This is a genomic window from Rubellimicrobium mesophilum DSM 19309, from assembly GCF_000600335.2.
Classification (GTDB): Bacteria; Pseudomonadota; Alphaproteobacteria; order Rhodobacterales; family Rhodobacteraceae; genus Rubellimicrobium; species Rubellimicrobium mesophilum.
Window position 1 is genome coordinate 177,615 of record NZ_KK088560.1, and the last position, 50,839, is coordinate 228,453.

Sequence of the window (50,839 nt, forward strand, 5' to 3'; positions counted from 1 at the left end):
CGGCGAGAAGGGCGAAGGGATGCGCGAGGTGGGCGCGCCCACCCTGACCGACGCGGTCTGGCTCTACGGCGGCAGCCCGGAGCGGATCAAGGAGACCGTCACCTACGCCCGCTTCGGCGTCATGCCGGCCTGGAGCGAGGAGTTCCGCCACGCCAACGGCCTGAGCCAGGCCGAGATCAACGCCGTGGCGACCTATGTCCACGGGCTGGGCGGCGGCGAGTAAGGCTTCCCGGCGAACCTCCTTCCTGGTTCGTCCAACTCGGGCGGCTCCTGCGGGAGCCGCCCTTTTTCGTCATCCCATGGCCGCGCCGGCCTCGCGCCGCCGGGCCTTGGCCCGGTCGGCGCGCGTGACCCAGAGGGCGAGGCTCGTCCAGGTCAGGATGTAGAGGCCGCCCAGGGCCAGCACGACCTCGCCCGGGATCGGCCCGACGCCGGCCCGGTCCACGAAGGTGTGGATCGAGGGCACCGGATAGGGGTGGACGGTGATCTTGCCCGCGTAGGCGACCGTCTGGATGAGGAGGATCCAGAGATAGTTGTTGCGCACCCGGCGCGCGACGGCCGTGAGGTAGCTCACGTGGTAGGCCGGCCTGTCGTAGTCGTCGGCGAGGATCACCTGCCAAGCTTCGTCGGTCCGAAGGTCGCCGTCGCGCAGCATCGGCACGAAGAGGTGCCGCTCCATCCAGCGCGCCCGCGCCCGCCAGACGCTGAAGTAGCGGTAGCGTCGCGCCTCGAGCGCGAGGAACAGCATGATGAGGATGCCCACGAGGATCAGCGGCAGCGGCGAGGCGAGCGGCGAGGAGAAGGTGATCGACAGCGCCACGCCCAGCGTCACCACCGACCAGTTGGTCGTGGTGTCGAGCCGGGTGCGCCAGATGGTCGAGCGGTAGACCTCGCCCCGGTAGAGGTGGGCCAGCGCGCCGATCTCGGCCGCGCTGAACTCCTGAAGGTCGAGGGCGTGGCGCTTGGGTGTCATGGGGGCCTCCTCCGTCGCGATCCTGCCGATCAGGACGCGCCCGAGGTTCCCTTGCGTCAAGCGGAACGTGGCGCCGGCGCCCGCCGTGAGAGGACGCCGGCCGGGACCTCAGAGGTCGAGGACGTGGATGTCGCCGAGGCCGATGTCGCGGCGCAGATGCGCCGGCAGGTCGGCGACCGAGCGGCGCGCGGTGTCGGACTGGGCGATGGCGGCCAGGCGGCGCAGGAGGGCGCGCAGGCCGTCGCGGCGCTCGAACGCCGAGGGACGGGGCGAGAGGCCGTCGACGAGGAATCGGGAGGCGGTCAGCGTGGTCATGGCATTGGTCCTTGGAAAGGGCGGGATGAAAAGGGTCGGCGTGAAAGGGAAGCCGGGCGCGGCTGGTGGCCGCGACCGTGGAAGGGATGGGAGGCGGGAGCCCCTGGGAGGTCAGAGGCTGCCGAAGGCCACCGGGCGCCAGGTCCAGCCCTGGGCGGCCGTGACCTCCTGGAGGGGGCCCTTCAGCTCCCTGGTGGCGAAGCGGTATTCGTAGACCTGCCCGAGGCGGAGGTCCTCCTCGCGGAAGGCGTAGCCGGTGCCGAAGCTCATCTCGACCTTCTGGCCGCGGAAGGACTCCGAGGAGAAGGACAGGTTCGGCAGGCCTGCGCGCCATTCGACCGTGTAGTCGCGCTGGACGTTGCGGACCTCGCCTGTCGCCTCGTCGAGCCTGAGGAGCACCTGCGCGCCCTTCTTGAGGCCGGCCTTGGCAAAGATCTCGTACCAGCGGGCATCCACGATGCGCCACTCGGCGACGAGGTCCGCGCCTTCGGGGCCGCCCTCGCTCACCACGAAGGGGGCGGAGTCGCGGTTGAGGGCGAGGAAGGCGGCACGGAGGTCCTCCGCGCTCTGGCGCGGCGTGCCGGCGGGGGGCGCCTTGCGCCCGGTGAACATGTCGAAGAAACCCATGGAGCAAATCCCTGTCTCAATGGCGACGTAATGCCGCACGGGGAGGCGGGAGGCCAAGGCGGGAAAACCCGACCTCTCAGCCCTCGGGCTCGTCGTCGTCGGCGTCGCGGCCCGCGCCCCCGGTGAAGGCCCAGACGGCGAGGCCCACCCAGGTCGCCACGTAGAGGCTGAGGACGACCAGCACGAGCCAGCCCGGGATCGGGCCGACGGCGGCGCGGTCCATCACGTCGCGGAGGGAGCGGGCGGGCTCGGGATGCTCGATGAGCTTGCCGGCATAGGCGAGGGTCTGGACGGCGAGGATGTAGAGGTAGTTGCTCCGCACCCGCCGGGCGACGGCGGTGAGGGTCGAGATCGGGTAGCGCGGCTCGCGGTAGTCGCGGGCGAGCTCGGCCCGCCAGTCGGCCGGGGCGCCACGCCCTTCGAGGAGGGGGACGAGGAAGCGCGTCTCCATGAGGCGGGACCGCTCGCGCCAGACGTTGAAGTAGCGGTAGCGCCGCGCCTCGATGAACAGGAAGACGAGGAGGAGGACGCCGGTCAGGAGGAGCGGCAGCGCCGAGGCGTCGGGCGCCGCGAAGGTGAGAGAGAGCGCGAGGCCCAGCGTCACGATGGACCAGTTCGTCGTGGTGTCGAGCCGGGTCCGCCAGACGGTGCCGCGATAGACCTCGGCACGGTAGAGGTGGGCGAGGGTCCCGAGCTCGCCTGGACCCAGCGGGGGCAGCGGATCGGGGCCTCGGGGGTCGGGGCGCGGATCGGGCTGGAGGCTCATGCGCCAGAGGTGCGGCAGCCTGTCGCGCGGTCAAGCGGGAGGCGCGGCTTGATCCAGGTCAAGGCGCGGGAGCACGAGGCGGGCCATAGGGGCACGAAGAACAACACGTCCGCCGGGAAGCGATCATGAGCCAGTCCAGCACGCCCTCCCTCTATGCCGCGCGGGAGCCGGTCTTTCCGCGACGCGTGAAGGGCAAGTTCCGCACGCTCAAGTGGGTCATCATGGCGATCACCCTGGGCATCTACTACCTGCTGCCCTGGGTGCGCTGGGACCGCGGGCCGGAGCTGCCCGACCAGGCGGTGCTCGTGGACATGGCCGGGCGGCGGTTCTTCTTCTTCTGGATCGAGATCTGGCCGCACGAATTCTACTTCGTGGCCGGATTGCTCATCATGGCGGGGCTGGGGCTCTTCCTCTTCACCTCGGCGCTCGGGCGGGTCTGGTGCGGCTACGCCTGCCCGCAGACCGTCTGGACCGACCTCTTCATCCTGACCGAGCGCTGGGTCGAGGGCGACCGCAACGCGCGGGTGCGGCTCTGGAACGCGCCCTGGTCGCTGAACAAGGCGCGGCTCAGGATCATCAAGTGGACGATCTGGCTCGCCATCGGGATCGCGACGGGCGGGGCCTGGGTCTTCTACTTCGCCGACGCGCCGACGCTGCTGATGAACCTCCTCACCGGGCAGGCGCATCCCGTGGCCTACATGACGGTCGCCACACTGACGGCCACGACCTTCCTCTTCGGCGGCTTCTTCCGCGAGCAGATCTGCATCTACGCCTGCCCCTGGCCGCGCATCCAGTCCGCGATGATGGACGAGGAGACGATCACCATCGGCTACCGCGACTGGCGGGGCGAGCCCCGGGGCCGTGGCGCGCGGACCCCGCGCTCGGGCCAGCAGCCCCCGGCCTTCCAGGCGCTGGAGCGCATGGCGGCGCCCGGGACCCTGATCGCGCAGGGCGCCGCGCCGGTGGCGAAGGGCGACTGCGTGGACTGCATGGCCTGCGTCAACGTCTGCCCCATGGGCATCGACATCCGCAACGGCCAGCAGATGGAGTGCATCACCTGCGGGCTCTGCATCGACGCCTGCGACGACGTGATGTCGAAGCTCGGGCTGCCGCGCGGCCTCATCGACTACTTCACGCTCCAGGACGAGCAGAAGGAGCGGGCGGGCGGGCAGGCCAAGGCGGTGTGGCGCCACATCCTGCGGCCCCGGACGATCCTCTACACCTCCATGTGGTCGGCGATCGGCGTGGGGCTCCTGGTGGCGCTGTTCATCCGGGCCGACATCGACATCTCGGTCGCGCCGGTGCGGAACCCCGTCTACATCACCCTGTCGGACGGCACGATCCGCAACGCCTACGACTTGCGGCTGCGCAACAAGAACCACGAGCCACGCGAGTTCGCGCTGTCCTACACCGCCCACGCGCCGCTGAACCTCCATGTCGAGGGGGTCGAGGGAATCTCCGTGACGGTGCCCGCCGACGAGACCACGCAGGTGCGGCTCTACCTCGACGCGGCGGCGCAGACCGAGGCGGCCGAGGCCGAGCACAGCGACGTCCGCCTCTGGGTGACCGACATCACCAGCGGCGAGCGGGCCAGCGCCGAGACCCACTTCAACGGCGTGGCGCAGGACCATGATCAGGACTGAGCGCGCCCGCGCCTGGACCTCCCTCAACGGAAAGGCCGAATGACATGACCTCGCTCTTCCGCGGACCGATCACCGGCCCGAAGGCCTTCGCGATCTTCTCCTCGTTCTTCCTCGTCATCATCGCCGTGAACGTGGTCATGGCCTACCAGGCGGTGCACACCTTCCCGGGCCTCGAGGTCGAGAACTCCTACGTGGCGAGCCAGACCTTCGACGCCGAGAAGCAGGCGCAGGAGGCGCTGGGATGGACCGCGCACGCCACCGTCGCGGACGGGAAACTGGTGCTGCGGGTCACGGGAGCCGACGGCCGGCCGGTGCAGGGCGCCACGATGAACGCCGTGCTGGGCCGGACCACCGAGGAGACCGAGGACCAGGTGCTGGCCTTCGCCTTCGACGGGGAGGCCTGGCGCGCGCCCGCCAAGGTGGAGCGCGGTCATTGGGAGCTGCGGATCGACGCCGTGGCCGTGGACGGGACGCCGTTCCGCCAGCGGCTCGACCTGAACGTGGAGTGAGGCGATGAGCGTCACCGAGGCCCCCGGCGGGATCGGCTGCATCGGCTGCATCACCGCGCCCGCCGCACAGGGCAAGGGCGAGGCGGCGGCGGAGGACGAGATCGTCCTCGCGGTACCCGCCGCCGACTGCGCGGCCTGCATCCCCGAGCTGGAGGAGGGCCTCGCGGGGTTCCCCGGCATCCGCGACGTGCGGGTGAACTTGTCGCTCCGTCGGCTGCGGGTGCGGCACGACGGGACGCTCACGCCGGAGCGGCTCATCCCGGAGGTGGCGCGGCTCGGCTACGAGGCGCTGCCGCTGGACCTCGTGGCGCTGTCGGGGACCGAGAACGACCGGGTCGGGCGCGACCTGCTGATGCGGCTGGGTGTGGCGTTCTTCGCGATGATGAACGTGATGCTGCTGTCGGTGGCCGTATGGTCCGGGGCGGACGGCGTCACGCGGGACATCTTCCACCTGATCTCGGGCGCCATCGCCATCCCGACGGTGCTGTTCTCCGGGCAGCCCTTCTTCCGGTCGGCTTGGGCGGGGGTGAAGCGCGGGCGACTCGGGATGGACTTCCCGATCTCGCTGGCGCTGGTGCTGGCCTCGTCGATCTCGGTCTACGAGTCGTTCCACGGCGGCGACCACGCGTATTTCGACGCGGCGGTGATGCTGACCTTCTTCCTGCTGGGCGGGCGCTACCTCGACCACCGGACCCGGGCGGCGGCGCGGTCGGCGGCGCAGGAGCTCGCGGCCTTGGAGGTGCCCCGGGCGATCCGGCTCACGACCGAGGGGTCGGAGACGGTGAACGTCGCGGACCTCGCGGTGGGGGACCTGATCTCGGTGCGCCCCGGCGCGCGGGTGCCGGCGGATGGGATCGTGACGGAGGGCGAGAGCGAGCTCGACCGGTCGCTGCTGACGGGCGAGTCGCTGCCCGCCCGCGCGGTCCCGGGCGGGGTCGTGAGCGCCGGCGAGGTGAACCTCACCGGGCCGCTGACCGTGCGGGTCACGGCGGCGGGGAAGGACTCCTCCCTGTCGCGGATCGCGGCGCTGGTCGCGGTCGCCGAGGAGGCGCGGTCGCGCTACACCTCGATCGCCGACCGGGCGGCGCGGGCCTATTCGCCGCTGGTGCACACGCTGAGCTTCTCGGCCTTCGCGTTCTGGATGTGGCGGACGGGCGGGGACCTGCGCTTCGCCATCAACATCTCGGCGGCGACGCTCATCATCACCTGCCCCTGCGCGCTGGGCCTCGCGGTGCCGGCGGTGGTGACGGCGGCGTCGGGCAAGCTGTTCCGAAAGGGCCTCCTCATCAAGTCGGGGACGGCGCTGGAGCGGATGGCGGCGGTGGACACGGTGGTCTTCGACAAGACCGGGACGCTGACGCTGGGCGCGCCGGAGCCGCTGGACCTGGGCGACCATGACGCGGACGACCTGCGGGTCGCGCTCGCGCTGGCGCAGGGGTCGTCGCATCCGCTGGCGCAGGCGCTGGCGCAGCGGGCGCTGGGACTGGGCATTCGGCCCGCTCATGTGACCGAGGTCCGCGAGGTCCCGGGGCACGGGATCGAGGGGGTCTGGCAAGATCAGCGGGTGCGGCTCGGCCGTGCGGACTGGGTGGGCGCCGAGGCGGGGGACGTGACCGCCACGACGCTGCGGATCGGCGGCCAGGAGCCTGTGACCTTCGCCTTCGCGGACGCGCTGCGGCCGGGGGCGGAAGGGCTGGTGGCGGCGCTGTCCCGGCAGGGGATGGAGTTGCATCTCGTCTCGGGCGACGTGGCCGGGGCGGTCGAGGGGCTGGCCCAGCGGCTCGGCGTCCCGGCCTGGACGGCGGGGGCGAAGCCCGAGGAGAAGGCCGCCTATGTCCGGGCGCTGACGCAGCGGGGCCGCAAGGTCCTGATGGTGGGCGACGGGCTCAACGACACGGCGGCGCTGGCCGAGGCGCTGGTCTCGGTCTCGCCGGCCTCGGCGCTGGACGCGGCGCGGGCGGCCTCGGACATCGTGCTGCTCGGGCGCGACCTGTCGCCCGTGGAGGACGCGCTGCGGATCAGCCGGCAGGCGGTGAAGCGGATGCGCGAGAACTTCGCGCTGTCGGCGGCCTACAACGTGGTGTCGGTGCCGGTGGCGCTGATCGGGCTGGCCACGCCGCTGCTGGCAGCGCTGGCGATGTCGCTGTCGTCCGTGACGGTGACGCTGAACGCGCTAAGACTGAAGTGACATGGACGTCCTGATCCTCCTCGTGCCGGTCAGCTTGGGCCTGGGCCTCCTGGGCCTCGGGGCCTTTGTCTGGACGCTGAAGAGCCGGCAGTACGAGGACCCCAAGGGGGACGCCGCGCGCATCCTGTCGGACCGCTGGGACGACCGGCCCGCGCCGGTGGAGGACCGGGCGCCGAAGCAGCGCCGTCCGGACCGGGCGGGGCCGTCAGAGGGCGAGCGGGGCTAGGCCTCGGCCCGGTGCTCCTCGCGGGCGGCCTCCCAGACCTCGTGGGCGGCGTCGGCGTTCATGGCGGCGATGGCGAGGCCCACGATCAGGTCGGGCCAGGCGGAGCGCCACACGAACGCCGTCACCAGCCCCGCGCCGATGATGGCCACGTTGGCGAGCGCGTCGTTGCGGGCCGACAGGAACGCCGCGCGGGTCAGGCTGCCGCCGTGGTGGCGGAAGCGGACCAGCAGGACCGCGCAGGAGAGGTTCACCGCCAGAGCGCCGAGGCCCGCGAGCGTGAGCGGCCCGGGATCGGGCGCGACGGGCAGGTTAAACTTCTCCCAGGCGGTCCAGAGCGTGGCGAGGCTGGGGACCAGCAGGATCGCCGCGAGGACCATGCCGAGACGGGCGCGGCGACGCGCCGGCCAGCCCAGCGCGAGCAGGATCAGCAGGTTGATCGAGGTGTCCTCGAGGAAGTCCACCGAATCGGCGAGGAGCGAGACCGAGCCGATGGCGAGGGCGACCGCGAATTCCACCCCGAAGTAGCCGAGGTTCAGGGCCGCGACCCAGGCCACCGCCCGGCGGAGCGCCGGCGTCCGCGTGTCCATGCGACCCTCCCCGTCGTGACGGGGGCAGGATAGGAGGCCGGGAGGGCGGCGGCCAGGGGGGCCCCTACCCTACTCCAACCCCATCACGAAGTCGGCGCAGCGGCTGCCCAGCATCAGCGCGGGGGCGGTGGTGTTGCCGGCGTTGATGTTGGGGCAGGCGCTCATGTCGGCGACGCGGAGCCCTTCGATGCCCCGGACGCGCATCCGGGCGTCGAGCACCGCCATCGGGTCGCCGTCCGCGCCCATCTTAGCGGTCCCCGCCGGGTGGTAGTTGGTCTTGACCATCTTGCGGCAGTGAGCAGCGAGCGACTCGTCGTCGATCTGGCGGGGGTCGGGGAACTTGACTTCCCGGGTGCGGCTCTTCACCGGCTCGGTGTCGAAGACGCGCAGGAAGAAGCGCTGGCCGTCGATCATGCGGCGCATGTCCTCGGGGTCCTTGAGGAGGTTGGGGCTGACGACCGGCTTGTCGGCGGGGTTGGCGGAGCGGAGCGTCACGGTGCCGCGCGACCTGGGCTTCACCACGACGGTGGTGATCGTCATGCCGTGGGTGTCCTGCATGACCTTGAGGAGGTCGCGGTCGAGGTAGACGATGGGGACGCAGAAGGCCTGGATCGTGGGCTCGGCAGTGGGGTCGTTCGGGTTGACGAAGGCGCCGGCCTCCACGCCCGCCGAGAGGATGCGGCCGGTCCCGAAGGCCTTGAACTGGAGGCCGTTCATGACCATCCGCCAGCCGTTGCCCTGGTTGTAGTAGCCATACTTGCCATTGGCGGTGGAGATGATCGGCACCTCGGGGTGGTCCACGAGGTTCTGGCCCACGCCGGGGTGGTCGGCGACCACGTCGAGGCCATGCTCGCGCAGGTGCGCGGCCGGGCCGATGCCGGAGAGCATGAGGAGCTTGGGCGTGATGAGGGCGCCGGCGGTGAGGATGACCTCGCCCTTGGCATGGCTCTGGTGCTCCTGCCCCGCCTTGTCGCGCCAGACGACGCCCACGGCGCGACCGTTCTCGATCAGGACGCGTTCGGCGCGGGACTCGAGCCTGAGCGTCAGCCGGGGGTCCTTCTCGAGCGGCGCGATGAAGGCGTAGGCGGCGGAGGACCGCTTTCCGTGGCGGTTCATGAACTGGTAGAAGCCGACGCCGCGCTGGTTGCTGCCGTTGAAGTCGGGGTTGAAGGGCTCGCCCAGGGCCTGCACGGCCTGCACGAACCAGCGCGACATCTGGTCGATGTGCCCGGGGTCCGAGACCTGCAAGGGTCCGTCCACGTTGTGGAATTCGTTGAAGAGGCGGTTGTTGTCCTCCATCCGCCGCATATGGTGGAGGACGGCGGGCCAGGACCAGTCGGCGCCGTCGTTGTTGCCGCGCAGGATCTCGTTCCACTCGGCGTAGTCCGAGGGGCGTCCGCGCATGTAGACCTGCGCGTTCACCGAGGTGCCGCCGCCCAGCACGTTGCCCTGCGGGATGTCGTGGGCGCGGCCGCCCAGATGCTCCTGCGGCGGGGTGGTGTGGTAGTGCATGAACTTGCTGCCGTTGATCATCTTGAAGATGCCCGGCGGCATGTCGAGGAGCGGGTGGCGGTGCGAGTAGCCCCCCTTCGAGGAGGAGGACCCGGTGGCCGCCGGGGTTCACGAGCCGCGCGGCCGCGACGCAACCGGCCGCGCCGCCGCCCACAACGATGAAGTCGTATTCGTCACGAGGCATTGGAAAGTCCGTGGAAGGGGGGCCCTAGTGGGCCTCGAAGGTGCCGCGCACGTACTCCCACGCGGCGTTGAGATGGGAGGCGAGCGCGGCCTCGGCGGCGTCGGGGTCGCGGTCGCGGATGGCCTGGAAGATGTCGCGGTGGCGGAGCCAGTTCACGCGGTTCCGCTCGGGCGAGCGGGGCATCTTGAGCCAATGGTCCGCGAGCCAGGCGGTGAAGGCCTTGTGGACCGCCGGAAGGATCGGATTCCGGGGGGATGTCGTAGAGCACGGCGTGGAAGGCCACGTCGGTGGCGTAGAAGTCCTCGCTGTCGGGGATCGCGGCCTCGTTGGCGGCGAGCGCGCGGGACAGCGCGGCGATGTCGTCCTTGCGGGCGCTGAGGGCCGCGTGGCGGACCAGCGCGCCCTCGAGGAGAACGCGAATGTCGTAGAGGTTCTTGACGCCCCCCCCGTCGCGCAACAGGTGCTCCACCACGCCGCCCGCCGCGGCCAGGGCCGCCTCCGGGCCCGGCCGACGGACCACGGGGCGGTGACGGGGGCGGCTTTCCACGAGGCCCCGGCTGGCCAGCATCGCCACCGCTTCGCGGGCGACGGTGCGGCTCACGCCGTAGGTGTCGATGAGGTCGCGCTCGGGCGGCAGATGCGCCCCGTCGGCCAGGGCGCCCGAGACGATGCGCGCCTCGATCTCGCGCGCAACGGCGTCGGCGGCACGTTCGCCGGAGCGCAGGGCTGTCGTTTGGTCGTTCATGCGGGCGGGCCCTGAAGCTTCTTGGTCCGACTATACCGAGAGTTGAAGTCCCTGCAAACCCGAAGTTGCTGTCCATCTTGGGAATGGCAGACCCTTGCTTATCCGTAGATGGGCTAGAATACGGGCTTGACGAGGGCCGCCGATTGCGTCCCTATAGCGCCAGTTTGGTCATACCAAAAGGACGACACCGGCGTGCTTGAAGAATTCCGCCAGATGCTGTCCGAGGGACGCCCCTTGACGGCCCGAATGTTCGTCGATGGTGCGTGGCAGGACCCCGCCGGGCTGGGCGTGGACGAGGTCGAGGACCCGGCGACGGGTCGGGTGATCGCGACGACGCCCAAGGGCACGCGGGCCCATGCCGAGGAGGCGCTGGCCGCCGCCCGGGCCGCGCAGGTCGCCTGGGCCAAGGTGCCCGCCGTGGAGCGGGGCCGCGCCGTGCAGGCCCTCGCGGATGCCGTGCGGACCGAGGGGGAGCTGCTCGCCCGGATCGTCGTGGCCGAGCAGGGCAAGCCCATCGGGCAGGCGCGGGGCGAGATCGGCGCGACCGAGACCTTCCTGCGCTACGCCGCCGAATGGTCGCGGCGGATCGAGGGGGAGATCCTGCCCTCGGACTCCCCGCAGGAGGAGGTCTGGATCCGCCGGCTGCCGCATGGCGTCGTGGCGGGGCTTACGGCCTGGAACTATCCCTCCGCGCTCGCGACCCGGAAGATGGGGCCGGCGCTGGTGGCGGGGAACGCCTTCGTGCTCAAGGCGCACGAGTTCACGCCGCTCTCGGGGCTGGCGCTCGCCGCGCTGGGCGAGAGGATCGGCCTGCCGAAGGGGCTCGTCAACGTCGTCACCGGCGACGGGCGGAACGTGGGCGCGGCGCTCGTGGAGGGCGCGGACATGACGACCATGACCGGCTCGACCCGCGCGGGGCGCGAGATCTACGCGACGGGCGCCAGGGGCATCAAGAACCTGCGGCTGGAGTTGGGCGGCAAGGCGCCGTTCATCGTCATGGAGGACGCCGACCTGGAGCGGGCGGTGGACGCGGCGGTGGCGGCGCGGTTCACCAACTGCGGGCAGATCTGCACCTGCAACGAGCGGATGTACCTCCACGAGGCCATCGCGGACGAGTTCCTGGCGCGCTTCGTCGAAAAGGCGAAGGCGCTCAGCATCGGGCCGGGGATCGAGGACCCCGACCTCGGGCCCAAGGTCTCGGGCGGCGAGGTCGAGAAGGTCGAGGCGATGACGGCGGCCTCCATCGAGGCGGGGGCCGAGGTGCTGCTGCGCGGCGGGCCCCTGCGGGAGGGCCGCTACGAGCACGGGCACTTCATGTCGCCCACGGTGCTGGAGGTCCGGTCGAACGACGTGCCCGTGATGAAGGACGAGGTCTTCGGACCGGTCGTCGCGGCGAAGCGGGTGGGCTCCTACGAGGAGGCCCTGGGGCTCGCCAACGACTCGGCCTACGGGCTCTCGGCCTATGTCTGGTCGGCGAACCTCAGGCGGGTGTTCCAGGCGGCCGAGGACCTGCACTTCGGCGAGATCTACTGCAACCGCACCAACGGGGAGCTGGTGCAGGGCTTCCACACCGGCTGGGGCCTGTCGGGCCTGGGCGGGGAGGACGGCAAGTGGGGCTTCGACGGGTATCTCCGGAAGAAGACCATGTACGTGAATTGGGCCTGAGGAACGGGCCCGAGAGGCCGCCGGGAGGACGGCGGCGCAACTTGGGAGGAATGACGATGAAGAGACGTTTCCTGCTGGGAGCCTCGGCGCTGGCCGCCACGCTCGCCCTGACCGGCGTGGCGCAGGCCCAGACCCTGCCGCCGCTGGAGCAGAAGGACAGCTACACCGTCGGCTTCGCGCAGAGCGAGTCGAACAACCCCTGGCGCATCGCCGAGACCAAGTCCTTCCAGGACACCGCCGCCCAGTGCGGCTGGAACCTGATCGTCACCGACGCCGGCGGCTCGGCCGCCAAGCAGGTGTCGGACGTGGACTCCATGATCGCGCAGGGCATCGACGTGCTGTTCCTGCCCCCCCGCGAGGAGGACCCGCTGATCCCCGCCGTGAAGCGCGCCGCCGCGGCCGGCATCCCGGTGTTCCTGGTGGACCGTTCGGTCAACCCGGACGTCGCCAAGGCCGGGACCGACTACGTGGCCTTCCTCGGCTCGGACTTCGTGGACCAGGGCAAGCGCGCCGCCGAGTACATGATCGAGCACTTCGAGGGCGACGCGGGCAAGATCATCGAGCTCGAGGGCACCACGGGCTCCTCGCCGGCCAACGACCGCAAGACCGGCTTCGACGAGGCCATCGCGGGCAACGACAAGTTCGAGATCCTCGAGTCCCGCTCGGGCGACTTCTCGCGCGATGAGGGGCGCCGCGTGATGGAGACGCTGCTCCAGGCGCATCCGGACGTGAACATCGTCTACGCCCACAACGACGAGATGGCGATCGGTGCGATCCAGGCGCTCGAGGCCGCCGGCCGCAAGCCCGGCGAGGACGTGTGGATCTACTCGATCGACGGCACCCGCGACGCGCTGCAGGCGATCATCGACGGCAAGCTGGAAGTCACCGTGGAGTCGTCCCCGTTCTTCGGGCCGCTCTCCTGCGACACCATGAAGCGCTATGCCGCCGGCGAGACCATCGAGCCCTGGGTGAAGGTCGAGGACCGCATCTTCACGCCCGAGAACGCCCAGGAGAACCTGGCCGGCGCCTACTGAGCCGCCGACCCGAAGGTCCCCACGGGGTCCACCAACGCAGGCGCCGTCCCCGGGCGGCGCCTGATCCCCACGAGAAGGTCGCCTCCATGGCCGAGTCCCTGCTCCGCATGACGGGCATCCAGAAGGCCTTCGCGGGCGTGCCGGCGCTGCGCGACGCGAGCCTCCGCATCGGGCCGGGCGAGGTCCATGCGCTGGTGGGCCAGAACGGCGCCGGGAAGTCGACGCTCATCAAGATCCTGACCGGCGTCTACCGCCGCGACGCGGGCGAGGTTCTCTGGCAGGGCCGCCCCGTGGACCTGAAATCCCCGCGCGAGGCCCAAGGAGCTGGCATCGCCACCATCTACCAGGAACTGACGCTGGTCCCGCAGCGAACGGTGACCGAGAACATCGTGCTGGGCTACGAGCCCCGCAAGCCCTGGGGCGCCATCGACTGGCGCGCCGCCGACGCCCGCGCCCGCGAGGTGCTCTCCCGCTTCGGGATCGAGCTCGACCTGCACCGGGCGCTGGGCTCCTATCCCACCGCCATCCAGCAGCTCGTGGCCATCGGGCGCGCGGCCTCGATGGAGGCCAAGCTCCTCATCATGGACGAGCCCACCTCCTCGCTCGACGAGAAGGAGGTCGAGACGCTGTTCGGGGTGATCCGGGGCCTCAAGGCGCGCGGGACCTCGGTGCTCTACGTGAGCCACTTCCTCGACGAGCTGTTCCAGGTCTGCGACGCCGTCACCATCATGCGCGACGGGCGCACGGTGGGCGAGACGCGGATCGCGGACACGACCAAGCTCGACCTCATCGCCGCGATGCTGGGCCGCGACGCCGAGGAGATCCGCGCGGCGGGCCGGACCGAGTTCTCCGTGGGCGAGCAGCGGGCGGGCGAGGTCTTCCTGGAGGCGCGGCACCTCGCCTCGGACCGCCGCCTCAAGGACCTGTCGCTCGAGGTCCGCGCCGGCGAGATCGTGGGCCTCGCGGGGCTGCTCGGATCGGGACGGACCGAGGCGGCGCGGGCCATCTTCGGGCTCGACCGTGTGACCGGGGGCTCGCTCAAGGTGGGCGCGCGCGCGGCGCGCATCCGGGGGCCGCGCGACGCCGTAGCGGCGGGGATGGCCTATCTCAGCGAGGACCGGAAGGTGGAGGGGATCGTCCCCGACCTCTCGGTGCGCGAGAACCTGACGCTGGCGCTGCTGCCGCGCCTGTCCCGCTTGGGCATCGTGGACGAGGCGCGCGAGCGGCGGGTGGTGGAGGGCTTCATCAAGGCGCTGGGCATCCGCACCGCCGACATGGACCAGCCGATCCGCGAGCTGTCGGGCGGCAACCAGCAGAAGGTGCTGCTCGGCCGCTGGCTGGCGCTGGAGCCCAGGCTCCTGATCCTCGACGAGCCCACGCGCGGCGTGGACGTGGGGGCCAAGCTGGAGATCCAGTCGATCATCGCGAAGCACGTGGAGCAAGGCTGCGCCGTGCTCCTCATCTCCTCGGAGTTCGAGGAGCTGATCGAGGGGGCGCACAACATCGTGGTCCTGCAGGAGGGGCGCTCCGTGCGGCGGCTGTCGAACCCGGGCGTGACCGAGAGCCGCCTGATCCATGCCATCGCCGAGCAGCCCGACGACGCGCTGGAGGCGGCCCAATGAGCGCGCAAAACAGCCTGACGGGGCGCGGCCTGGGCGGCGTGGGCGAGGCCCCGGCCCCGCGTCGGTCGCGCCTGAACCGCCGCCTCCTGGGCCTTGCCGCCGCGCTGCTGGCGCTGGTGCTCCTCAACGTGGCCATGACGCCGAACTTCCTCCAGCTCCAGACGCTCGCGGTGAACGTGAGCCAGGTGGCGCCGGTGGTGATCGTGGCGCTGGGCATGACGCTGGTGATCGCGACAGGGGGCGTGGACCTGTCGGTGGGCGCGGTCATGGCGGTGGCCGGGGCGCTGGCTCCGCTGATCTTCGGAAGCGGCTGGGGCGTCGCGAATCCGGGTCTGGGCCTCGCGGCGGCCTTCGTGGGGCCGCTGCTGGTCGCCGCCGCCTGCGGGCTCTTCAACGGGTCGCTGGTGTCCTTCCTGGGCGTGCAGCCGATCATCGCGACGCTGATCCTGTTCATCTCCGGGCGCGGCGTGGCGCTGGTGCTGACCAACGGCAACCTCCAGACCTTCACCAATCCCAGCTTCACCTGGCTCGGCACCGGGCGGGCGCTGGGCATCCCGGTGATGGGCTGGATCGCGCTGGCGCTGGCGCTGGTCGTGGCCGTGGTGGTGCGCAAGACCATCTACGGGCGCTACCTCCTGTCCGTGGGTGGCAACGAGCGGGCGGCCTCGCTGGCCGGGACGCCGGTCGCCACCGTCAAGATCTGGACCTACTTGATCTGCTCCACGCTCGCAGGCCTCGCGGGGCTGATCGTGGTGGCGCAGAACTCGGCCTCGGACGCGGCCCGGATCGGCAACCTCATGGAGCTCGACGCCATCGCGGCGGCGGTCGTGGGCGGGGCCGCGCTGTCGGGAGGCCGCGCGCCGATCCTGGGGACGCTGCTCGGGGCGCTGTTCATCCAGCTCGTGGGCTACACGCTGGTCGCCAACGGCGTGCCGGACGAGGCCACCTTCATCGTCACCGCCGCGATCATCGTCATCGCGGTGTGGCTCCAGGACAGCCGGAGGCGCACATGACCGCTTCGCTCGACCTCGACCTGCGCCGCTTCACCCGGCCCCTGGGCGGGGGCACGCACCTCACCGTCTGGGTGGCGCTGCTGGCGCTGATCGTGCTGGGGGGCCTGCGCTACGACAACTTCCTGTCGGCCTACAACATCAGCTCCTTCCTGGGCTACAACTCGATGTTCCTGCTCATCTCGGTAGGGATGTGCCTCGTCATCATGACGGGCGGCATCGACCTGTCGGTGGGCGCGGTCGCCGCGCTGGCGAGCGTCGTGGCCGCCCTCCTGAGCCCCGACGGGCTGATCGTGGCGCTGCCCGGGGGCGTGGCGACGGGGCTTCTGGTCGGCGCGATCAACGCGGGGCTGATCGTGGGGCTGCGGCTGCCGCCCTTCATGGCGACGCTGGCCACGATGCTGGCGGCGCGCGGGGCCTCCCTGGTGGTGTCCGACAACCGCGCCGTCTCGGTGGACTGGGGGTCGGACTTCACGACGCTCGGCATGAACAAGATCGGGCCGCTGGTGCCCTGGACCATCGTCATCGCCGCCCTGGTGGTCGTCGTGGCCTGGTATGTCCTGGAGCGGACCTCGCTCGGCCGCACGGTCCTCGCGGTGGGCGGCAACGCCGAGGCGGCGCACCTCATGGGCCTCAAGACCGGGCGGGCGCTGGTCTTCGTCTACCTGTTCTCGGGCGCCTGCGCGGGCCTCGCGGGGGTGTTCCTCGCCTCGGGTTACGGCGCGGGGCAGCCGCTGGAGGGCCAGGGGTGGGAGCTGGCGGCCATCGCCTCGGTCGTGGTGGGCGGCACGCTCCTGACCGGGGGGATGGGGTCGATCCCGGCCACCGTCGCGGGGGCGCTGCTCTTCGGGCTCGTCTTCAACCTCCTCAACTTCGAGAACGGGCTGGGCGTGATCTCGCTCTCGGCCTACTGGCAGTCGGTGATCCGGGGGGCCTTCCTCCTCGTCGTGATCCTCCTCCAGGTGCGGCTCGCCCGTCCCCATCCAACCAAGGCCTGACCCATGACCCGAACCATCGCCGACCTCCAGGCGCGGCTGTTCCGCGTGCCGCTGGCCGAGGTCATGTCCGACGCCAAGCACGGCGACCACACGCATTTCGAGCTCGTGACCGTCACCATCCGCACCTCGGACGGGATGGAGGGGACGGGCTACACCTACACCGGCGGCAAGGGCGGGCGGGCGATCCTCGCCATGGTGAACCACGACCTGCGGCCCTTCCTGCTGGGCCGCGACGCCGAGGAGGTCGAGGCGCTGAACGACGGGATGCAGGTCCACATCCACTACGTCGGGCGCGGCGGCATCGCGAGCTTCGCGATCTCGGCCTGCGACGTGGCGCTGTGGGACCTGCGCTGCAAGGCGGCCGGCCAGCCGCTCTGGCAGATGGCCGGGGGCGCGTCGAACCGGTCCATGGCCTATCGCGGCGCCATCGACCTCAACTTCACGCTGGAGCGGCTGCTCCGCGACGTGCAGGGCTTCGTCGACGAGGGCTACCGCGCGGTGAAGATCAAGGTCGGGCAGCCGACGCTGGATCAGGACGTGGAGCGGGCGCGGCGCGTGCGCGAGCTTCTGGGGCCGGACCGCAGGTTCATGGTGGACGCCAACTACGGCTGGGACGTGGAGACCGCGATCCGCGCGGGGAAGGCGTTCCGGGACCTCGACCTCCTGTGGTTCGAGGAGCCGACCGAGCCCGGCGACTACCTGGGCTATGCCCGCATTGCCGAGGAGACCGGCGTCCCGATCGCCAGCGGCGAGAATTTCCATACGCTGGAAGAATTCCAGAACGCGATCCACTGGGCCCGGCTCTCCTACGCGCAGCCCGACGCCTCGAACTGCGGGGGCGTGACGGGGTGGCTGCGGGTGGCGAGGCTCTGCGCCGAGGCGGGCATCCCCGCCTGCTCGCACGGGATGCAGGAGCTGCATGTCTCCCTCGTGGGGGCGCAGCTCAACGCGGGGTGGCTGGAGGTGCACAGCTTCCCCATCGACAAGTACACGACCCGGCCGCTGGTGCTCGACGGGCTCCACGCGGTCGCCCCCGACACGCCCGGCACGGGCGTCGAGTTCGCCTGGGACAAGCTCGCGCCCTATGCGGTCCAGGCGGCCTGACCCAGAGGAGATTCCGACATGACCATCCAGGCGGCCTATTACACGGGCCACAAGACCTTCACGCTCGAGGAGAAGGACGACCCCGCGCCGGGGCCGGGCGAGGTGCAGATCCGCGTCGCCTTCGTCGGCATCTGCGGGACCGACATCCACGTCTATCACGGCAACATGGACGCCCGCGTAGGCAGCCACCGGGTGATCGGGCACGAGATGTCGGGGACCGTCTCGGCCCTGGGCGAGGGCGTCACCGGCGTCGCCGTGGGCGACCGCGTGGTGGTGCGGCCCCTGGACCATTGCGGCCAGTGCCCGGCCTGCCAGGCGGGCTACACGCATATCTGCCACAAGCTCAAGTTCCTGGGCCTCGACACCGACGGCGCGCTGCAGGAGCACTGGAACGTCCCCGCCCACACGATCCACAAGCTGCCCGCCGACATGAGCCTGGAGACGGCGGCGATGATCGAGCCGCTGGCGGTCGCGGTCCACGACGTTCGTCGGGCGCGGCTCCAGACGGGCGAGACGGCGCTGGTGATCGGCGGCGGGCCCATCGGGATGCTGATCGCCATGGTGGCGAAGCACGTCGGCGCCAACGTGATCCTGTCGGAGATCAACCCGAACCGGCTGAGGCTGGCCGGGGAGATGGGCTTCACCGGCCTCAACCCGCGCGAGGGGGATGTCGCTGCCCAAGTCACCGAGATTACCGGGACCAAGGGCGCGGACGTGGTCTTCGAGGTCTCGGGCACGCAGCCCGGCGTGGACCTGATGACCGCCGCCGCCGCGACGCGCGGGCGCATCTGCATGGTCGCGATCCACGCCCAGAAGGCGCAGGTGGACCTGTTCCGCTTCTTCTGGCGCGAGCTGGAGATGGTCGGGGCCCGGGTCTACGAGGCCGAGGACTACGACCGGGCCATCCGGATGATCGCGGACGGGCTGCCGGTGAACCGTCTCATCACCGACCGGCATCCGCTGGGCGCGGTCCAGCAGGCCTTCGAGGCGCTGGAGGGGAACGCCACCGCCATGAAAACCCTGATCCGCGTGGAGGAAACGGCGTGAGCGACCTGTTCGACCTTTCCGGGAAGACCGCGCTCGTCACGGGCGCGCGGCGGGGGATCGGCGCGGGCATGGCCCTCGCGCTGGCCGAGGCGGGGGCCGACATCATCGGCGCCTCGGCGCAGATGGAGGTGGACGGCGGCGAGGTGGGCCAGCGCATCCGCGACGTGGGCCGCAAGTTCACCGGCCACGCCGTCAACTTCGCCGACCGGGGGGCGCTGAAGGCCTTCGCCGCGAAGATGGAGCAGGAGCCCATCGACATCCTCGTGAACAACGCGGGGACCATCAAGCGCCAGCCCGCCGCCGAGCACCCAGAGGAATGGTGGGACGAGGTCATCGAGACCAACCTCTCGGCGCAGTTCCTGCTCACGCAGGCCGTCGGGCGCGGGATGATCGCACGGGGGCGGGGCGGCAAGGTGATCTTCACGGCCTCGCTGCTCACGTTCCAGGGCGGGATCAACGTGCCGGGCTATGCCGCGTCGAAGGGCGGCGTGGGGCAGCTCGTCATGGCCTTCGCGAACGAATGGGCGCCCAAGGGCATCAACGTCAACGCCATCGCGCCGGGCTACATCGCGACGGACAACACCGAGGCGCTGAGGGCCGACCCGGATCGGTCGGCGGCGATCCTGGGCCGCATCCCGGCCGGGCGCTGGGGCACGCCCGAGGATTTCGGGGGCCCGGCGGTGTTCCTGGCCTCCAAGGCGTCCGACTACGTGAGCGGCACCATCCTGACCGTCGACGGCGGCTGGATGGGGCGCTGACGCGCTCCCCGAAACAACCATAACGAGGGACAGGAGCGGCGGCGGCGGGGCGACCCGTCGCCGTTTTCCGTCGTCGGCCGGAGTGGGGCGGTGTTCTGGCGGGAGGGCGCAGCTCCTCCCTCCTGCGGCGAGGGGCCGGGCGGGGCCCCGCGCCTTTCGGGGTGGCTGTCCCCGATTCGCGGTGCGCCCAGCTTGGCCGCGAAAGGTTAGGATTCGGTTAACGCCGCATGGGATAAGATCGCGGCATGGCGGGATCGCCATGGGGAGCGCGTGCGGCCTTCGAAGGACCTCCTCGGCCGCCCCGCCCGGCCTCGCGGATGATGCGGGATCAGGCGCCCTCCACGATCTTCCAGTAGGAGTCCTTCCGCGTCACCAGGCCGTCCCGGAAGGTGTAGAAATCGCAGCCCCTGACCTCCAGGCGCCGCCCGTCGCGGGTCGTGCCGGTCAGCGTCCATTTCGACAGGCCGGTCTGCTGCGCCTCGTCCACGAAGTGCTCCGCGTCGCCGTAATGCACGTCGGGCAGCCCCTCGAACCGGGTGGCGAGCCCCTGGCGGACCGCCGCCCGGCCTTCGAAGCGGGTTCCCCAGGGGTGCGGGCCCCGGGGCATCTCCAGGATGCAGTCCTCGGCGAAGAACGCCATGATCCGATCGAGGTCGTGCGCGTTGAAGGCCTCGCAGAGCCCGATGAGCCTTTCCCGGATATCGGCCATGTCCAGCTCCCTCCCGGCCCGCCGGCGGGCCGCGCCCCATCATAGCCGACGAAGGCCGGTCCGGCCCAGCCGGCACGCGCCGTTCATGGCAGCCGGACCTCGGGCCCGGCAGGGGGCGCTCGATCTCGATGGCGTCTCGGGGGAAAATGGTCGGAGTGAGAGGATTCGAACCTCCGACCCCCTGCTCCCGAAGCAGGTGCGCTACCAGGCTGCGCTACACTCCGACAGCGCGCGAGGTATCCCGCGCGCGCGTCCTTTGCAAGACCCGTTCGCCCCTCATTCGCAGGGGGTGGCGTGGGGATCAAGGGCCGGCGCGCGACGCCCGGCCAGGCGCTGGAGCACCGAGGGGCGGGGCGCGCCGGTCTCGGGCCGCAGGCGGCTGCTGAGCACGGGCCGGTTCGCCGAGGTGCCGGGACTGTCCTCGCGCAGGACGATGTAGAGGCCCGAGGCGATGATGATGCCCGCGCCGATGGCCGTGGTGCCGTCGATGGTCTCCCCGAAGAGGAGGTAGCCGTAGACCGTGGCGAAGAGGATCTGCACGTACTGCATCGGCGCCACCGTCACCGCCTCGCCGGCCTTGTAGGCCGCGATGATGACCACGCCGCCCAGCCAGCCCAGCACCGCCTGCGCCGCGATCAGGCCGAGATGGTCCGCCGCCATGGGCCGGTACTCGGACGGCATGACCAGGGTGGTGAGCGCGAGGTTGGCGATCATGGGATAGAGGAGCATGACCACCGGCCGCTCCTCGTGCCCGACCTTGCGGACGATCACCGAGGAGATGGCGCCGAACACCGCCGCCGAGAGCGCGGCGAGGTGGCCGAGGCTCAGATGGGCCGAGCCGGGGCGCAGCACCACGAGGACCCCCAGGAGGCCGCCCGCCACCGCGAGCGCCCGGCGTAGCCCCACCCTCTCGCCCAGGAGGGGGATGGCGAGCAGCGTGATGAGCAGGGGCTGCGCGAAGGCGATGGCGTAGACCTGCGCGAGCGGCAGGACCGAGAAGGCGTAGAAGACCGACAGCGCGCTCAGCACGGCGGCGGCCGAGCGCAGCGCGATCCAGCCGGGATGAATGGGGCGGAGGGTGCCCGGCTGGGGGTCGTGGACGATCATCCCCATGGCCAGCGGGAAGGAGAAGAGCGTGGAGAAGAAGATGAGCTGGAAGGGCGAGTAGTGCCCGCCCAGATCCTTCACCAGGGCGTCGCTGGTCGCGTAGAAGCCGAAGGCGAGGAGCGACAGCATCGCTCCCTTCCCGTTCCGTGACATGGGGGTCCTTTCGGGCGCGGGCCTGAATCGCGCCACGCCCGCTTTAGGACCGCGAATCGGGACGGGTCAAGATATCCCCAGGCGCTTCAGCGCGCGTTTCCCTCAAGCGCTGCAACAATCGCATCGCCCATCTGGACGGTGCTGGCCGGCGCGCCGCCTTCGGGGCCGATGAGGTCCGCCGTGCGGACGCCCTGCGCCAGCACCTGCTCGACCGCGCGCTCCAGCCGGTCGGCCGCCTCGCCCGCCTCGAAGGAGTAGCGGAGCGCCATCGCGAAGCTGAGGATGCAGGCGATGGGGTTGGCGAGGCCTTTGCCGGCAATGTCGGGGGCCGAGCCGTGGACGGGCTCGTAGAGCGCCTTGCGGCGGCCCGTCGCCGCGTCCGGGGCGCCCAGCGAGGCCGAGGGCAGCATCCCGAGCGAGCCCGTCAGCATCGCCGCCACGTCGGACAGCATGTCGCCGAAGAGGTTGTCGGTGACGATCACGTCGAACTGCTTGGGCCGCCGGACGAGCTGCATCCCGCCCGCGTCGGCGAGCATGTGGTTGAGCTGGACGTCCGAATAGCGGGCCTTGTGCACCTCCTCCACGACGTCGTGCCAGAGCACGCCCGAGCGCATCACGTTGCGCTTCTCCATGGAGCAGACGCGGTTGTCGCGGACGCGGGCGAGCTCGAAGGCGACCGAGGCGATGCGGTCGATCTCGTAGGTGTCGTAGACCTGGGTGTCGATGGCGCGCTTCTGGCCGTTGCCGAGGTCGCGGATCTCCTTGGGCTCGCCGAAGTAGACGCCGCCCGTCAGCTCGCGCACGATCAGGATGTCGAGCCCCTCGACCAGCTCGCGCTTGAGCGAGGAGAAGTCGGCGAGCGCGTCGAAGCACTTGGCGGGGCGGAGGTTGGCGAAGAGTTCCAGGTCCTTCCTGAGGCGCAGGAGGCCGGCCTCGGGGCGCACCTCGTAGGGGACCTTGTCCCACTTGGGCCCGCCCACGGCGCCGAGCAGCACGGCGTCGGCCTTGAGCGCCTTATCCATGGTCGCGTCGGACACCGCTTGGCCGTGGGCGTCGTAGGCGCAGCCGCCGACCAGGTCCTCCTCGACGGCGAAGTCCATGCCGTTGGCGTTGAACCAGCCGACGACCTTCTTCACTTCGCCCATCACCTCGGGGCCGATGCCGTCGCCGGCGAGGATGAGAAGGTCGTGGGCCATGATGCGCGCTCCGCTGCTGGGTCGCGCGCGGGGGTAGCCGGGGGGCCACGCGGGGTCAAGCGGCGGGGGCGGCGGGCTCAGAGCACGAAGTCGGAGGCGGCGAGGCGCTGCGCGAGGCCGTGGAGGAGGATCGCCATCTCGGGCGCGTCGTCGCGGTCGAGGTTGACCTCGATCCGAAGGCCGTCGCCGGCGAGCTGCTGGCGGACCCCGCCGGGCCCGAAGGCCCCGCCGTCGTCCAGGTGGAGACGCTGGTCGCCCGGGGCGCCGGGGTTCGGGTCGAGGGCGGAGAGGTCGATCGCGTCCTCGCCGGGGGCGAAGCCGTCGATGACGTCGGGCCGGCCGGGCGCGCTGTCCCCCGCGGCGAAGACGAAGGCGTCGGCGCCACCGTTGCCCTGGAGCCGGTCGGCCCCCGCCCCGCCCTCGATGAGGTCGTCGCCGGCCCCGCCGGAAAGCCGGTCCGCGCCGCCGCCGCCCCGGAGGAGGTCGGTGCCGCGCCCGCCCCTGAGGACGTCGCCGCCCCCGAAGCCCTCGAGGCCATTGGCCGCCGCGTTGCCGTGGAGCAGGTCGTCCTCCGCCCCGCCACGCGCGTCCTCGATCAGAACGCCGTGGGCGATGGTGAAGCCGCCTTGGACATGGTCGGCGTAGGACAGGAAGCCGCCTCCGCCGGGACCCCGCTCCAGGGTCGCGGCGCGCAGGTCGATCTGGTTGGCGCGGTGCGCCGCCCCGTCGATCCGGTCGGTCCCGCCGGCGTCCCAGAGGCAGGCGTAGAAGGCGCCCGGACGATTCGCCTCGGGCAGCCGGTAGACGTCGTCGCCGGTGCGGGCCGCCATGTTGGGGCCGTAGAGCTGCTGCAGCGCCGCGATGTCGAGGGCCATCGGCCCGGCCTGGTAGCCATGCGTGCGGGCCGTGGTCGGTCCCTCCGGGCCGGTCTGCCAGCCGTCGTTGTAGGACATCATGGTGAAGACGCCCTGGTTCATGTCGAAGTCGCCCAGGTCGTCGAAGGCCGCGGCCACGCCCGGGAACACCGACGAGCCGCCCCCGTGGTCGTGCGGATGCGCGAGGCCCACGGCATGGCCCAGCTCGTGGATAAGGGTGCAGAAATCGAAGCCGCCCTCGAGCAGGAATCCCTTGCCCGAGGGCGGGTAGTAGGATTCGTAGTTGATGGCCACGAGGCTGCGCGCCAGGCCGCCGACGGTCCCCGCGCCGGGCGGGGTGGACCAGCCGTAGGCGCCGCTGGAGTCGAGGTTGCTGACCACGCTCCAGACGAGGTTCGCCTCCGCCTGGGAGGGGACGACGCGGAAGTGGATGCCGCAGACCGCCTCGAAGGAGGCCATGGCCTCGGCCATGGCGGCGGCCTCGCGCGGGTAGGCCGCGTAGGCGGTCACCGAGGAGCCGAGCCCGTCGGAGACCGCCTCCTCCCCACCTTGGCCGGCGATGTAGGCGTCGATCGTGGCGGGACCGCCGTCGGCGCCCCACCGCGTTCCCCAGAGGAGGCCGTCGAGCCACACGTTGCCGGTCGGCGCCACGGTGTCGGGCCTCGCCGTGCTCCCCATCTCCACCTTCCTCCCGGCGCGCCAGCCCGCGCCGTCCCGTCACCCGACCCGCGCCCGAGGGAGCGCTCCCCGGCAGCCTAGCATCGGCCCGGGCGGGCGGCCAATGACAGGTTAACAAAATGCTGAACAGGGGCGCTGTCTAGTTAACGCCGCCGGCCGGCGGTCGTTGCCCCGGAGGGACGCCTCCCTTAGGAATCGGCCGGCCGTTCCCGGGAGGACCCTTGATGCGAGCCCTGTCCCTGTCCCTGGCCCTCGGAGCCCTGCCCCTCGCCGCCCTGGCCGACGGCGGCGTCGCCGTGCCGCTGGCCGACGTCTCGGGCCTCTCGCCGGCGCAGGCCGAGGAGCTGCTGACGGCGCTGGTGACGGCCAACGTGGTGTCGTCCAACTGTCCGGGCTTCGGGATCACGGACGGGGAGTGGACGCTCATCACCGGGACGGCGGACAGGCTCGCCTACGAGGAGCTGGGCCTGTCCGTGGATGACTACGACGCGCGCTTCTACGGGCCGGCCTTCGCGCTGCTCGACCAGCCGGGGACCTGCGAGGCCGAGGGGCCCAAGGTCCGCGGAATCGTCCAGCTCCTGGTCGACATGGGAGGCTCTCCGGTGCCGGTCGGGCCGGCGAAGGGTTAGCGGTCGAGGTCCACCCAGACGAGGCGGTGGGGGCCGGCGGCCTCGGCGGCCGAGGCCAGGGGGTCGCCGGGGGCGGGCCAGACGACGCCCGCGCCGGTCACGCGTAGGGTCGCAGCGGGCAGGACGTAGTCGACGCGGAGGTTGCCGGGGCCGTCCTCCTCGGGCCAGTCGGCGGTGTCGAGCGCGGGGTCGCCCGCCTGGCCGGGGCTCGCGGCGAGCCGGCCCCCCTCGCTCAGGGGCCGGGGGTCCTGCACGCGCGGGTCGGCGAGGAGCGCCGCCATGTCGGCCCGCAGGCCTTCGCCGTCCGCGGGGTCGAGGTCGGCGTTGCCCAGCAGGACGAAATCCCGGGGCGCGGGGCCGAAGGCGCCGTCCAGCACGCGGCGCCAGAGCGCGAGCTCGTCGGCGTTGCGCAGGCCGTTCAGGTCCTCGGGCCCATCGAAGACGGGGGTCGTGGCGTCCCAGGCGAGCAGCGTCACCGCCCCGCCCGGCGCCTCGACAGGGACGATCCAGTGGCCGTCGGAGGAGAGGCGCCGCGCGGCGGCGGCCTCCTCGGAGGGGAAGGCGCCGGGCTGCCGCGAGCCGGGGAGGTCGCGCCAGAGCAGCGTGGAGAGGTCCCGCGCCTCGCCCAGCGGCCAGCGGGAGAGGAGCGCCATGCCCCCGTCCCCGGCGAAGCGGCCGAAGCCCTGCGCGTCGCGCGCCTCCCCCGTCCGACCGTTGCCGTCCAGGTCGAGGCCGGTGGCGGCCCCCGCATTGGTCGGCAGCGCCAGCCGATAGGGGTAGCCGAGCCCCTCGCGCGCGAGCCTCTCGGCCAGGGCCGAGAGCGCGATGCCGTCGGCGTCCCAGTCCAGATCGGTCAGGAGCAGCACGTCGGGCCGCGCCTCGGCCAGCACGGCGGCCACCCCCTCGATGCCAGGATCGTCCCCCTTCAGGATGTCGCGCAGCAGGAGCCCCGGCCCGTCGCGGCTGAGGTCGGCGCCCCAGGTGGCGACGCGCAGGGACTCGGCCGTCGCCGGCGCGGCGAGCGCGAGGAGCGCCGCGAGGGTCAGACCGCCTGGGCGAGCACCTCGGCCCGGCGCAGGCGCGCGCGGTGGGCGGCGATGAGCCAGGCCAGCCGGTTCAGCGCCAGGCCGCGCATGGCGAGGTTCGCGGGAATGAAGGCCCATGCCGTGATGATCCATACGAGGGCCGCGGGCTCCCTCAGCAGGGCGCCCTGGAAGGGCAGCGCCAGGAGGTTCGCGGCCAGCGGGGCGATCAGCGGCAGCAGCACGCCCAGCACGAGGTTGACATGGGCGTCCCTCTGCAGCCTCTCAACCACGTCGCCGCCGGCGGTGGGGTCGAACTGGGGGAGGTTCACCCAGACGTTGAAGGCGCCCCGGCCCGGCCAGTTGCCCCAGCGGATCGTCGCGGCGAAGGTCGCGATCATCAGGAGCGAGATCGTGTAGACGGCGGCGGCGGCGGCCTGGACCTCGCCGACTAGATGGGGCGGCAGGTCGGAGGGCAGCGTCCCGACGAGCAGGTGGACCGGGGTATAGGGCACGTCCACGGCCCTGCCCCAGGCCTCGATGCCAGCGTGGAAGACCTGCAGGAGGGAGTCCCTCCAGTGCTCCTGCAGGACGGCCGTGGCGAGCACCACCGCGGTCGCCAGCGCCGTGACCCGGATGCGGTTGTAGGGTCGGGCGTCGCGGAACTCGACGAGGCTAGGGGAGCGGGCGGCGTATTCGCTGAAGGTGAAGATCCCGGCCATGAGGGCGAAGAGCGCCACGAGCTGCCGACTGCCCGGCGTGCCGTGCCCCAGGAGCAACTGGGGCATCGCCACCAGCAACGACATGAAGCCTGCGCGCAGGACGGCCATCGCCACCCGCGACCTGAGAAGGCGCGTCATCGTCTTCGCTCGATCCTCGCATGCGGGCGCATCGGTCTCCCCCTCGGCGCCCTGGCCAACCGTGGCCGAGCAGGCTCGGCGTGACACGGTCGTGCCACCGACATTACGGAACGCTGAACGCACCGCAACGGGCAATCAACCTAAGGTTGCGCTTTCGCAAGGATGAATGGGGGATTTGGCAGGTCCCGTGGCAACTCTGCCACGGTTCCCGCGCAGTTTCCGTTTCGGCGCCCCCCGCTCAGTCGAGGGCGGGGGAGCAAGGGACGGAAATCGTTCAGACCCAGGGACGGGCTTGGGCCGCCTGTGATTCGAAGGCGGCGATCGAATCCGACTTTTCCATGGTGAGGCCGATGTCGTCGAGCCCGTTCAGGAGGCAGTGCTTGCGGAAGGGGTCCACCTCGAAGCGGATCGCCTGGCCGTCGGACAGGGTGATCGTCTGCGCCTCCAGGTCCACCTCGATCCGGGCGTTGGCGCCCTTCTCGGCGTCCCTCATGCAGAGGTCGCGCTCGGCCTCGGGCAGGACGATGGGCAGGATGCCGTTCTTGAAGCAGTTGTTGTAGAAGATGTCCGCGAAGCTCGTGGAGATCACGCAGCGGATGCCGAAGTCGGCCAGCGCCCAGGGCGCGTGCTCCCGCGACGACCCGCAGCCGAAGTTGTCGCCCGCGACCAGGATGGTGGCGGCGCGGTAGGCGGGCTGGTTCAGGACGAAGGAGGGGACCTCCGAGCCGTCCTGGTCGTAGCGCATCTCGTCGAACAGGTTCTTCCCCAGGCCCGACCGCTTGATGGTCTTCAGGAACTGCTTGGGGATGATCATGTCCGTGTCGATGTTGACGAGCGGCATGGGCGCGGCGATGCCGCTCAGGTGGGTGAACTTGTCCATCTCTCTCGTCTCCTCAGGCCAGCGCCGGCTCGTGGGCCATCAGCTCGCGCACGTCGGTCAGGTGGCCGGTGATCGCCGCCGCCGCCGCCATCGCGGGGCTCGCGAGGTGGGTGCGCCCGCCCCGGCCCTGGCGGCCCTCGAAGTTGCGGTTCGAGGTCGACACGCAGCGCTCGCCGGGCGCGAGCTGGTCGGGGTTCATGGCGAGGCACATGGAGCAGCCCGCGAGGCGCCACTCGAAGCCCGCGTCGATGAAGATCTGGGCGAGGCCCTCCTCCTCGGCCTGGGCGCGCACGAGGCCCGAGCCGGGGACGACCATGGCGCGCAGGCCCGGCTTGATCGTCTTGCCCTTCAGGATCGCGGCGGCGGCGCGCAGGTCCTCGATGCGGCCGTTGGTGCAGGAGCCGATGAAGACCGTGTCGATCTGGATGTCCTGGAGGCGCTGGCCGGGCTGGAGGCCCATGTAGTCGAGCGACCGCTTCGCGGCCTCGACCTTGCCGCCTTGGAACTGCTCGGGCGAGGGGACGACGCCGGTGATCGGCAGCACGTCCTCGGGCGAGGTGCCCCAGGTCACGACGGGGGCGATGTCCTCGCCGCGGATCGTCACCACCTTGTCGAAATGCGCGCCTTCGTCGGTGTAGAGGGTCTTCCACCAGGCGAGAGCGGCCTCCCACTGGGCGCCCCTGGGCGCGTGGGGACGGCCCTGGACGTAGGCGAAGGTCTTCTCGTCCGGCGCGATCAGGCCGGCGCGGGCGCCGCCCTCGATGGCCATGTTGCAGACGGTCATGCGGCCTTCCATCGACAGCTCGCGGATCGCCTGGCCGCAGTACTCGATGACGTAGCCGGTGCCGCCCGCCGTGCCGGTGGCGCCGATGACCGACAGCGTGATGTCCTTGGCGGTGACGCCGGGGCGGAGCGAGCCGGTGATCTCCACCTTCATGTTCCTGGACTTCTTCTGGATCAGCGTCTGCGTGGCGAGGACGTGCTCGACCTCACTGGTCCCGATCCCGTGCGCCAGCGCCCCGAAGGCGCCGTGGGTCGCGGTGTGCGAATCGCCGCAGACCACGGTCATGCCGGGCAGCGTCCAGCCCTGCTCCGGGCCCACGATGTGGACGATGCCCTGCCGGATGTCCGAGACGGGGTAGTAGTTGATCCCGAAGTCCTTGGCGTTCTTGTCGAGCGCCTCGACCTGGATGCGCGACTCCTCGTTGTCGATGTGCTTGTCCCGGCCGGGCGTCGTGGGGACGTTGTGGTCCGGCACGGCGATGGTCTTGTCGGGCGAATGCACCTTGCGGCCCGCCATGCGCAGGCCCTCGAAGGCCTGGGGCGAGGTCACTTCATGCACCAGATGGCGGTCGATGTAGAGGAGCCCGGTGCCGTCGGGCTGCATGTCGACGAGATGGGCGTCCCAGATCTTGTCGTAGAGGGTCCGGGGCTTCATGGGGGACTGGGCCGTCTCGGTCGAGGGATTGGCTTGGGGGGAATCAGGGGACATGGGTCCGCTCCTGGCAAGGAAGGGCTGAGAGGGTTCGGAAAAACGGGCGCGCGAGGCCATGGCCTACGCGGGGCGCCGCGTCAAAGCTGCGCGCGAATGCCGTGGATGGCCCCGAAGAACCGCCAGGGGAGCCTGTCCCGGTCGCCCATGTCGAAGACCCGCGTCATGGCGTGGCACATACACAACAGGCGCTCGCGCTTCAAGCGCCGCGTGACGCCGCGCGCCGATGACGCAGGACGGCGGAACGGCGGCGCCTTGCCAGCGTTCACGATGCGGGGACCGGTTCCTTGAGACGGCACCCCCGGAATGTTATCTACGCGTCAAGCCTGGCGCCGGGGCATTCGGCGTATCGCAAGGAGGATGACGACCTGTCACCCGACGCTCACGCGGCCCAAGCCGCTTCGACCGGGCCCAGGCCCGACCCCCAGATGACCAGCGAGGACCTCCTCAAGGTCGTGATCGACTCGCTCGAGGACGACAAGGCCGAGGACATCGTCACCATCGACCTGCGCGGCCGTTCCGAGATGGGCGACTTCATGGTGATCGCCTCCGGCCGCTCCACCCGCCAGGTCGCCGCCATCGCCGAGAAGCTCGCCGACCGCCTGAAGCAGGATCATGGCATCCTGTCCAAGATGGAAGGCAAGGAGACCGCCGACTGGGTCCTGATCGACACCGGCGACGTGATCGTCCACGTCTTCCGCCCCGAGGTCCGCGACTTCTACCAGCTCGAGAAGATGTGGCTGCCCTCCGGGTCCGCAACGCGCTCGGCCGCCGCCGGCTGACCCCGTGCGCGTGACGGACGGCGCCGACGCCCACTCGGGGCGACCCCCTGCGTCATGCGCGTGACCCCCTGCCCGCACGGCCGGCCTGCGCCATGCGGGTGACGATCCGCGCCATCGCCCCATCGAGGCGGAGCCGGCGATGCGGGTGACCATCTGCGCCGTGGGCCGCCTCCGGTCGGGGCCGGAGCGCGAGCTGGTGGACGACTATCTCCTCCGCTTCGACCGGACGGGCCGAAGCCTGGGCCTGGGGCCCGCGACCGTCACGGAAGTGGAGGCCAAGACCGGCGGCATGGGCGCCGAGGCCGCCCTCCTCTCCCGCGCGGTCCCGCAGGGCGCCGTGCTTTGCTGCCTCGACGAGAGGGGCGAGACCATGGCCTCCCCCGCCTTCGCGAGCCTTCTCGGCCGCTGGCGCGACGAGGGGCGGGACGCGGCCTTCGTGATCGGCGGCGCTGACGGGATCGACCCGGAGCTGCGCGGACGGGCGCAAAAGCTCCTCTCCTTCGGCGCGATGGTCTGGCCGCATATGCTGGTGCGCGTGATGCTGGCCGAGCAGCTCTACCGCGCCGCGACCATCCTCGCGGGGGGGCCGTATCACCGGGCCTGAGCCGCGCGAGGGCGGAACCCCCGGGCGCCCGGGCGGTTCGGTCCCTGAACGGATGGGAGACGCGCCATGGACGGAGTGATGGTCAAGGGTTGGCCCGAGACGGAGGAACTGGGGCAGCGGCAGGGCGACGGCACCGGCGCCACCCTCCTCAAGGGAACGCTGGCGGGCCTTGCCGCCACCGTGGCGCTGGACCGGCTGGACTGGTTCATGTGGGACCACCTCGACCCCGCGACGCGCGAGCGCACGCGCAGCGTCCGGCCCGACGGGCTCGACCCCGGGCACGTGATCGCGCGCAAGGTCGCCCAGGCGATGGGGACCGACATCGAGCCGCGCGGTCCCGACAACCAGAGCCCCGCCGGGGTCGCCGTCCATGCCGCCATGGGCCTGGCGCCCGCCCTGGCCTATGCGGCGCTGCGGGACCGGGTGCCGGCGATGACGGCCGGACGCGGCACGCTCTTCGGGCTGGGGCTGTTCCTGATGCAGGACGAGGGGCTGAACACCCTCACCGGGCTCGGCGCCCGCCCGCAGGACTATCCCTGGCAGGCCCATGCGCGCGGCCTGATCGCGCATCTGGTCTACGGCGCCGTGCTGGAGGCCACGATGCGGGCGCTCGACGGCCCGCCGGGCGAGCGGCGGGACGCCTGACCTCGACCGCCGGACGGACCGGGCCGGGGTGAGGGGGCTCGGGATGGGAGGCCTTCCCGGGACGGAGGGTCCCGCGCCTCCCCCGGTTCCCCTCCGCGCGCGGCTCGTCTACAAGGGCCCCGCATCATCGAGGGAGCCCTGCCCATGCCGCCCAAGCCCGTCGTCCTTTGCATCCTCGACGGCTGGGGCCTGCGCGAGGACACCTTCGCCAACGCCGTGAAGCTGGCGAACACGCCGACCTACGACCGGCTGATGGCCACCTGCCCGCACGCCCAGCTCGTGACGCATGGGCGCGACGCGGGGCTGCCGACGGGCCAGATGGGCAACTCCGAGGTCGGGCACACCAACATCGGCGCGGGGCGCGTGGTGGCGATGGACCTTGGGCAGATCGACCTCGCCATCGAGGACGGGTCCTTCGACGCCAACGGGGCGATCCAGGGGTTCATCGCCAAGCTCAAGGAGACGGGCGGGACCGCGCATCTCCTCGGCATCGTCTCGAACGGCGGCGTGCACGGGCATATCGAGCACATGCTGGCCGCCGCGCGGCTGATCGCCGGGGCGGGCGTGCCGGTGGTGGTCCACGCGATGACCGACGGGCGCGACGTGCCGCCGACCTCGGCGGGCGGGTTCCTCCGGCAACTCCAGGCGGGGCCTGCCGGAGGGCGCGCGGATCGCGACCGTCCTGGGCCGCTACTACGCCATGGACCGCGACAACCGGTGGGAGCGGGTGAAGCTCGCCTACGACGCGGTCGCGAAGGCCGAGGGCCAGCGCGCCAAGGACGCCGCCACCGCCGTCCAGCTCGCCACCGAGCGGGGCGAGACGGACGAGTTCATCACGCCCACGGTCCTCGACGGCTACGAGGGGATCAAGGAAGGCGACGGCCTCTTCTGCCTCAACTTCCGCGCCGACCGCGCGCGGGAGATCCTGGAGGCGCTGGGCAACCCCGACTTCGAGGGCTTCGAGCGGGGCGGGATGCCGAAGCTCGCGGCTCGGCTCGGCATGGTCAACTACTCCACCCGCCACGACGCGTGGTATGCGACCGCCTTCCCCAAGCAGGACATCGCCAACACCATCGGCGCCTGGGTGGCCGCGAAGGGCCTGACCCAGTTCCGCCTCGCGGAGACCGAGAAGTACCCGCACGTCACCTTCTTCCTGAACGGCGGCGTCGAGAAGCCCTATCCGGGCGAGGACCGCTACATGGCCCCCTCGCCCAAGGTCGCGACCTACGATCTCCAGCCCGAGATGTCGTCGGGCGAGGTCACCGACCACTTCGTCGGGGCCATCGAGAAGGGCTACGACCTGATCGTCACCAACTACGCCAACCCCGACATGGTGGGCCATACCGGGGACCTCGGGGCCGCGATCAAGGCGGTGGAGTCGGTGGACCGGGGCCTCGGCCGCGTGGTCGAGGCGCTGGACAAGGCCGGGGGCGCCATGATCGTCACCGCAGACCACGGCAACTGCGAGCTGATGGTGGACCCCGCGACCGGCGGCCCCCACACCGCGCACACGACGAACCCGGTCCCGGTGATCTTCGTGGGCGGCCCCTCGGGCGTGACGCTTCGGGACGGCCGTCTCGCCGACCTCGCGCCGACGCTCCTCGACCTCATGGGGCTGGAGCTGCCTCCCGAGATGACCGGGCGGAGCCTGATCCGGCGATGAGGCGCGGCGCCCTCGCGCTCCTCCTCGCGCTTCTCCTGCCCCTCCCCGTCCTGGGGCAGGAGGAGGACTCGGCCGAGGTCGCCGCCGTGGCCGCGCGGCAGCTCCGCGACGCGGCGGCGATGATGGCGCAGGCCGAGGGGGCCGAGAACCGGCTCGCCGTCCTGACCGACACGGTGCGCGCCTACGAGGACGGCCTCGCGCTCATGCGCGACACGCTGCGCCGCGTGGCGGTGGAGAAGGCGCGCCTCCAGTCCGAGCTCGACGCCGACCGGGAGGGGATCGCGAAGCTCCTGGGCGTGCTCCAGTCCATCGGGCAGGCGCCCGAGCCGGTGCTGATGCTCAACCCCTCGGGCCCGCTCGACACGATCCGCGCCGGGATGCTGCTCTCGGACGTGACGCCGGCGCTCCAGGCCAAGGCCGAGGGGCTCCGCGCCAAGGTCCGGCGGCTGGCCGAGATCGAGGCCACCCAGGGCCAGGCGGCCGACACGCTGCGCCAGGGCCTCGCGGACGTGCAGAAGGCGCGGGCCGACCTCGCCGCCGCCGCCGCCGACCGGACCGAGCTGCCCCGCGCCTACACTGAGGACCCGGTGGCGACCGCCCTCCTCATGGCCTCGGCCGAGAGCCTCGAATCCTTCGCCGAAGGACTGGGCCAGACCGTGGACCAGGAGATCGCGACGCCCCCCGACGAGGCGACGGCGAGGAAGGGAACCCTCCCGCTCCCCGTCGAGGGCACGATCCTGCGCCGCCCCGATGAGCCCGACGCAGGCGGAGTCGCGCGGCCCGGGATCGTCGTCGCCACCGAGCCCCGCGCCCTCGTCGCGGTGCCCGTGACCTCCACCCTGCGCTTCCGGGGCCCGCTCCTCGACTACGGGACCGTGGCGATCCTCGAGCCCGCGCCCGGAACCCTCTTCGTCCTCGCGGGTTTGGCCGAGGTCTACGGCGACGCGGGCGAGATCCTGCCCGAGGGCGCGCCGCTGGGCCTCATGGGCGGGGAGACGCCCGACGCTGACGCGATCTTGACCGGGACGCCCCAGGCGGGGGATGCGGCCCGCACGGAATCCCTATACCTTGAGGTCCGCGACGCCGGGGAACCCGTGGACCCCGGCACCTGGTTCCGGCTCGATTGAGAGGCCTTCTATGAAGAAACTGGCGTTCGCCGCCATCGGGGGGGCCGCGCTCGGCCTCGTGGTCACCACGCAGGTCGCGGGCCCGCTCCTCGCCCAGGAGGCGGAGCAGGACCGGACCATCTACGAGCAGCTCGACCTCTTCGGCGACATCTTCGAACGAATCCGCTCGGACTACGTCGAAGAGGTGGACGAGCAGAAGCTCATCGAGGCGGCCATCAACGGGATGCTGACCTCGCTCGACCCGCATTCGAGCTATCTCTCCCCCGACGACGCCGAGAAGATGCGCGTCCAGACCCGGGGCGAGTTCGGCGGCCTCGGCATCGAGGTCACGCAGGAGGAGGGCTGGGTCAAGGTCGTCTCGCCCATGGACGGCACCCCCGCCGCGCTGGCCGGCATCCAGACCGGCGACTTCATCACCCATGTCAACGGCGAGAGCCTGATGGGCCTCACCCTCGACGAGGCGGTGGAGATGATGCGCGGGCCCGTGGGATCCGAGATCACCCTGACCATCGTCCGCCAGGGCGAGGACGACGCCCCGGCCGAGCCCTTCGACGTCTCGCTCGTCCGCGACACGATCAAGCTCCAGGCCGTGCGCGCCCGCACGGAGGGCGACACCGTCGTCCTGCGCGTCACCACCTTCAACGAGCAGACCTTCCCCAACCTCTCCGAGGGTCTCGCGCAGCAGGTCGAGGCGGCGGGCGGGATGGACCACGTCAACGGCATCGTGCTCGACCTCCGCAACAACCCGGGCGGCCTCCTCGATCAGGCGATCGCCGTATCGGACGCCTTCCTCCCCGAGGGCGAGATCGTCTCCACGCGTGGCCGCCACCCCGAGGACGGGGAGCGCTACAACGCCACGGCGGGCGACCTCGCGCAGGGCAAGCCCATGGTGGTGCTCATCAACAGCGGCTCGGCCTCGGCCTCGGAGATCGTGGCGGGCGCGCTGCAGGACCACGACCGCGCGGTCGTGGTGGGGACCCAGAGCTTCGGCAAGGGCTCGGTGCAGACGGTGATGCCGCTGGCTGGCGATGGCGCCATGCGCCTGACCACCGCGCGCTACTACACGCCGTCGGGCCGGTCGATCCAGGCGCTGGGCATCTCGCCCGACATCATCGTGCAGCAGCCCCCGGCCCCCCGCCGACCGAGGCCTCGGCCACCGAGGAGGAGACCCCGGACACCCCGCTGAGCCGCGAGGTCCACGAGGGCGACCTGCGGGGCGCGCTGAACAACGACTGGCTCACCGACGAGGAGAAGGCCCAGATCGAGGAGGACCAGGCGCGGGCCGAGGCCGCCGCCAAGCTCCGCGAGGAGGACTACCAGCTCGCCTACGCCATCGACATCCTCAAGGGGCTGTCGGCGCTGGGCCCCTCCGCGCCCGCGCCGGTGCAGGCCGCCGAGGTCCAGACCGACGCGGAGCCCGAGACGGCCGAGCCGTGAACGCGCCGCAGGGCTACCGCCCCTGCGCGGGCGTCGTCCTCGTGAGCCCGGCGGGGCTGGTCTTCGCCGGGCGCCGCAACGACCGCCCGGCCGGCGAGCCCGCCGCCTGGCAGATGCCCCAGGGCGGCGTGGACGCGGGCGAGGACATCGTCACCGCCGCGCTGCGCGAGTTGGAGGAGGAGACGGGCATCCCCTCCTCGCTCGTCCGCGTCGAGGCCGTCGCGCCCGCGCCCGTGGCCTACGACATCCCCGAGAACCGGCGCCCGGCCCATTGGAAGGGGCGCTGGCGCGGTCAGGCGATCACCTGGGTCCGGATGCGCTATCTCGGCACCGACGCCGAGGTGGGCATCGCCACCGATCATCCCGAGTTCGACGAATGGCGCTGGACCGATGCCCGGGCGCTGGCCGAGGGGATCGTGCCCTTCAAGCGCGAGGCCTACCGCGCCGCGCTGGCGCTCCTGGGCGAGGCGGCGTGACCCGCCTCGCGGTCCTGACGCTCCTGCCGAGGACCGCGACGTAGGCGGCCGCTTTCGGTGTCCTGTGCATCTCGGTAGCGGGCGAGGAAACCCCGGCCAGCCCCTGCGGCGAGCCGGTCGCCGCGCCCAAGTCGGCTCGGGGCCAGTTCGGATCCTGCATCGGCGGCGAGGCCGGCGGTCCCGGGAACGATCGCCTTCCGGGACGGTCGGTCGCGACCGGATCGGCCATACTGCCGTCGCGCCTCCTCCTCCGGGCCGTTAACGGTTTCTCAACCTTTCCCTGCCATGGTGATCCCGTCCCCGGGTCGCCGCCCGGCGGGGTAGGGGAAGTTGCGCCCTGGGCTTCGGCCGCAGCGCCCTCCCGGGGACCCGATCGGTTGATGCCCTAGCGCAGCCGCTCCAGCAGAGAGGGCGTCGCGTAGCCATCCGGCACCTCGCCCCGGGCGATCTGCCAGTTGCGGATGGCGTTGACCGTGCGCGGCCCCATCAGGCCGTCCACCCCCAGCGTGTCGAAGCCCAGCGCCGTCAGGCGCCGCTGGAGCTCGCGCCGCTGCGCCTCGGTCAGCGCCGGGTCCTGGGGGATCGCCGCGCGGATCGGCGGCCCGCCTGCGATGCGGTCGGCGAGGTGCCCCACCGCGATCACGTAGGCGTCGGCGGTGTTGTAGTGCTCCAGCGCGTTGAAGTTGCGAAAGGTCATGAAGGCCGGCCCCTTCGCGCCCGCCGGCAGCAGGATCACCGCGCTGCCGTGGTCCGGCACCGCCTCGCCGTTCATGTCCCGCACGCCGAGCGAGGCCCAGTAGGTCGGGCTCTGCTTGTTGGTGTCGCGGGCGAGGCGGTAGTCGAAGCCCTCGGGCAGCGTGACCTCCACCCCCCAGGGCTGGTCCAGGGTCCAGCCCGCGTCCGCGAGGAAAGCCGCCGTGGAGGCCAGCGCGTCCGAGGGGTCGTCGCCCCAGATGTCCCGCCGTCCGTCGCCGGTGAAGTCGACCGCGTGCGCCGCGAAGGAAGAGGGCATGAACTGGGTGTGGCCCATGGCCCCGGCCCAGCTCCCCACCATGGCGTCGGGCGTGGTGTCGCCGTCGGCCAGGATGCGGAGCGCCGTCAGGAGCTGGTTCTCGAAGAAGGCCCCGCGCCGCCCCTCGTAGGCCAGCGTGGCCAGCGCCGAAAGGGTCGGCACGTCGCCCCGGTTGGCCCCGAAGGAGGACTCCACCCCCCAGATCGCGACGACGATCTCCTTGTTCACGCCGTACTCCGCCTCGATGCGGTCGAGGAGCGCCGCGTTCTCGCGCACGGCCCGCTGCCCGGCGGCCACACGGTCGTCCGACACGGCGATGGCGAGATACTGGTAAAGCGGCTTCGTGAACTCGGACTGGTTGCGGTCGCGCTCGACCACGTCGGGAAGGAAGGCCACGCCGGAAAGGGCCGCGTCGAGCACCGCCCCGGGAAGGCCGCCCGCCTCGGCGCGCGAGCGGAAGGCGGAGAGCCAGGGCTCGAAGCCCTCGGCCGGGATCGGGGTGGATCGGTCCATGCTCTGCGCCTCCGCTGGGCCGCCGGGGGCCCCCGCCGCGGCGAGGAGGCCCAGGGCCAGCGCCGCGACGAGGGTCCGGGAAATTCGGTTCGACATGACGCCCCCTTGGTCCTGCCCGGCGGACGCGGCTAGCGCAGCGCCTGGAGCACCGAGGGCTCGGCGAAGCCGGTCTGCGGCAGCCCGCGCGAGGCCTGGAAGGCGCGGATCGCCTGGATCGTGCCCGGCCCCACGTTGCCGTCCGTGCCCCTGGTGTCGAAGCCCAGCGCCGTCAGCCCCTCCTGCAGCTCGATCCGCTCGGGCAGCGTGAGGGGCCGCTCGGAGGAGAACAGCCCGGCAAGCGGCGGGCCGCCCCGCAGGCGGTCGCTCAGGTGGCCGACCGCGATCGCGTAGCTGTCGGCGTTGTTGTAGCGCTTGATGACGTCGAAGTTGCGGTAGACGCGGAAGGCCGGCGCCCCGTCCGGCTGGATCACCCGCCCGCCCGAGCCGCCGCCCGACGCGCCTTGGGCCAGCTCGCCCCAGGGCTCGCCCCGCCGCCAGCCCGACTTGGCGAGGTAGTTGGCCGTGGAGGCGAGCGCGTCCGAGGGGTCCTCGCCCCAGATGTCGCGCCGCCCGTCGCCGGTGAAGTCCACGGCGAGCGACTCGAAGGAGGTGGGGATGAACTGGGTGTGGCCCATGGCTCCGGCCCAGGAGCCCTTCATGGCGCGCGGCGTGGTGTCCCCCGCCGCCAGGATGCGAAGGGCGGAGACGAGTTGCGTCTCGAAGAACTGTGCCCGCCGCCCCTCGTAGGCCAGCGTCGACAGCGCCGAGACGATGGGCACGTCGCCCTTGCGGACCCCGTAGGAGGATTCCATGCCCCAGATCGCGGCGACGGCCTCCTTGTCCACGCCGTAGGTGGCCTCCACGGCGGCGAGCGTCTGCGCATGGCGCGCCATGGCGGCGCGGCCGTTCTCCACCCGGCTGTCCGAGACGCCGGACAGCAGGTAGTCCTGAAGGCTGCGCGAGAACTCGGCCTGGCTGCGGTCCTTCTCGATCACGGCGGGGATGAAGCCCGCCTCGGCGAAGGCCGCCTGCAGGGTCGGCTCGGGGATGCCGGCATTGCGGGCGCGGGGCAGGAAGGACAGGACCCAGGCGTCGTAGCCCGGATCGGGCGCGGTGGCCCATTCGTCCACGTCGCGGCTCGGGCCCGCCCTCAACGCCGGGACGCGCGGCGCGCAGGCCGCCAGCAGCAGCGCCGCCGATCCCATCAACAGTTCCCGTCGTCCCAGCCGCATCGCCCGCCCCTCGGATTCTTGTTGGGGCGCAAGTTACCCACAGGCCGCCCCCGGCGGAAAGGGGTCCCGGCGCCGACCTTGCGGAATGCCGCCTCAGCCCTTGCGCCGGCGGCTCACCTTGCGCTCCTTGGCGGCCCGGGCCTTCTCCTGTCCCAGCTTGCGACGGGGCGGGACACCCCGCTTGCCGCTCCGACGCGGGCGCGGGAGGGCGTGGTCCTCCAGCGTCAGCAGCTCCAGCAGGATGCCTCCCGTCACCGGCGAGACCTCGGCGAGCTTGACCGTCACCCGGCTCCCCAGCGCGAAGACCACGCCGGAGTCGCTCCCCGTCAGGGTCTGGTCGTGGGGGTCGAAGCGGTAGAACTCCTCGCCCAGCGAGCGCACCGGGACCAGCCCGTCCGCCCCCGACTCGTCGAGCCTCACGAAGAGCCCGAACTTCGCCACGCCCGAGATGCGGCCCCCGAGCTCGGTCCCCACGCGGTCGGCGAGGAAGGCCGCGAGGTAGCGGTCCACGGTATCCCGCTCGGCCATCATCGACCGCCGCTCGGCCTGGGAGATGAGCTCGCCCGTCTCGTCCAGCCGCTCCATGTCCGAGTCGGACAGCCCGTCGCGCCGGGGGTCCGGCCCCCAGCGGTGGGCCGAGATCAGCGCCCGGTGGACGATCAGGTCGGCGTAGCGGCGGATGGGCGAGGTGAAGTGCGCGTAGTTCTGCAGCGCCAGCCCGAAGTGCCCGAAGTTCGTCGCCGCGTAGTAGGCCTGCGGGAGCGAGCGCAGCGTCGCCATGTTGATGAGCTCGGCCTGGTCCGTCCCCGCCGCCTGCGCGAGCAGCCGGTTCAGGTGCCGCGTCTGCAGCACCTGCCCCCGCGCCAGCGTCAGGCCCGAGGCCTCGGCCGTCTCGCGCAGGGCGTCGAGCTTCAGGGGCTCGGGCTCCTCGTGGACGCGGAAGAGGAGCGGCGTGCGGTGCTGGATCAGCGTCTCGGCGGCGGCGACGTTGGCGAGGATCATGAACTCCTCGATCAGCCGGTGCGCCTCCAGCCTTTCCTTGAAGGCAACGGAGAGAACCTTGCCCTCCTCGTCCAGCACGATCCGCCGCTCGGGCAGGTCGATGTCGAGCGGGGCCCGCACGTCCCGCGCCCGCTGGAGCGCGGCATGGGCGCCATAGAGCGGCTTCAGCACGGTCTCGAGGAGAGGCGCCGTCTTCTCGTCGGGCCGCCCGTCGATGGCCGCCTGCACCCGCCCGTATTCGAGCGAGGCCCGCGACCGCATCAGCCCCCGCACGAAGCGGTGGTCGAGCTTGCGCCCCTCGCGGTCGATCCGCATCCGCACGGCGATGACCGCCCGGTCCACGTCCTCATGCAGCGAGCAGAGGTCCCCTGACAGAGCGTCGGGCAGCATCGGCACCACCCGGTCGGGGAAATAGGTGGAGTTGCCCCGCAGCCGCGCCTCGGTGTCGAGCGCGCTTTCCGGCCGGACGTAATATGCCACGTCCGCGATGGCGACCCAGAGCACGAAGCCGCCGTCGTTGTCCCCGCCCTCGTCGGGGATCGCCAGCACGGCGTCGTCGCGGTCGCGCGCATCCTCGGGGTCGATGGTGACGAGAGGGAGGTCGCGGAGGTCCTCGCGCCCCTCAAGGCCTGCGGGCTCGGCGGTCTCGGCCTCCTCCAGCACCTTCTCGGGGAACACGTCCGGGATGCCGTGCTGGTGGATGGCGATCAGGGAGACCGCCCTCGGCCCCGCTGGGTCGCCCAGCCGCTCGGTCACGCGCGCCTTGGGGAGGCCGAGCCGCCCTTTGGGCCCGATCTGCTCGGCCTCGACCAGCTCGCCGTCCTGGGCGCCGTTCTCCTGGCCGGGCCCCACGACCCATTGCGAGGCGCTGCCCTTGTCGATGGGCAGGATGCGCCCGCCCTGGGAGTCGCGCTTGTAGATCCCGAGAAGCCGCGCGGGCGCGGCGGCGATGCGGCGGATGGGACGCGCCTCGTAGGGCTGGTCCTCGCCCGGCGTGGGGTCGATCCGCGCCAGCACCCGATCCCGAGGCCCCAGCCCCTCGCCCCCGGCGCGCGGGATCACCCGGATCGCTGGGACCGGCCCGTCGCCGCGCCAGTCCACGGGCCTGGCCAAGAGGTCCCCCTGCGCGTCCGGCCCGGTGATCTCGATGACGGTCACCGGGGGCAGGCCGGTCTCGGCCTCTTCGCGAGTGCGACGCTTGCGGGGGCGGAACTCGCCCTCCTCCTCCATGTCCTTGAGGAGCGCCTTGAAGTCGATCTTCGCCGCCCCCCGGATGCCGAAGGCCTTGGCGAGGTCGCGCTTGGTCGCCTCGGGGTTCTCCTCGATCCACTGGAGGATCGCGTCCTTGGTGGGAAATTCTGCCATGGCGCAACAGCTAGCGCGGATCGCGCGCCGCGTCATGGGGCGTCAGAGCGCCAGAATCATGTCCCGATGCGGAATTCCGGCGTCGTCGTAGACCGGCCCCTCGGCCGCGAAGCCCAGCTTCTCGTAGAAGGGGATCGCGTGGACCTGCGACCCGAGCTTGGCCCTGCGGAGCCCGAGGACCTTGATCTCCTCCACCGCCGCCCGGATCAGCGCCGCGCCGATGCCTTGCCCGCGCGACTCGCGCAGCACGCAGACCCGTCCGATCTTGCCGGTGTCGCCCTTGAGCAGCAGCCGCGCCGTGCCCACCGGCCGCCCGTCCAGCGTCGCGAGGAGGTGCAGCGCGGTAGCGTCGTGCTCGTCCCGCTCCAGCTCTTCCGGCACGGACTGCTCCTCGACGAAGACCGTCCACCGCAGGGCGAGGCAGGTGTCGAAGTCGTCGGTTCGCGCGACGGTCAGGGTCATGCGAAATAGTCCTCCAGGATGCGGGCATAGATGCGCGCCAGTCCCTCGACCTGCGCCGCCTCGACCCGCTCGTCCACCTTGTGCATCGTGGTGCCCACGAGGCCCAGCTCCACCACCGGGCAATGGTCCTTGACGAAGCGCGCGTCGGAGGTCCCCCCGGAGGTGGAGGCCTCCGGCCGCCGCCCCGTCTCGGCCTCCACGGCGCGGGAGACGAGGTCCGACAGCGCGCCGGGCGGCGTCAGGAACGCCTCGCCCGAGATCCGGACGGAGATCTCCACCTGCACCCCGAACTCCTGCGCGACGCGCTCGCCCTCCTCCCGCAACCAGTCCGAGAGCGAGGCCCCCGTGTGCGTGTCGTTGAAGCGGATGTTGAGCGTGGCCCGCGTCTGCGCCGGGATGACGTTGGTCGCCGGGTTGCCGGTGTCCATCGTCACCACGGCCAGCGTCGAGGGGCCGAAATGCGCCGTTCCCTCGTCCAGCCGATGCGACGATAGCCGGTCCACCAGCCGCGCCAGCGCCGGGATCGGGTTCTTCGCCCGCTCCGGGTAGGCCGAATGCCCCTGCACGCCCGTCACCGTGAGATAGGCGTTCAGCGACCCACGCCGCCCGATCTTCATGGTGTCGCCCAGATGCTCGACCGAGGTCGGCTCCCCCACGAGGCAGACCGACATCGCCTCGCCCCGTTCCCGCATCCAGTCGAGGAGCGCGACGGTCCCGTCCGTGGAGGCCCCCTCCTCGTCGCCGGTGATGGCGAGGCAGATCGCTCCGTCGGACGGCAGGCGCGGGGCCATCTCCACCGCCGCCGCCACGAAGGCCGCGACGCCCGACTTCATGTCCGCCGCGCCGCGCCCCCAGAGCTGGCCGTCCCGGACCTCGCCCCCGAACGGGTCGCAGGTCCAATGCGCCGGGTCGCCGGGCGGCACCACGTCGGTGTGGCCGTTGAAGCCGAAGCTGCGCGCGGCTCCCTGGGCGCCTGCCCGGGCGTAGAGGTTCGGAGTGCCGTTCCGGTCGACCCGCACGCAGTCGAACCCCGCCTCCGCCAGCACGGATTCGAGCAGCACCAGAGCGCCGCCCTCCTCGGGCGTGACGGTGGGGCAGCGGATCAGGTCGGCGGCGAGGCGCAGGGCGTCGGGCATCGGGGGTCCTCCGGAAGGCCGTCCGCACCTAAGCCGCGCGGGGTGTCCGGGACAAGGGCCAGGTCTCCGTAGGGCGGGGTTCACCCCGCCATGCGACCTCAGCCACCGGAGCGAACATGGCGGGGTGAACCCCACCCTACGGCGGCCCTCTCACGCCTTGTCGTAGAACGGCGTCATCTGCGACACGACCACCGCGTTGTCGGCCAGCGCCCGGTCCATCAGCGCCCGCTCCTCCTCGTCGATGTCGTGCCCCTCGGCTAGCCGTTCCTCCAGGGTGCCGTAGCCCGACACGTCGAGCGGCGCGAGGCCCGCTTCCTTGAGCACCGCCACCGTCTCGCGCACGGCCTCGGCCTCGTCCACGCCGGCGGCATAGCAGAGGAGGGCGCCGCCCGTCGCCCCTTCGGGCAGCCCGTCGTCGGCCTTGCGCCCGACCTCCACGAGAAGGGTGAAGACCCGCTGCGGGCGCTTTTCCTTGACGGGCTTGCCCTCCTCCTCGGCCATCAGAGACGCCCGCCCCGGGCTTCGAGCAACTCGGCCGTCCGGCGCGTGTTGTGGTAGATGCCGAGGCCCAGGTAGAGCAGGCCGCCGTAGACGATCAGGCCGATGAAACCCACGATCAGGATGGCGAGGCCCGCGAGCGGCCCCTGCATCCCGGCCGGCGCGCCCTCGATCGAGGCGTTGCCGAAGGCGGCGACGCCCGCCGCGATGACGATGCCGATGGCGGCGACGATGAGGATGATGCTGAGGATCGCCTCGAATCCCCGGATGAAGAAGTCGCGCATGGTGCTCTCCTGATGCTGCCCCGGGGCGGTCTTGGCCGCCCTTGTGCGGCCAACCAAGGTGCCGCGTCCCCGCCTGTCAAGCGGCGGCGCATGACGCTGGCGTCATGTGCGCCGCGCCGGGCCTTCCGGTGACAGGTGCTAGAGCCGGCAGGTCCCGTAGGCGCGGTCGATGTCCCCGCCCCACTCGCCCTCGAAGGCCGCGAGGAGATCGTCCGCCTGCACCCGGCCGGACCCCACCGAATCCCAGAGCGGCCGGAGGAACGCCCGCTCGTCCGGCATCCCCCGCGCGGCGCGGGCCCGCAGCCCCTCCTCGGCGATCCCCACGGCGGCGCGCGCGAGGTCGAGGAGGCGCAGGCCCCCCGCCTCCCCTTGCAAGGCCCGCTCCGAGGCCGCGACCCGCAGCCCCTCGCGCGTCCCCTCGTCGAGGTCCTTGACAAGGTCCCAGGCCGCGTCCAGCGCGCCCTGGTCGTAGGTCAGGCCCGTCCAGAAGGCCGGCAGCGCCAGCGTGTGGGCCCGGTCGCCCATGTCGGCGCCGCGCATCTCGATGAACTGCTTCACCCGCGCCTCGGGGAAGACCGTCGTCAGGTGGTCGGCCCAGTCGGACAACGTCGGCACCTCGCCCGGCAGCGCGGGAAGCCGCCCCGCCATGAAGTCGCGGAAGCTCTGCCCCAGCGCGTCAATATACTTGCCGTCGCGGTAGACGAAGTACATCGGCACGTCGAGCACCCAGTCGACATACCGCTCGAACCCCATGCCGTCCTCGAAGGCATAGGGCAGCATCCCCGTCCGCGCGTCGTCCAGCCCCCGCCAGATGCGCGACCGCCAGCTCCGGTGGCCGTTCGGCTTGCCCTCGAAGAACGGCGAGGAGGCAAACAGCGCCGTGGCGACCGGCTGCAGCGCCAGCGACACCCGCAGCTTCTTCACCATGTCCGCCTCGGACCCGAAGTCGAGGTTCGCCTGCACGGTGCAGGTCCGGTACATCATCTGCGTCCCGTGGGTGCCCACGCGGCCCATGTAGGCGGTCATCAGCTTGTAGCGCCCCTTGGGCATCACCGGCATCTGCTCATGGGTCCACACGGGCGCCGCGCCGATCCCCAGGAAGGCCACGCCGAGGGGCTCGGCCACCTCGCGCACCTCCGCGAGGTGCGAATCCAGCTCCTCCGCCGTCTCGTGGATGTGCCGCAGCGGCGCGCCCGACAATTCGAGCTGCCCCCCAGGCTCCAGCGACACGTTCGCCTTGCCCTTCTTGAGGCCGATCACCGCCTCGCCCTCGCGCAGCGGCTCCCAGCCCTTCGCGGCCAGCCCGTCGAGGACCGCCCGCACGGAGCGGGGGCCGTCGTAGGGCAAGGGCTCCAGCGTGTCCGTGAGGAAGCCGAACTTCTCGTGCTCCGTGCCGATGCGCCAATCGGACTCGGGCTTGCAGCCCCTCTCCAGATACTCGGCGAGCTGCCGGGGGTCCTCGACGGGGCCGCCGCCGGACTGGGGAATGGACATGAGAAGCCTCTCGGGATCGTGTGTCGGTGACAGGTGCCGCGCGGCCCCCCGGTGTCAATGGACCGGGCCGCCTCATCCCCTGCGGAAAGGGATTGCGACAGGTCCCGAAGCGGGCAAACCTCGCCCATGGCATCGGAGAAGCGCATGGCGGACAGGATCCCGGCGACGGTCGCCTCCCTGCAGGAGGCGCGGGACGGCGTGCTCTCCTTCGAACGCGAGCTCCGCCGCTCGCCGGACCTCGCTGCCCGCCTCGCCTATCCCCGTGCCTGGATCGCGCTCAAGGCCGAGGGCGAGTGGCGCTACGCCTTCGCGCTCTGGGCCGGGCACCGGGGGCTGGACGCCGCGACCTACCTCGCGGTCAGCGAGAGGCTCGACGGACGCCGCTCCGACGCCGCGCTCTCGGCCTGGTTCGCCCCGGTGGCCGATCCCCGCCGGCAGGAGAAGCACCTGCGCCGCCTGCGCGAGCTGTTCCTGCGCCACGGTCAGGGCCGGGCCCCCAACGCCCGCACCCGATTCCTCGAACTGGCGGTGGAGGAGCCCGGCCACGAGAAGTCGGGCGAGAAGCAGCTCGTGGACCTGCTCGAGGCCGTCTACCGGGGCCTCTCGGTCCCCGCCCAGGCCGCCTTCCGCAAGCGCATCGGTCAGTGAAGCCGCCGCCGCTCCCGGGGCGGCAGGACGATCACGTTGGGCACGCGCCAGAGCGTCACGACCGGCCCCTCGGCCCGATTCAGCGCCTGCAGCATCGTCTCGGTCGGAAAGCCCGGCAGCGCCGCGAAGAGGTCGAGGAGCGCCTCCGCCCCTTCGGCGTTCACCGGCACCTCCAGCCGCTCGCCCCTCAGGCTCGTGAGGATGAAATGCGCGGGCCTCGCGCCCGGGTCGAGGTCGAGCCGCGCCAGCGCGTCCATGTCCATGACCCCGCCGGTCAGCGGCCCCCAGTAGACGAGCCGCCGCTCGTCCACCTGCACGATCCCGGGGCCTCCGCCGCCCCGCCCGAAGCGCCAGCGCTGCACCCCCGTCCAGACCAGGGCGAGGCCGCCGAGGCCCAGCACAACCGCCACCCAGCGCGTGATCCCGTAGCTCGTGAGCCCCAGCCAGATCGCCGCCAGCGTCAGCGCCGCCCCCGCCAGAGCCTCGCGGCCCCGTCTCAGCAGGAGCGCCGCCTCGGGGCGCAGGACCCTCACGCCCAGACCCCCTCGTAGGGCGCCCGGACCTCCTCGTAGGCGAGCCCCGAAAGGTCGTGCAGACGCCGCGCTTCTCCTCCCGCGAGCGGCCTTTCCCAGAGGGCGCCCCGCGCGGCGAACTGGAGCCGGTCGCGCCAGAGGTCGGCCCATTCCCACTCCGATTGCGCCGTCCGCGCGCCTGTCGCATCCACCGTTGCGTAGCGGCTGGAGACGATCGCCCGGTTCCGGGCGTGGATCGCGAAGGAGAGCTCGATCCGGCCTCCCCCCGGCAGGTCGCGCCGCAGCACCGCGTCGTAGGCCTGCCCCTCGCGCCGCCAGCCCCGCCGCTCCAGCATCGCGGCATGGAGGTTGCCGCCATGGAGCCCGTCCGTCGAATGCGGGTAGGCGTCCGTCGGCGCGGGCCGGACCTCCTTGGCCTGCTCCACCGTCAGGGGCGACGCTCCATTCAACCAGAGCTTGCCCTCCGGCGTGAAGGCCCCGCCACCGCACCAGGTGCTGTTCTGCGGAAGATAGACCACCGCCCGCAGCCAGGGCACCCGCGCCACCGCCGTCCAGCCGTAGCCGCCCCGCGCGGCGAAGTAGACCCAGTGCGTCCCGTCCGGCGAGATGTCGGCGCGGTATTCGTAGATGCGCCCGCGCAGCCACTGGCCCCGCATGACCTCCCCGCTCGCCCGGTCCCAGCCCAGCGAGGCCACGACGCCCGCCGGCCCCCGCCGCAGCACCAGCGCCATCGGGGACGCCAGCGCCGTCAGCACATGGAGCCGCGGCGGGATCACCGCCAGTCCCCGCAGGTCGCCTGCCAGAGCGCCAGCGCCGCCACCGCCGCCGTGTCGGCCCGCAGGATGCGAGGGCCCAGCCGCACCGATCGCGCGTAGGGCAGCGCGCGCAGCCGCCCCCGCTCCTCCTCCGAGAAGCCGCCCTCGGGCCCGACCAGCACCGCGCCCGGCCCCTCGTGCCGCTCCGGCACGGGCCCGACGCCCCCCGCCAGCGTCTCGTCGCAGAACCAGAGCGTGCGGCCCGCGTCCCATGTGGCGAGCAGGTCGCGCAGCCGCGTCATCTCGGCCACCTCGGGGACGAAGACGCCGCCGCACTGCTCGGCCGCCTCGACGGCGTGGGCGCGCAGCCGCTCCGCCTTGACGCGCTCGCTGTTGGTGAACTCGGTCTGCACCGGCAGGATGCGCCGGCAGCCCATCTCGGCGGCCTTCTCGACGATGAAGTCCGTCCGCGCCTTCTTGATCGGCGCGAAGAGCAGCCAGAGGTCCGGCGGCATCTCCTGCGGGCGAGTCTGCTCAAGCGGCCTAAGCCGCCCGGCGCGCTTGCCGGCATCGGTGACCTCGGCCTCCCACTCCCCATCACGGCCATTGAACACCGACAGACGATCCCCGACCGAGAGCCGCATCACGCCAAAGAGATAGTGCGCCTGGTCCTCGCCCAGCGGCACGGGCTGCCCTTCGGCGAGGGGATGGTCTAGATGAAGGCGGACCTTGGACATGGAACGAAGCCTATGAGCGGGACGATCGAGACGCCAGAGCCCGGAGCGGTCCCCGACGCCGCCCCCGCGAACTGGGTGGACCTCCACGCCCCGCGCGCCTGGCGCCCCTACCTGCGCCTGAGCCGCGCCGACCGGCCCATCGGGACCTGGCTCCTGCTGCTGCCCTGCTGGTGGGGGCTGGGCCTCGCGCTGGTGGCGACGGGGGCGCGGCCCTCCCACTACGACCTATGGATCGCGCTGGCCTGCGCGCTGGGGGCGTTCCTCATGCGCGGCGCGGGCTGCACCTGGAACGACATCACCGACCGCGACATCGACGCCCGCGTCGCCCGCACCCGCGCCCGGCCCATTCCTTCGGGGCAGGTCACGGTGCGACAAGCGCTCCTCTGGCTCGCCGCGCAGGCGGGCCTGTCGCTCCTGATCCTGCTGACGCTGCCCCCGGTCGCCATCGGCCTCGGCGTCCTGAGCCTCGTGCCCGTCGCGCTCTACCCCTTCGCCAAGCGGGTGACGTGGTGGCCGCAGGCCGTCCTGGGCGTGGCCTTCAACTGGGGCGCCCTCCTCGCCTACGCCGCCCATGCGGGGCGGGTGGAATGGCCGGCCGTGGCCCTCTGGCTCGGCGGCATCGCCTGGACGCTCTTCTACGACACGATCTACGCCCATCAGGACGTGGAGGACGACGCGGTCATCGGCGTGAAGTCCACCGCCCGTCTCTTCGGAGAGGCCACGCCCCTCTGGCTGCGCCGCTTCCTCGTGGCGACCGTCCTGCTCATCGGCCTCGCCGTGGTGGTCGCCGCGCTCGACGCCTCGCCCCTCGCCCTGATCCTCGCGCTCGCCGGCCCCTGGGCCATGGGCTGGCATCTCGCCTGGCAACTCCAGCGCTTCGACCCGGAGGACCCCCGGGTCCTCCTGAGGCTCTTCCGATCCAACCGCGACGCCGGGCTCATCACGGCCGTCGCCTTCGCCCTGGCGGCCCTGGCGTAGGTCCCGGGCGGGCGCGGCTTTCCGCCGTCCCCCGGCCCCCCGGATTGTGGCGCGGGCCGAGCCCGCCTAAGAAGCGGCGGTTGCCCAAGCGCCACAGTTGCCGAAAATCCGCCCATGAAGCTCTCGCCTCCTCTTCTCGCCGCCCTGGCGTTCCTCTGCGCCGGCGGGCTCGCGGTCGCGGCCGGCCAGACCATCGCCCGCGTGGTGGAGGACCGCTCGGTCGAGGCGGTGGCGGCCCGGCTGAAGGTCGACGGCTTCGGCTGGACCTCGGTGCTGGGCGACGGCCTCCAGGTCGTCCTCGAGGGCGAGGCCCCCACCGAGGCCGAGCGCTTCAACGCCATTTCCTCGGCCTCCAAGGTCGTGGACGGGGCCCGGGTCATCGACAACATGCGCGTGGCCGACGCCGCGCCCATCGACCCGCCCGACTTCGCGCTGGAGGTGCTCCGGAACGACGCCGGCGTCTCCCTGATCGGCCTCGTCCCCGCCGACACCGACCGCGACGAGGTGGTCGAGGAGATCGGCGAGGCCACGGAGGGCCAGGAGGTCTCGGACCTCCTCCAGGTCGCCGACTACCCGGTGCCGGATGGCTGGGAGACCGCGCTCGACTACGCGGTGAACGCCCTGGAGGCCCTGCCCCGCGCCAAGATCTCGGTCGCCCCGGGCCGCGTCTCCATCGAGGCGATCTCCGATTCGCCCGAGGACCAGCGCCGCCTGGAATCCCAGCTCACCCGCATGGCCCCGGAGGGACTGCGCCTCGCCCTCTCGGTCTCCGCCCCCCTTCCGGTGATCGCCCCCTTCACGTTGCGCGCCCGGATCGAGGACGGCAAGTTTGCCTTCGACGCCTGCTCCGCCGATTCGGAGGAGGCCCGCGACGCCATCCTCGCCGCGGCGCTCGCCGCCGGGGCCGAGGGGCCGCTCGACTGCCGCCTGGGCCTCGGCGCCCCCACGACCGACTGGGGCAAGGCGGCCGCCCAGGGGGTCGCGGCCCTGCACGACCTCGGCGCCGGGACCCTGACCATGTCCGACGCCGACGTGGCGCTGGTCGTGCCGCCCACCACCGACGCCGCGCTCTTCGACCGCGTCTCGGCCGAGCTCGACGGGGCGCTGCCCGACGTCTTCGCTCTCGACGCGCGGCGTCCGGTGCCCGACGCGGCGGACACGCCCCAGGGCCCGCCCGAGTTCAGCGCCTCCCTCTCCGAGGACGGCAAGGTGCGCCTGAGAGGCCGCATCGAGGACGCGCGCATGGGCGACCTCGCCCGCGCCTTCGCCCAGGCCCGCTTCGGCGCGGAGGACGTGACCATGGCGACCCGGCCGGGCCCCGGGGGCCTTCCCCCCGGCTGGTCGATGCGCGTCCTGGCCGGCATCGAGGCCCTCTCGCGCCTCGCCGACGGCACCGTCACCGTGACGCCCGACGCCATCGTCGTCGCCGGCCGCACCGGCAACGCCGCCGCCCGCGACGAGATCGCCGCCCGCGCCATCGAGACGCTCGGCCCCGACGCCGACCTGGAGATCGAGGTCGCCTATGTCGAGGCGCTCGACCCCCTGGCCGCGCTGCCCACGCCGCAGGAGTGCCTGGCCAAGATCACCGCCGTCACCGACGCCGCCAAGATCACCTTCGAGCCGGGCTCCGACACCATCTCCTCGCAGGGCGAGCCGGTCATCGAGGCCATCGCCGAGATCCTGCGGTCCTGCCCCGACCTGCGGCTGCGGATCGCGGGCTATACCGACAGCCAGGGCCGCGAGTCCTCGAACCTGGAGCTGAGCCAGGGCCGCGCCGAGGCGGTGCTGGCCGCGCTGCGCGCCGAGCGCGTCCCCGTGGCGGGCTTCGAGGCGCGGGGCTTCGGCGAGGCCGACCCCATCGCCTCCAACGAGACCGAGGCGGGCCGCGAGGCCAACCGCCGCATCGAGTTCAGCCTGATCGGCGCCGAGGCCGAGCGTCCCACCACCGCCGCCACGGACGCCCCGCCAGCCGGGAGCGCCGACGCGCCCGCCGCCGGGGAGGAGCCCGCCGACCCCGCCGCCCAGCCCATGCAGGAGGCGCCCGACGCCCCGCCCCTCCGCCCCGAGAGCGTCGAGGAGGAGGCCGCCGCGCAGCAGCCCGACGCCCGGGCGGAGGCCTCCGGCGAGGAGGACGGGGCCGCAACGCCGGCCGCGACCGACGAGGACCGATCCGCCGGGACCGCCGGGGACCCCGAGACGCCCGCGCCCGCCAACGCCTCCCATCCTGCCGACGCGTCGGCCGCCACGGGCGACGAGCGGCCCGCCGGAGCGGCCAGGGACGCGGAGGCGCCGGCCGGGACGCC

General features: G+C 72.1%; 47 protein-coding genes, 1 tRNA gene and 5 pseudogenes (1 of these 53 running past the window's edge). 24 read left to right on the forward strand and 29 right to left on the reverse strand.

All coding sequences use genetic code 11. The annotated features are described in order from the left end of the window. Positions 1-223: pseudogene (gene ccoP / locus RUMESO_RS07390) on the forward strand (cytochrome-c oxidase, cbb3-type subunit III); it begins 666 nt to the left of the window's first position. A 69-nt stretch (positions 224-292) separates the two neighbouring features. Here ccoP and RUMESO_RS07395 read toward each other — a convergent pair. The 4 genes from RUMESO_RS07395 to RUMESO_RS07410 form a co-directional block, all read right to left on the reverse strand. Next, complete coding sequence (locus tag RUMESO_RS07395) at positions 293-973, reverse strand: DUF2270 domain-containing protein (protein WP_037279388.1); 681 nt, start codon at positions 971-973, stop codon at positions 293-295. Between the two features lie 108 nt (positions 974-1,081). Further along, on the reverse strand, positions 1,082-1,288 hold the full coding sequence (locus RUMESO_RS07400; protein ID WP_037279274.1) for a hypothetical protein: 207 nt from the start codon (positions 1,286-1,288) through the stop codon (positions 1,082-1,084). 111 nt (positions 1,289-1,399) lie between these two features. Beyond that, positions 1,400-1,915, reverse strand: a complete 516-nt coding sequence (locus RUMESO_RS07405) for a hypothetical protein (protein WP_037279275.1) — start codon at positions 1,913-1,915, stop codon at positions 1,400-1,402. 76 nt (positions 1,916-1,991) lie between these two features. Then, positions 1,992-2,681 (reverse strand): DUF2270 domain-containing protein, encoded by a 690-nt coding sequence (locus RUMESO_RS07410; protein WP_037279276.1) that lies wholly within the window; start codon positions 2,679-2,681, stop codon positions 1,992-1,994. A 125-nt stretch (positions 2,682-2,806) separates the two neighbouring features. Here RUMESO_RS07410 and ccoG point away from each other — a divergent pair, with 125 nt between their 5' ends. The 4 genes and pseudogenes from ccoG to ccoS all read left to right on the forward strand — a co-directional run. After that, positions 2,807-4,324, forward strand: a complete 1,518-nt coding sequence (ccoG, locus tag RUMESO_RS07415; RefSeq protein WP_037279277.1) for a cytochrome c oxidase accessory protein CcoG — start codon at positions 2,807-2,809, stop codon at positions 4,322-4,324. 44 nt (positions 4,325-4,368) lie between these two features. Then, the gene (locus RUMESO_RS07420; RefSeq protein WP_037279278.1) at positions 4,369-4,833 is read left to right on the forward strand and encodes a FixH family protein; all 465 of its coding nucleotides are present in this window, start codon (positions 4,369-4,371) and stop codon (positions 4,831-4,833) included. A gap of 4 nt (positions 4,834-4,837) precedes the next feature. Then, a complete protein-coding gene (locus tag RUMESO_RS07425) occupies positions 4,838-7,021 on the forward strand; it encodes a heavy metal translocating P-type ATPase (protein ID WP_037279279.1) in 2,184 nt (727 codons plus the stop codon). 1 nt (position 7,022) lies between these two features. Further along, positions 7,023-7,178: pseudogene (ccoS, locus tag RUMESO_RS07430) on the forward strand (cbb3-type cytochrome oxidase assembly protein CcoS); the annotation flags it as partial. 65 nt (positions 7,179-7,243) lie between these two features. On the opposite strand, the gene RUMESO_RS07435 reads toward ccoS, so the two are convergent. From RUMESO_RS07435 to RUMESO_RS28435, 4 genes and pseudogenes are all read right to left on the reverse strand, one after another. Then, the gene (locus RUMESO_RS07435; protein WP_037279281.1) at positions 7,244-7,834 is read right to left on the reverse strand and encodes a cation efflux transmembrane domain-containing protein; all 591 of its coding nucleotides are present in this window, start codon (positions 7,832-7,834) and stop codon (positions 7,244-7,246) included. A 69-nt stretch (positions 7,835-7,903) separates the two neighbouring features. Further along, on the reverse strand, positions 7,904-9,367 hold the full coding sequence (locus tag RUMESO_RS28095; protein WP_211262812.1) for a GMC family oxidoreductase: 1,464 nt from the start codon (positions 9,365-9,367) through the stop codon (positions 7,904-7,906). Between the two features lie 187 nt (positions 9,368-9,554). Beyond that, on the reverse strand, positions 9,555-9,770 hold the full coding sequence (locus RUMESO_RS28430; protein ID WP_425414882.1) for an FCD domain-containing protein: 216 nt from the start codon (positions 9,768-9,770) through the stop codon (positions 9,555-9,557). A 76-nt stretch (positions 9,771-9,846) separates the two neighbouring features. Further along, a pseudogene (locus tag RUMESO_RS28435) lies at positions 9,847-10,275 on the reverse strand (FadR/GntR family transcriptional regulator); the annotation flags it as partial. Positions 10,276-10,467: 192 nt separating this feature from the next. Between RUMESO_RS28435 and RUMESO_RS07450 the strand changes: the two are divergent. The 8 genes from RUMESO_RS07450 to RUMESO_RS07485 all read left to right on the forward strand — a co-directional run bounded on the left by RUMESO_RS07450 (position 10,468) and on the right by RUMESO_RS07485 (position 19,513). Beyond that, the gene (locus RUMESO_RS07450; protein WP_217621325.1) at positions 10,468-11,940 is read left to right on the forward strand and encodes an aldehyde dehydrogenase family protein; all 1,473 of its coding nucleotides are present in this window, start codon (positions 10,468-10,470) and stop codon (positions 11,938-11,940) included. A gap of 56 nt (positions 11,941-11,996) precedes the next feature. Next, the gene (locus RUMESO_RS07455; protein WP_037279391.1) at positions 11,997-12,974 is read left to right on the forward strand and encodes an ABC transporter substrate-binding protein; all 978 of its coding nucleotides are present in this window, start codon (positions 11,997-11,999) and stop codon (positions 12,972-12,974) included. 86 nt (positions 12,975-13,060) lie between these two features. Continuing rightward, positions 13,061-14,596 carry a sugar ABC transporter ATP-binding protein gene (locus RUMESO_RS07460; protein ID WP_245639183.1) on the forward strand — a complete coding sequence of 512 codons (1,536 nt, stop codon included), beginning with the start codon at positions 13,061-13,063 and terminating at the stop codon, positions 14,594-14,596. Next, positions 14,593-15,609: an ABC transporter permease gene (locus tag RUMESO_RS07465; protein ID WP_037279284.1), complete on the forward strand. Its 1,017-nt coding sequence runs from the start codon at positions 14,593-14,595 to the stop codon at positions 15,607-15,609. Before RUMESO_RS07460 ends, RUMESO_RS07465 begins: the two co-directional genes overlap by 4 nt. Then, positions 15,606-16,604 carry an ABC transporter permease gene (locus tag RUMESO_RS07470; RefSeq protein WP_082483408.1) on the forward strand — a complete coding sequence of 333 codons (999 nt, stop codon included), beginning with the start codon at positions 15,606-15,608 and terminating at the stop codon, positions 16,602-16,604. Before RUMESO_RS07465 ends, RUMESO_RS07470 begins: the two co-directional genes overlap by 4 nt. A 3-nt stretch (positions 16,605-16,607) precedes the next feature. After that, complete coding sequence (locus RUMESO_RS07475; protein WP_037279285.1) at positions 16,608-17,708, forward strand: mandelate racemase/muconate lactonizing enzyme family protein; 1,101 nt, start codon at positions 16,608-16,610, stop codon at positions 17,706-17,708. Between the two features lie 18 nt (positions 17,709-17,726). After that, on the forward strand, positions 17,727-18,755 hold the full coding sequence (locus RUMESO_RS07480) for a zinc-dependent alcohol dehydrogenase (RefSeq protein ID WP_156362740.1): 1,029 nt from the start codon (positions 17,727-17,729) through the stop codon (positions 18,753-18,755). Next, positions 18,752-19,513 (forward strand): SDR family oxidoreductase, encoded by a 762-nt coding sequence (locus RUMESO_RS07485; RefSeq protein ID WP_037279287.1) that lies wholly within the window; start codon positions 18,752-18,754, stop codon positions 19,511-19,513. Before RUMESO_RS07480 ends, RUMESO_RS07485 begins: the two co-directional genes overlap by 4 nt. Positions 19,514-19,841: 328 nt before the next feature. On the opposite strand, the gene RUMESO_RS07490 is transcribed toward RUMESO_RS07485, so the two are convergent. From RUMESO_RS07490 to RUMESO_RS07510, 5 genes are all read right to left on the reverse strand, one after another. After that, positions 19,842-20,222, reverse strand: coding sequence for a nuclear transport factor 2 family protein (locus RUMESO_RS07490; RefSeq protein ID WP_037279289.1), 381 nt, complete (start codon positions 20,220-20,222; stop codon positions 19,842-19,844). A 147-nt stretch (positions 20,223-20,369) separates the two neighbouring features. Further along, positions 20,370-20,446, reverse strand: a tRNA-Pro gene (locus RUMESO_RS07495). 52 nt (positions 20,447-20,498) lie between these two features. After that, complete coding sequence (locus RUMESO_RS07500) at positions 20,499-21,482, reverse strand: DMT family transporter (RefSeq protein ID WP_051521106.1); 984 nt, start codon at positions 21,480-21,482, stop codon at positions 20,499-20,501. Positions 21,483-21,568: 86 nt separating this feature from the next. After that, positions 21,569-22,678, reverse strand: a complete 1,110-nt coding sequence (gene leuB / locus RUMESO_RS07505) for a 3-isopropylmalate dehydrogenase (RefSeq protein ID WP_037279291.1) — start codon at positions 22,676-22,678, stop codon at positions 21,569-21,571. 77 nt (positions 22,679-22,755) lie between these two features. Continuing rightward, positions 22,756-24,231 carry a M10 family metallopeptidase gene (locus RUMESO_RS07510; RefSeq protein ID WP_051521107.1) on the reverse strand — a complete coding sequence of 492 codons (1,476 nt, stop codon included), beginning with the start codon at positions 24,229-24,231 and terminating at the stop codon, positions 22,756-22,758. Positions 24,232-24,455: 224 nt separating this feature from the next. On the opposite strand from RUMESO_RS07510, the gene RUMESO_RS07515 reads away from it, so the two are divergent. Next, positions 24,456-24,860: a hypothetical protein gene (locus tag RUMESO_RS07515; RefSeq protein ID WP_037279293.1), complete on the forward strand. Its 405-nt coding sequence runs from the start codon at positions 24,456-24,458 to the stop codon at positions 24,858-24,860. Here the strand turns inward: RUMESO_RS07515 and RUMESO_RS07520 are convergent. From RUMESO_RS07520 to RUMESO_RS07540, 5 genes are all read right to left on the reverse strand, one after another. Further along, complete coding sequence (locus RUMESO_RS07520; protein WP_342670738.1) at positions 24,857-25,966, reverse strand: endonuclease/exonuclease/phosphatase family protein; 1,110 nt, start codon at positions 25,964-25,966, stop codon at positions 24,857-24,859. The two genes, RUMESO_RS07515 and RUMESO_RS07520, sit on opposite strands and share 4 nt — an antisense overlap. Continuing rightward, entirely contained in the window at positions 25,903-26,742 is an 840-nt protein-coding gene (locus RUMESO_RS26985; protein WP_037279295.1) for a hypothetical protein, read from the reverse strand. The genes RUMESO_RS07520 and RUMESO_RS26985 overlap by 64 nt, the downstream gene beginning before the upstream one ends. A 274-nt stretch (positions 26,743-27,016) precedes the next feature. Then, positions 27,017-27,622: a 3-isopropylmalate dehydratase small subunit gene (gene leuD / locus RUMESO_RS07530; protein ID WP_037279298.1), complete on the reverse strand. Its 606-nt coding sequence runs from the start codon at positions 27,620-27,622 to the stop codon at positions 27,017-27,019. 13 nt (positions 27,623-27,635) lie between these two features. Beyond that, complete coding sequence (gene leuC, locus RUMESO_RS07535; protein WP_037279399.1) at positions 27,636-29,060, reverse strand: 3-isopropylmalate dehydratase large subunit; 1,425 nt, start codon at positions 29,058-29,060, stop codon at positions 27,636-27,638. Between the two features lie 134 nt (positions 29,061-29,194). Continuing rightward, a complete protein-coding gene (locus RUMESO_RS07540; RefSeq protein WP_055725558.1) occupies positions 29,195-29,383 on the reverse strand; it encodes a hypothetical protein in 189 nt (62 codons plus the stop codon). 159 nt (positions 29,384-29,542) lie between these two features. Between RUMESO_RS07540 and rsfS the strand changes: the two genes are divergently transcribed. The 7 genes and pseudogenes from rsfS to RUMESO_RS07575 all read left to right on the forward strand — a co-directional run bounded on the left by rsfS (position 29,543) and on the right by RUMESO_RS07575 (position 35,848). Further along, positions 29,543-29,896: a ribosome silencing factor gene (rsfS, locus tag RUMESO_RS07545; RefSeq protein ID WP_037279299.1), complete on the forward strand. Its 354-nt coding sequence runs from the start codon at positions 29,543-29,545 to the stop codon at positions 29,894-29,896. A 139-nt stretch (positions 29,897-30,035) separates the two neighbouring features. Then, positions 30,036-30,500 (forward strand): 23S rRNA (pseudouridine(1915)-N(3))-methyltransferase RlmH, encoded by a 465-nt coding sequence (gene rlmH, locus RUMESO_RS07550; RefSeq protein ID WP_037279301.1) that lies wholly within the window; start codon positions 30,036-30,038, stop codon positions 30,498-30,500. Positions 30,501-30,566: 66 nt separating this feature from the next. After that, complete coding sequence (locus RUMESO_RS07555) at positions 30,567-31,145, forward strand: hypothetical protein (protein WP_211262813.1); 579 nt, start codon at positions 30,567-30,569, stop codon at positions 31,143-31,145. 144 nt (positions 31,146-31,289) lie between these two features. Beyond that, a pseudogene (gene gpmI / locus RUMESO_RS07560) lies at positions 31,290-32,808 on the forward strand (2,3-bisphosphoglycerate-independent phosphoglycerate mutase). Further along, entirely contained in the window at positions 32,805-33,935 is a 1,131-nt protein-coding gene (locus RUMESO_RS07565; RefSeq protein ID WP_051521108.1) for a murein hydrolase activator EnvC family protein, read from the forward strand. The pseudogene gpmI and the gene RUMESO_RS07565 overlap by 4 nt, the downstream one beginning before the upstream one ends. Before the next feature lie 10 nt (positions 33,936-33,945). Further along, positions 33,946-35,372, forward strand: a pseudogene (locus RUMESO_RS07570) (S41 family peptidase). Continuing rightward, positions 35,369-35,848, forward strand: coding sequence for an RNA pyrophosphohydrolase (locus RUMESO_RS07575; RefSeq protein WP_037279303.1), 480 nt, complete (start codon positions 35,369-35,371; stop codon positions 35,846-35,848). Before RUMESO_RS07570 ends, RUMESO_RS07575 begins: the two are co-directional and overlap by 4 nt. A gap of 385 nt (positions 35,849-36,233) precedes the next feature. On the opposite strand, the gene RUMESO_RS07580 is transcribed toward RUMESO_RS07575, so the two are convergent. The 8 genes from RUMESO_RS07580 to RUMESO_RS07615 all read right to left on the reverse strand — a co-directional run bounded on the left by RUMESO_RS07580 (position 36,234) and on the right by RUMESO_RS07615 (position 44,885). Continuing rightward, positions 36,234-37,469, reverse strand: a complete 1,236-nt coding sequence (locus tag RUMESO_RS07580) for a lytic murein transglycosylase (protein ID WP_037279305.1) — start codon at positions 37,467-37,469, stop codon at positions 36,234-36,236. A gap of 32 nt (positions 37,470-37,501) precedes the next feature. Further along, positions 37,502-38,644 carry a lytic murein transglycosylase gene (locus RUMESO_RS07585; RefSeq protein ID WP_037279307.1) on the reverse strand — a complete coding sequence of 381 codons (1,143 nt, stop codon included), beginning with the start codon at positions 38,642-38,644 and terminating at the stop codon, positions 37,502-37,504. A 93-nt stretch (positions 38,645-38,737) separates the two neighbouring features. Beyond that, the gene (gene rnr / locus RUMESO_RS07590; RefSeq protein ID WP_037279309.1) at positions 38,738-41,011 is read right to left on the reverse strand and encodes a ribonuclease R; all 2,274 of its coding nucleotides are present in this window, start codon (positions 41,009-41,011) and stop codon (positions 38,738-38,740) included. Between the two features lie 42 nt (positions 41,012-41,053). Beyond that, positions 41,054-41,473 (reverse strand): GNAT family N-acetyltransferase, encoded by a 420-nt coding sequence (locus tag RUMESO_RS07595; RefSeq protein WP_037279310.1) that lies wholly within the window; start codon positions 41,471-41,473, stop codon positions 41,054-41,056. Further along, positions 41,470-42,609 (reverse strand): succinyl-diaminopimelate desuccinylase, encoded by a 1,140-nt coding sequence (gene dapE, locus RUMESO_RS07600; RefSeq protein ID WP_037279311.1) that lies wholly within the window; start codon positions 42,607-42,609, stop codon positions 41,470-41,472. Before dapE ends, RUMESO_RS07595 begins: the two co-directional genes overlap by 4 nt. 150 nt (positions 42,610-42,759) lie before the next feature. Further along, positions 42,760-43,110, reverse strand: coding sequence for a hypothetical protein (locus tag RUMESO_RS07605; protein WP_037279312.1), 351 nt, complete (start codon positions 43,108-43,110; stop codon positions 42,760-42,762). Beyond that, on the reverse strand, positions 43,110-43,391 hold the full coding sequence (locus tag RUMESO_RS07610) for a hypothetical protein (RefSeq protein WP_037279314.1): 282 nt from the start codon (positions 43,389-43,391) through the stop codon (positions 43,110-43,112). Before RUMESO_RS07610 ends, RUMESO_RS07605 begins: the two co-directional genes overlap by 1 nt. 138 nt (positions 43,392-43,529) lie before the next feature. Continuing rightward, positions 43,530-44,885: a glutamate--cysteine ligase gene (locus tag RUMESO_RS07615; protein ID WP_037279315.1), complete on the reverse strand. Its 1,356-nt coding sequence runs from the start codon at positions 44,883-44,885 to the stop codon at positions 43,530-43,532. Between the two features lie 144 nt (positions 44,886-45,029). Here RUMESO_RS07615 and RUMESO_RS07620 point away from each other — a divergent pair, with 144 nt between their 5' ends. Then, entirely contained in the window at positions 45,030-45,533 is a 504-nt protein-coding gene (locus RUMESO_RS07620; protein ID WP_156362741.1) for a hypothetical protein, read from the forward strand. Here the strand turns inward: RUMESO_RS07620 and RUMESO_RS07625 are convergent. Genes RUMESO_RS07625 through RUMESO_RS07635 form a run of 3 tightly spaced genes read right to left on the reverse strand, consistent with a single transcriptional unit; the run spans position 45,527 to position 47,558 of the window. Next, a complete protein-coding gene (locus tag RUMESO_RS07625; protein WP_051521109.1) occupies positions 45,527-46,066 on the reverse strand; it encodes a hypothetical protein in 540 nt (179 codons plus the stop codon). The two genes, RUMESO_RS07620 and RUMESO_RS07625, sit on opposite strands and share 7 nt — an antisense overlap. Then, on the reverse strand, positions 46,063-46,842 hold the full coding sequence (locus RUMESO_RS07630) for a hypothetical protein (RefSeq protein ID WP_051521110.1): 780 nt from the start codon (positions 46,840-46,842) through the stop codon (positions 46,063-46,065). Before RUMESO_RS07630 ends, RUMESO_RS07625 begins: the two co-directional genes overlap by 4 nt. After that, positions 46,839-47,558: a 16S rRNA (uracil(1498)-N(3))-methyltransferase gene (locus tag RUMESO_RS07635; protein WP_037279319.1), complete on the reverse strand. Its 720-nt coding sequence runs from the start codon at positions 47,556-47,558 to the stop codon at positions 46,839-46,841. The genes RUMESO_RS07630 and RUMESO_RS07635 overlap by 4 nt, the downstream gene beginning before the upstream one ends. A 12-nt stretch (positions 47,559-47,570) precedes the next feature. On the opposite strand from RUMESO_RS07635, the gene ubiA reads away from it, so the two are divergent. Further along, complete coding sequence (gene ubiA, locus RUMESO_RS07640; protein WP_037279321.1) at positions 47,571-48,536, forward strand: 4-hydroxybenzoate octaprenyltransferase; 966 nt, start codon at positions 47,571-47,573, stop codon at positions 48,534-48,536. A gap of 114 nt (positions 48,537-48,650) precedes the next feature. Next, positions 48,651-50,839: OmpA family protein (locus RUMESO_RS07645; protein ID WP_082483409.1), on the forward strand; the 2,189-nt coding region annotated here is incomplete at its 3' end.

Bases quoted from the DNA above. Each gene is read 5' to 3' on its own strand.
- RUMESO_RS07395 (WP_037279388.1), bottom strand. From the start codon at position 973: ATGACACCCAAGCGCCACGCCCTCGACCTTCAGGAGTTCAGCGCGGCC.
- RUMESO_RS07400 (WP_037279274.1), bottom strand. From the start codon at position 1,288: ATGACCACGCTGACCGCCTCCCGATTCCTCGTCGACGGCCTCTCGCCC.
- RUMESO_RS07405 (WP_037279275.1), bottom strand. From the start codon at position 1,915: ATGGGTTTCTTCGACATGTTCACCGGGCGCAAGGCGCCCCCCGCCGGC.
- RUMESO_RS07410 (WP_037279276.1), bottom strand. From the start codon at position 2,681: ATGAGCCTCCAGCCCGATCCGCGCCCCGACCCCCGAGGCCCCGATCCG.
- ccoG (WP_037279277.1), top strand. From the start codon at position 2,807: ATGAGCCAGTCCAGCACGCCCTCCCTCTATGCCGCGCGGGAGCCGGTC.
- RUMESO_RS07420 (WP_037279278.1), top strand. From the start codon at position 4,369: ATGACCTCGCTCTTCCGCGGACCGATCACCGGCCCGAAGGCCTTCGCG.
- RUMESO_RS07425 (WP_037279279.1), top strand. From the start codon at position 4,838: ATGAGCGTCACCGAGGCCCCCGGCGGGATCGGCTGCATCGGCTGCATC.
- RUMESO_RS07435 (WP_037279281.1), bottom strand. From the start codon at position 7,834: ATGGACACGCGGACGCCGGCGCTCCGCCGGGCGGTGGCCTGGGTCGCG.
- RUMESO_RS28095 (WP_211262812.1), bottom strand. From the start codon at position 9,367: ATGATCAACGGCAGCAAGTTCATGCACTACCACACCACCCCGCCGCAG.
- RUMESO_RS07455 (WP_037279391.1), top strand. From the start codon at position 11,997: ATGAAGAGACGTTTCCTGCTGGGAGCCTCGGCGCTGGCCGCCACGCTC.
- RUMESO_RS07460 (WP_245639183.1), top strand. From the start codon at position 13,061: ATGGCCGAGTCCCTGCTCCGCATGACGGGCATCCAGAAGGCCTTCGCG.
- RUMESO_RS07465 (WP_037279284.1), top strand. From the start codon at position 14,593: ATGAGCGCGCAAAACAGCCTGACGGGGCGCGGCCTGGGCGGCGTGGGC.
- RUMESO_RS07470 (WP_082483408.1), top strand. From the start codon at position 15,606: ATGACCGCTTCGCTCGACCTCGACCTGCGCCGCTTCACCCGGCCCCTG.
- RUMESO_RS07475 (WP_037279285.1), top strand. From the start codon at position 16,608: ATGACCCGAACCATCGCCGACCTCCAGGCGCGGCTGTTCCGCGTGCCG.
- RUMESO_RS07480 (WP_156362740.1), top strand. From the start codon at position 17,727: ATGACCATCCAGGCGGCCTATTACACGGGCCACAAGACCTTCACGCTC.
- RUMESO_RS07490 (WP_037279289.1), bottom strand. From the start codon at position 20,222: ATGGCCGATATCCGGGAAAGGCTCATCGGGCTCTGCGAGGCCTTCAAC.
- RUMESO_RS07500 (WP_051521106.1), bottom strand. From the start codon at position 21,482: ATGTCACGGAACGGGAAGGGAGCGATGCTGTCGCTCCTCGCCTTCGGC.
- leuB (WP_037279291.1), bottom strand. From the start codon at position 22,678: ATGGCCCACGACCTTCTCATCCTCGCCGGCGACGGCATCGGCCCCGAG.
- RUMESO_RS07510 (WP_051521107.1), bottom strand. From the start codon at position 24,231: ATGGGGAGCACGGCGAGGCCCGACACCGTGGCGCCGACCGGCAACGTG.
- RUMESO_RS07515 (WP_037279293.1), top strand. From the start codon at position 24,456: ATGCGAGCCCTGTCCCTGTCCCTGGCCCTCGGAGCCCTGCCCCTCGCC.
- RUMESO_RS26985 (WP_037279295.1), bottom strand. From the start codon at position 26,742: ATGACGCGCCTTCTCAGGTCGCGGGTGGCGATGGCCGTCCTGCGCGCA.
- leuD (WP_037279298.1), bottom strand. From the start codon at position 27,622: ATGGACAAGTTCACCCACCTGAGCGGCATCGCCGCGCCCATGCCGCTC.
- leuC (WP_037279399.1), bottom strand. From the start codon at position 29,060: ATGAAGCCCCGGACCCTCTACGACAAGATCTGGGACGCCCATCTCGTC.
- rsfS (WP_037279299.1), top strand. From the start codon at position 29,543: ATGACCAGCGAGGACCTCCTCAAGGTCGTGATCGACTCGCTCGAGGAC.
- rlmH (WP_037279301.1), top strand. From the start codon at position 30,036: ATGCGGGTGACCATCTGCGCCGTGGGCCGCCTCCGGTCGGGGCCGGAG.
- RUMESO_RS07555 (WP_211262813.1), top strand. From the start codon at position 30,567: ATGGACGGAGTGATGGTCAAGGGTTGGCCCGAGACGGAGGAACTGGGG.
- RUMESO_RS07565 (WP_051521108.1), top strand. From the start codon at position 32,805: ATGAGGCGCGGCGCCCTCGCGCTCCTCCTCGCGCTTCTCCTGCCCCTC.
- RUMESO_RS07580 (WP_037279305.1), bottom strand. From the start codon at position 37,469: ATGTCGAACCGAATTTCCCGGACCCTCGTCGCGGCGCTGGCCCTGGGC.
- RUMESO_RS07585 (WP_037279307.1), bottom strand. From the start codon at position 38,644: ATGCGGCTGGGACGACGGGAACTGTTGATGGGATCGGCGGCGCTGCTG.
- rnr (WP_037279309.1), bottom strand. From the start codon at position 41,011: ATGGCAGAATTTCCCACCAAGGACGCGATCCTCCAGTGGATCGAGGAG.
- RUMESO_RS07595 (WP_037279310.1), bottom strand. From the start codon at position 41,473: ATGACCCTGACCGTCGCGCGAACCGACGACTTCGACACCTGCCTCGCC.
- dapE (WP_037279311.1), bottom strand. From the start codon at position 42,609: ATGCCCGACGCCCTGCGCCTCGCCGCCGACCTGATCCGCTGCCCCACC.
- RUMESO_RS07605 (WP_037279312.1), bottom strand. From the start codon at position 43,110: ATGGCCGAGGAGGAGGGCAAGCCCGTCAAGGAAAAGCGCCCGCAGCGG.
- RUMESO_RS07610 (WP_037279314.1), bottom strand. From the start codon at position 43,391: ATGCGCGACTTCTTCATCCGGGGATTCGAGGCGATCCTCAGCATCATC.
- RUMESO_RS07615 (WP_037279315.1), bottom strand. From the start codon at position 44,885: ATGTCCATTCCCCAGTCCGGCGGCGGCCCCGTCGAGGACCCCCGGCAG.
- RUMESO_RS07620 (WP_156362741.1), top strand. From the start codon at position 45,030: ATGGCGGACAGGATCCCGGCGACGGTCGCCTCCCTGCAGGAGGCGCGG.
- RUMESO_RS07635 (WP_037279319.1), bottom strand. From the start codon at position 47,558: ATGTCCAAGGTCCGCCTTCATCTAGACCATCCCCTCGCCGAAGGGCAG.
- ubiA (WP_037279321.1), top strand. From the start codon at position 47,571: ATGAGCGGGACGATCGAGACGCCAGAGCCCGGAGCGGTCCCCGACGCC.